The sequence below is a fragment of the Streptomyces sp. NPDC053432 genome, from assembly GCF_055585365.1.
Genome location: NZ_JBVJKF010000023.1, coordinates 89,801 through 134,159, shown reverse-complemented (window position 1 = coordinate 134,159; position 44,359 = coordinate 89,801). Strand labels below are relative to the sequence as shown.

The window sequence follows — 44,359 nt, the reverse complement described above, 5'->3', positions numbered from 1 at the left end:
TCCTTCAGCGGGATGCCCTTGACCACCCGGGTGCCCCAGAACGGCGGGACGGGCACCGGATTGTCCACGGCCACATCGGAACGGCCGCCCGGCTCGTCGGCCTCCTCCGCCTGCAGGACGGGCGTGTCCCGCTTGGCGACACGCCGCTGCTTCAGCTCCGGCAGAGCGGCACCCGGCACCCCGCGCTTCACACCGATGAGGGCGTCCATCAGGCGCAGGCCCTCGAAGGCGTCGCGGGCGTAGCGGACCTCGCCCTCGTAGATCTCGTGGAGGTCCTGCTCCACGTAGGCGCGGGTCAGGGCCGCGCCGCCGAGGATCACGGGGTAGTCGGCCGCCAGCTTGCGCTGGTTGAGCTCTTGCAGGTTCTCCTTCATGATCACGGTCGACTTCACCAGCAGGCCCGACATGCCGATGACGTCGGCCTTGTGCTCCTGCGCGGCTTCGAGGATCGCCGAGACCGGCTGCTTGATGCCGATGTTCACGACGTTGTAGCCGTTGTTGGTGAGGATGATGTCGACGAGGTTCTTGCCGATGTCGTGCACGTCGCCGCGGACGGTCGCCAGGACGATGGTGCCCTTGCCCTCGTCGTCGGTCTTCTCCATGTGCGGTTCGAGATGCGCGACGGCCGACTTCATGACCTCGGCGGACTGGAGGACGAAGGGGAGCTGCATCTGGCCGGAGCCGAAGAGCTCGCCGACGACCTTCATGCCCTCCAGGAGCGTGTCGTTGACGATGTCGAGCGCGGGACGGCTCTGGAGCGCCTCGTCGAGGTCGGCTTCGAGACCGTTCTTCTCGCCGTCGATGATGCGGCGCTGGAGGCGCTCGTCCAGCGGCAGGGCCTGGAGCTCTTCGGCCCGTCCGGCCTTGAGGGACTTGGTGTTGACGCCCTCGAAGAGCGCCATCAGCTTCTGCAGCGGGTCGTAGTCGCCCTCACGGCGGTCGTAGATCAGGTCGAGCGCGGTGTTGACCTGCTCCTCGTCGAAGCGGGCGATCGGGAGGATCTTCGAGGCGTGGACGATCGCCGAATCCAGACCCGCCTTGACGCACTCGTCGAGGAAGACCGAGTTCAGCAGCACACGGGCCGCCGGGTTGAGGCCGAAGGAGATGTTCGACAGACCCAGCGTCGTCTGGACGTCCGGGTGGCGGCGCTTGAGCTCGCGGATCGCCTCGATCGTGGCGATGCCGTCCTTGCGCGACTCCTCCTGACCGGTGCAGATCGTGAAGGTCAGGGTGTCGATGAGGATGTCCGACTCACGGATCCCCCAGTTGGTGGTGAGGTCCTCGATGAGGCGCTCGGCGATCGCGACCTTGTGCTCGACCGTCCGCGCCTGGCCCTGCTCGTCGATGGTCAGCGCGATCAGCGCCGCACCGTGCTCCTGCGCCAGCCGCGTCACCTTCGCGAAACGCGACTCAGGGCCGTCACCGTCCTCGTAGTTCACCGAGTTGATGACCGCACGGCCACCCAGCTTCTCCAGACCCGCCTGGATCACCGGGACCTCGGTCGAGTCCAGGACGATCGGCAGCGTCGAAGCCGTGGCGAAGCGACCCGCAATCTCTGCCATGTCCGCGACACCGTCACGGCCCACGTAGTCCACGCACAGGTCGAGCATGTGCGCGCCCTCACGGATCTGATCGCGCGCCATCTCCACACAGTCGTCCCAGCGCGCCTCCAGCATCGCCTCGCGGAACTTCTTCGACCCGTTGGCGTTCGTCCGCTCACCGATCGCCATGTACGAGGTGTCCTGCCGGAACGGCACCGTCTGGTACAGCGACGCCGCACCCGGCTCCGGCTGCGGGTTGCGCTCGGTGACGGCCGCGCCGCTCACCCGCTCCACGACCTGGCGCAGGTGCTCGGGGGTCGTACCGCAGCAGCCGCCGACGAGCGAGAGCCCGTACTCCTGGATGAAGTTCTCCTGGGCGTCGGCCAGCTCGCTCGGCGACAGCGGGTAGTGCGCGCCGTCCTTGCCCAGCACCGGCAGACCCGCGTTGGGCATGCAGGAGATCGGGATGCGGGAGTGCCGGGCGAGGTAGCGCAGGTGCTCGCTCATCTCCGCGGGGCCGGTGGCGCAGTTCAGGCCGATCATGTCGATGCCGAGGGGCTCCAGGGCGGTCAGGGCCGCGCCGATCTCCGAGCCCAGCAGCATGGTGCCGGTCGTCTCCACCGTCACCGAGCAGATCAGCGGGACGCTGATGCCCAGCCGGTCCATGGCCCGCCGCGCACCCAGCAGGGCCGAGCGGGCCTGGAGCAGGTCCTGGGAGGTCTCGACGAGGAGGCCGTCCGCGCCGCCCTCCAGCAGTCCCTCGGCGCTGGCCTGGTAGGCGTCGCGCAGCACCACGTACTCGACGTGGCCCAGCGTCGGCAGCTTGGTGCCCGGGCCCATCGAGCCCAGCACCCACCGCTGCCGCCCGCTCGCCACCGAGGCCCGGTCCGCCGACTCGCGCGCCAGCAGACCGCTCGCCTTCGACAGCTCGAAGATCCGGTCCTCGATCTCGTACTCCGCGAGAGCCGAGTAGTTCCCGCCGAAGGTGTTGGTCTTGATGCAGTCCACGCCCGCGTCCAGATAGGCGGTGTGCACCGAGTCCACCAGGTCGGGGCGGGTCACGCTCAGGACCTCGTTACAGCCCTCCAGCTGCTCGAAGTCCTCCATCGACGGCTCCATCGACTGGAGCATCGTTCCCATCGCCCCGTCCGCCACGACGACCCGCGAGGCGAAAGCCTCTCGCAGGGCCGCTACACGTGCGGTGCTGGATTCCGGGAGAACGCCGGTGAGGACAGAGCTCAAGGACATGTGAGTCTCCTGCGATTGCGACGGCTGTCGGCTAGATGGCCGCTGAATGATCAGCAGACCGTGTCCCACGGTACCTGGCCTTGTTGCTCCATGAGAGCGGGAGTCCAGGTACGGCGCGGCCTACCCGTCGGTACGGAGCACGCGGATGCCGATGTACGGCACGGTGCTCAGCTCGTCGGCGGTGAAGGCCGTGGCGTTCTCGAAGCTCTCCGGGTTGCGGACCGTGTACGCGCCGCCCTTGATGACCCGTGAGCCGAGTCCGGCACCCGAGGGGGCGGTGAGCTCGTCCGCGCACCATTCGAAGACGTTGCCGGTCATGTCCCGCAGGCCGAAGGCGTTGGCGCCGGTGGTGCCGACCGGGCGGGGCGCGTCGGCCTGCGGGGCGTAGGCCGCACGATCGAAGGTGTCGCCCAGCGACCAGCGCAGGCGCTGCGGGCCCGCTGCCGCGTACTGCCATTCCGCGGCCGTCGGGACGCGGCAGGAGGTGCCGGTGCGGGCGCCGAGCCAGCCGCAGTACTCGACCGCGCCACGCCAGGTCACACCGGTCACCGGGAGGTCGCCCAGCTCCTCGTCCAGGACGAGGGTGCCGGCCGGGCCCGTGCGCAGGCCGGTGCCGGGGCGTCCGGCGAAGGAGTGCAGGAGCGGCCGGTCGGCGTCGACGAGGTCCTGGTCGACGAGGTAGGCCCAGTACTGGGCGACGGTCACGGGGAAGACGGAGAGGCCGAATCCGGCGGTCCGGCTCCCGTCGGGGAGGTCGCCCGCCGGGACGTCGGCGAAGTCGGGCAGGGCGGCGGTGCCGTACGTCGTCGTGGTCATCCTCCACGCACCACCCGGAAGCCGTAGACCTCGCACCGCGTGTCCTCGTGGGCGGCGATACGGGTCGCGGGGCCGAGGGTGTGCAGCGGGTCGACGAAGGAGCCGCCGCGGACCACCCGGAAGTTCCCGCGGGCCGGGCCGACGGGGTTGTGCTGGAAGTCGGGGCCGTAGCTCCCGAAGCGGTCGTGGCACCATTCCCGGACGTTGCCGAGCATCTGGTGCAGTCCCGCGGCGTCCGGCCGCAGGGCCGCCACCGGGACGGGGGCCGGGGCTCCGGGCAGGAAGTTGCCGGCCAGCGTCTCGCCGGCGCGCAGGGCGCGGCACGCCGGGCCCGCTTCGGCGGCGTTGCAGTCGTCGGGGGCGGGCGGCGTGCCGTCGGGCCGGCCCTCCTGGCAGGCGGCTTCCCATTCGGCCTCGGTGGGCAGCCGGTAGCCGCCGCTCGCGAGGTCGGCGGTGCGCCGCTCCAGGTCGTACGCGAGGGGGAGCCCCTCGGTGCGCGAGAGCCAGTTGCAGTAGGCGGCCGCGCCCCAGTAGCTGATCTGGATCATCGGGAAGTCGGCCGCGCCCGGGCGGAGTTCGAAGCCGCCGGCGCGGTGCACGATGAACGAGGGGTCGATGCAGTCGATGAGGGTGTGATCCAGGGCCTCGGGTTCGTCCCGCAGGAATTCGAGGAAGTCGGCGGCGCTCACGCAGCGGTCGGCGATCCGGAAGGCGCCGATCTCCACCTCGTGCCGCGGTTCGGCGTGGTGCTCCGGGTTCGACGAGCCGACGGTGAAGCGGCGGCCCGCGAACTCCACCATGGTGAAGGCTCGTTGGGCGATGCTGTGCACTCTGTCCCCCTAAGTGTCATGATTCAGCAGCCAGTTCGAATCGTGTCAGGTGGGTACGCGCCCCAGCAAGGGCCATCGGCCGCGCGTCGGCCGGCTCCGGGGATTTCGTCAAGACGGCGACGCGCCGGTGCGGGCTCATTAAGATCCGCAGAATGAGGATCTACACCGTGTCCACTGTCGAATCCCTCGTCAACTCCGCTGCTCAGCAATACGGTTCACGCCCCGCGCTCCAGGACGACGACCGCTCGCTCACCTTCGGGGAACTGCGCGACGCGGCGGCGGAGACGGCCTCTGCACTGCGCCGGTGGGGCGTGCGGCGCGGCGACCGCGTGGGCGTCTGCATGGCGAAGAGCGCCGACCAGGCGATAGCCGTGCTCGGAGTGCTGCTGGCGGACGCGATCGTGGTTCCCGTACTGCCCAAGCTGAAGCGCGAGGGGGTCGCGCACATCGTCCGCGACTCGGGCATGCGGCTGATGATCACGGACGAGGTCCGGGCGCGTGAGGTCACCGACGCGGTACCGGATCTCCCCCTGCTGCACGGCCGGGAAGCCGAGGTGGACCCGGCTCTGATCCTGCCGAGGATGCGCGTGCCCGAGGAGCTGGAGGGCGCGGAGCGGGGGCGGTCCGCCGGTGCGTCCATCGGCTCCGACGTCGCGGCGATCATCTACTCCTCGGGATCCACCGGGCGCCCCAAGGGCATCATGGTCACCCACCGCAACATCACGGACGGCGCCCGGATCACGGCGCAGTACCTGGGCGTCGGCAGCGACGACCGGATCGGGAGCCTGCTCTCCCTCAACTTCGACTACGGGCTGAACCAGTTGTGGCAGGCCCTGTTCACCGGCGCCTGTCTGTGCCTGCACGAACTCGTCTTCCCCGCCGACGCCCTGCGGTTCCTGCACGAGCAGCGGATCACGGTGCTGCCGGTCATGCCGGTGATCATCACCCGGCTGTTCGACCCGCGGCTGCTGCGCCGGCGGCCCGATTTCGACCTCTCGGCGGTGCGCTGCGTGTCGACGTCGGGCGGGGCCGTCTCGCAGCGGATGCTCGACGAGCTGGCGGCCACCTTCCCGGGGGCCGAGGTCTTCCTCATGTACGGGCTGACCGAGGCGTTCCGTTCGACGTACCTGGAGCCGGACCAGGTCGCCAAGCGGCCGAACTCGATCGGCCGGGCGATCCCGGACGTGGAGATCCTCGTGCTGGACGAGGAGCTGCGCGAGGTGGGCCCGGGCGAGCGGGGCGAGCTCGTCCACCGGGGCGGGTGCGTGAGCAAGGGGTACTGGAACGCGCCGGAGGCGACCGAGGCCCGGTTCCGTACGCTCCCGCAGTTCCCGGGCGAGCGGGTCGTCTTCAGCGGCGACATCGTGACCCGCGACGAGGAGGGCTACCTGTACTTCGTCGGGCGGCGCGACGCCATGATCAAGACCTCGGGCTTCCGGGTCAGCCCGACGGAGGTCGAGGAGATCGCGGTGGACTTCCCGGCGGTGGAGACGTGCGCCGCCGTCGGGGTGCGGAACGTCGAGATCGGCGAGGACATCGCGCTGTTCTACTCCTCCGCGGACGCCGGGCCGGTGGACGAGGACGCCCTGCGGGGCTTCCTCCGGGACCGGCTGCCGTCCCACATGGTGCCGAGGTACCTGTGGCGGCGCGACGGCTTCCCCGCCACCGGCAACGGAGGGAAGATCGACCGCCAGCAGCTCGCCGCGGAGGCGGCCGACCGGGTCCGCGCGCCGGGCGGCGCGGGCTGACCCAGGCGCGGGCTGACTCAGGCGCGGGCGACTCAGGCGCGCGCTGACTCAGCCCCGGACCGGTCGGGCCCGGGCCGGGTTCAGGGTCAGGGTCAGGAGGCCCCTCGCCCACAGGCCGGGGGTGGTGTCGAGCGCGGGGGGACGGGACGGCGGGCGTCCGCAGGCGGCTTCCGCCACCGCCGCGAGCAGCCCCGGGTCGAGGCCGTCGGCGCCGCCTCCGGTGACGACGAGCCGGGCCGGGCCCGTCCGGCGCTCCGCGTCGAGCTCGCGAAGGGCGAGGAAGACGCACGCGAGTACGGCGTCCCGCGCGGACAGCGCCGTGCCGTCGCCCTCCCGCAGCCGCAGGTAGCGGACGCGGCGCTCCCGGGGCGCCACCGCCCCCACGAACTCGTCGAGGGCTGGGGTGCCCGCGAGCCGGTCCAGCAGCGAGCGGCGCCCGCCCGCGACGCCGAGCCCGGTGAACACCCGGGTGTCGACACCGTCGGCGGATCGCGCGCAGTGGTGGACGTCGGTGGTCGTGCCGCCCACGTCGACGACGAGGACCGGTACGGACGGTCCGTGTTCCCCGGCCAGGGCACGCGTCGCCGCGCCGACGGCGTCCGGGGTGGCCGGCACGGGTGCGCCGGTGTACTCCTCCAGCGGCCGCAGGCCCTCGCGGTCCACGATGTCGGCCAGATGGATGCGCCGCAGCGTCTCGGCCAACGGGCCGCGGTTCGGCCGCAGTTCCCCGTCGACGACGTTCTGCGTACGGTGCCGCGGCCGCAGCAGGGCGGCCACGGCCGCGTCGCCGGCCCCGGCCCACACCAGGAGCCGGTGGGGGTGCTCCGCGAGCCGTGTCCCGCGTACGGCCCGGTCCAGGCGCCCGTGGTCCGTACCGTCGACGCCGCCGACCACCACCAGGACGTCCACCGGGGGCAGTGGCGCGCCCACCGGGCCGCCCAGCCGCCTGGTGTAGGAGACGGCGGCGCCGGCGGTCACGGCCGCCCGGGCGGCGGCCGCGATGCTGTACCGCCCGGTCAGCCCGAGGACGCCCACCGTGGGCCCGGAGCCGGCCGAGCTGCAGGCGCGCAGCACGTCGGCGGACGGGTCGAAGCCGGACTCCCGCAGCAGCCGCACCGCCTGCTCCCCGGGGGCGACACCAGGACTCCGCGGCTCGCGGACCGTCGGCCCGAACCCGCCGGACGGTGTGGTCCGGGACAGTTTGAGCACGGTGCTGCCGACGTCCATCAGCCATGCGGGACGGCCTGCCGCCCTCACGTTCTCCTCGCTCATGCCAGGACGTGCAGGTCCCGCAGGAGGCGCTCCCACAGGGGCCCCTCCTGCGCCGTCCCCGTTCCGGCCAGCTCCCGCTCCCGGCGCAGCTGGGCTGCCGAGACCGGCACGGATCCCGGATCCAGGATCCTGATCCGCCGGCCGGCGCCGCGCTCGGTCACCAGCCGGGAGGCGTTCTGCCGGTGCGGGGCGAAGGGGATGTCGATGGTTCCGGCGAGGACGGCGCGGAACACCGACTGCAGGAAGCTCGGCGCCGGGCTGTCGAAGATCCGGTCGAGGAGCAGGTCGACCTCGTCCCCGATGAGGGCGGCCTCCTCGTCCACGGTCGCGTTGGACAGTCCGCGGCCCTCGGGGAACATGTCGAGGACGTAGCGCACCGCCCGTACGGCGGAGCTGTTGGCCTCCACCGTCGGGATGCCCAGTGCCTCCTCGGGCGTCTTGACGACCACCTTGTCGGCGCCGGTCAGGGCGGCCGCGGTGGCGCACACCGAGATCAGCTGCCACGCCAGCGAGGGCTCGGCGGGGAAGGCGCCCATCCACTGGTGGTAGACCAGGCTGACGTGCACGTCCTCGAAGCCGAACCGGGTCAGTACGGCATCGGCCCGCTCGCGCAGGACGCGCGCCAGGGCGAGGTCCTGCTCCAGGCTGCCGGTGTGCCCGAAGGCCACGGAGAACGAGGTGACCCCCTGCTCCGCCGCGAGCAGCAGCTCGCACAGCTGCACGGCGATCACCATCACCGGGGGTACCAGGGTCGCCGTCAGCGGGCCGAAGGACTCCCGGTGCACGGGCAGCCCGGCGGGTCCGCTCACCGCGCACAGCCGGTCGACGTACTGCCAGTGCAGGAGCGCCTGGTCCAGCGGGAAGTCCCGGGAGTACGGGAGCGAGTAGCACAGGCCGCCGCCCTCGATCTCGGTGATCCCGGCGGCCAGCGCGGTCTCCACGAGCAGCCGGGCGTCCGGGGTGCCGTGGCGGAGGCTGATCGGCCGGTCCACACCGCGGTACAGCTCGCGGGTGGTCAGGTGGCCGTGGGCGATCAGCGGGAAGCCGTTGAGGAGGTTGCGCCCCTCGGCGATCCCGGTCTTCAGGTGGCGGGCGGCCGCCGCGTAGTCGTTGTGCCGGGTGTTGCTGTCGATGGTCAGCGGTATGAAGTCGGCCCCGGCCTCGTGGAAGGCCAGGGTGAGTTCCCGCTGCTGGCCGAGGGTGGGGAAGCCGCCGCGCGGCTGGAGGTACGGACGGTGGTGCGGCCGGCGGAAGGCGTACGAGGCGAACCTGGTCTCCGGGAGGGAGGCCAGGTGGTCGCGCGCCGTGTCCGTGCCGAGCCGGATCTCGCCACTGAGCCGCAGGAGGGCGGAACGCTCGCCGTCGAGGTCCTCCACCCGCGCCTCACCGGTGGGCGTCGCCATGGTTCACGTCCTGTCGCAGCGCCCGGAAGAACCCGTGGAAGTCCGGTGGACGGTGGAAGACCCGGTGGAATCCGTACCCGGTGAAGATCCGGCGTACCTCGGCCTCCGGCCGGTCCCCGACGACGAGGTTCCCGCCGGCGTACAGCAGGACATCGGCCAGACCCCGCTCTGCGAAGATCCGGCCGATGTCCACGCACGCGGTCTCCCCGTCACCGTTGATGGAGGAGACGAGCACGGCCCGGCTTCCCGTTTCCAGGACGGCGTCCACGAAGTCGTCGGTCTCGGTGTTGGTCCCGATGTTGAACGGACGGAATCCGTTCTCGGCCAGGCCGTGGGCCATGACGCGGTTGGCCACGACGTGGATGTCGTGGCCGATCACCCCGAGGACGACCCCCGGGCGGACGCGTCCCCCGGACTCCTCCGCGGATCCGCCGGTCACTTCACTGGGGGGGACGGACGGCCAGCGTCGGCATGGGGAGCAGCGTCACGCCCGTGTCGGCCTTCTTGCCCTGGGTGTCGAAGTGGCGGAAGCAGGAGAACGTCTCCTCCTCGTGCTTGCTCTGCACGAACTCCTGGAGCTTCGGGCTCTCCTCGTAGATGCTCAGGAGGTTGGTGTCGAAGACGTTGCCGATCACCTCGGGGGCGCCGAGTTCGCAGATCAGCACGTCGCCGTTGGAGTGCAGGTGGAGCTGCGCCTTGCCCTCGATGCAGCTGGCGTAGACGACACCGGGGTCGCGCAGCAGCGGCTGGAGGCGCTTCCAGGACTCGGTGCCCGGGCGGAAGTAGGCCGACAGGCAGCTGAAGAAGATCGAGGTCCGCGGGTCGCGGGCGCTGATCATGTCCGAGATCGCGTCGCAGATGACCTCGGGCGACAGGGTGTTCTCGTAGCCCTGGTGGACGCCGGGGATCTCCATCTGGACCTCGTGCTTGCGCACGCCCAGGTCCGCGGCGAACCGGTGCACCTCGGCCATCCGGGTGTACGTCTCGTCGAACAGGATCGTCTCGACGACGGTGTCGATGGAGGCGGAGGCCACCGAGCGGCTGATCGCCTTCTCGATCTTCGGGAACATCTTCTCGGTGACCTTGTAGAACGCCGCATGACTTGCGGCGTCCGTGTGGTTCAGGGAGAAGTGCAGCACTCCGAGACCGGCTGCTTCCAGACGCTCGAACTTCTCGTCGTTCAGCAGCGTCCCGTTGGAGTTGATCTGGGTGTGGATGCCCTTCTCGGTGCAGTACGCGACGATGCTCTCGCAGAGATCGAACTCGAGGAGCACCTCACCGCCGGAGAGCTTGACGCGCTCCAGGTCGGGCAGCGTCTCCACGGTCTGCTTGACCTCGTCGAGGGAGAGGATCCGCCGTTCCTGCAGGTCGTAGGCGCCGCAGTAGGAACAGCGGAAGTTGCAACGCGAGGTGACGCCGATCTCGATGGCGCGCAGCTTGCCGAAACCGGTCTTGCTCATCTCAAGTGCCTTGAAAGACAAAATTCCCCCATTTGAAGTTCGAAGGGCACATGCTTGCGATCGCGTATTGACCGCAGCATAAGGACAGTCGACGCTCGGCCACAAGGTTCCCCGGGGGCACGGTTCCGGCCAACTCGCCATGCCGGTAACAAAGTTGAGACAGGGTGCGGGTGTGTCTGCTATAGACGCCCAACCCCTTGCGCGCGTGATCTGCGAAGGCTTCCTGTTCGATCAACTCGCCTATGATGCGCGGAAGACGACAGCACGGAGAGGATCTTGACCGATATGCATCTCTCGACGCCAATACGTCTGGACGAAGATTTTCTACAGAACCCACACAGGCTGTTTGCGCAGCTGAGGGCGGAACAGCCGGCGCGTGAAGTCATCCTGCCGCGCGGGATCAAGGTGTGGCTGGTGACCCGTTACGAGGACGTGCGCACGGTGTTGACCAGTCCGGTGGTCAGCAAGGACATCCTGCGGGCGGTGCCCCTGCTGGAACGGCATTCGATCTCCGACGAACCGCAGTCCTTCGAGGCCGAGCTGGCCCTCGCCGGGCACATGCTCAACACCGACCCGCCGGACCACACCCGGCTGCGGTCGCTGGTGAACAAGGCGTTCACGGCGCGCCGGGTGGAGCGGCTGCGCGCGCGGGTCGAGCAGGCCGCCGACGAGCTGCTCGACGCCATGGCGGGCCGGGACGAGGCCGATCTGCTGTCCGCCTACGCCTTCCCGCTGCCGACCACGGTCATCTGTGAGCTGCTCGGCGTCCCCGAGACCGACAAGGAGGAGTTCCGCAGGACCTCGGTCACGATGACCTCGGCGGCCCGGCACGAGGAGATGGCCGACGCCGCGATGCGGATGGCGGACTACCTCACGAACCTGGTGGAGTCGAAGCGGGAGGACCCGGGCGACGACCTGCTGTCCGCACTGGTGCACGCGCGCGAGGGCGATGTCGCGCTGACCCAGGCCGAGTTGCGCGCCATGGCCTTCCTCCTCCTGGTCGCGGGGCACGAGACCACGGTCAACCTGATCGGCAACAGCGTGCTCCTGCTGCTGCGCCACCCGGAGCAGCTGGCCGCGCTGCGCGCCGACGCCTCGCTCCTGCCGGGGGCCGTCGAGGAGTTCCTGCGGCACGAGGGCCCCCTCAACATCGCGACGTACCGCTACACCACGCAGCCGCTGCGGCTCGGGGACGTGCTGGTGCCCGAGGGCGAGTTCGTCATGGTGTCCCTGTCGTCGGCGAACCGGGACTCCGCGAGGTTCCCGGACGCCGACCGGATGGACATCACCCGTGACCCGACGGGCCACCTCGCCTTCGGGTACGGCATCCACTACTGCGTGGGGGCCCCGCTGGCCCGGATGGAGGCCGAGATCGCGATCGGCAGGCTCCTCGACCGCTTCCCCCGGCTGGCGCTCGCGCGCGAACCCGAGGCGCTGCGCTGGCGGCCCAGCACGCTCATCAGGGGCCTGGAGTCCCTGCCCGTACGGCTGCGCTGACCCGGCCGCTCCCCCGGCCGCCGGGCACGGAGGGCGGCGGGCGGGGGGAGCGGCGGGGCTGCGGTCCGGGCGGTCAGCCGGCCGCCGGGTCGAGGGTGACCCGGCGGATGGCCGGCAGGGTGAGCAGCACGGCCGCGCTCGCCAGCTGCCACAGCCCGGCCGCCCACAGCACCGTCCCGGGGCCGCCGAGCGCGTCGGCCACGGCGGCCGCCACGACGAGCCCGATCGGGGAGAGCGAGTAGGAGCACACCGCGTCGAAGGACGACACGCGTGAGATCAGCTCGCCGGAGACCTTGCTCTGCACCAGCGTCGTCCAGATCGCGTTGAAGACGGCGAGGGACGCGCCGCCGATGAAGGCGGCCGCCGCCGTCAGGGGCAGCCCGGCCGGCACCGCGAGGCAGAGCACGGGGAGCGCCCAGGCCGCCTGGGCCAGCACGATCACGACGACGGGCCGGCCGGGGCTCCACTTCATCAGCACCGGGGCGGCCAGGATGGACCCGGCGCCCAGGACCGCGAGGACGATCCCCCAGCCGTCGCTGCCGCCCAGGTCCTCCTTGGCGACGATGGGGCCGAGTACCAGGAACGGCGCGTACAGCAGCCCGTTGAAGAGGGCGAAGGTGACGCTGGTGATCCAGAGCCAGCTCTGCCGGCGCCACTCGGCGTAACCCTCCCGCAGGTCGGTCAGGGGGGAGGCGGCGCCGCGCTTCACGTACGGCGGCATCTTCACCAGCGCCACCGCGATCACGCTGATCAGATAGGTGCCGGCGTCGATGGCGAGCACCGTTCCGGCGTTGGACGTGGCGATCAGGAACCCGGCGAACACGGGGCCCGCGACGACGCCGACGTCCTTGGCCAGGCCGATCAGCACGTTGGCGCGCTGGAGGTCCGAGGCGGGCACGATGTCGGGCGTGAGGCCGGCCATCGCCGGGGTGAAGAAGCCGGTCCCGACGTTCTGCAGGGCGTGCAGGAGGAGCACCGCCCACAGCGGCGCGTGCCCCAGCAGCACCAGGGTGGCGAAGGTGCCCTCCGCCACGAACCGCAGGCTGTCGCTGACCAGCATCACCCCGCGGCGGCCGAACCGGTCGGCCACGACCCCGCCGGCCAGGAGGCACACCACGTTGACCACGACGCCGGAGGCGATGACCAGCCCCAGGTCGGACGCGGAGCCGCCGGTCTCGAGCACGGCGAAGGCGACGGCGATCCGCTCCATGCCGGTGCCCAGGAGGGAAAGGCTGTGGCCGACGTAGAAGCGGCGGAAGTTGCGGTGGGCGAGCGGTCCGAACCTCTTGCCCGGGGGGACCTCGGTCTCGGTGGCGGTCACCGGCTCAGCCCTCCGGGGTGGAGGATCCGGGGGCCGGCCAGTTCCCTCGTCCGCACAGGTCCTGCCACTCCTCGGTGCTCACCGCCGCGGCCACGGCTTCGGAATCGCCTTCCAGGCGCTTGAGGAAGGCCGCGTTGTGGGCCCGGATCTCCTCCTCGTGCCCTTCGAGGGGGCTGTCCGGAGTCAGGTCGAGCAGCCACAGGGGCTCCAGGACGGCTCCGCGCAGGGCCTTGCCGCCCGGCGTGGCGATGCCCGCGTGCAGCCGGCGTACTCCGGGCATCCGGGCCGGGATGTAGTAGGCGAGGTTGAAGTACTCGGCTGCGCCGCGCAGTTGCTCGTACTCGAAGCCGACCGCGCGCAGGTACACGGTGTCCTTGTCGCGGACGTAGAAGCAGCAGCCGACGGGGGGTTCGCCGTCGACGGAGCACAGCAGCACCTCGGCGCGGTCCCCGGCGAGGTCGGCGTGCTTGCGGAACGCCTCGATGTAGGCGTCCGCGCTGCCGTCGATGCCGTAGCGCTGCTCGGTCCTGGCCGCGAGCCGGCCGACGTCGGCGTAGCAGTCGCGCAGCACGCGGTGCTCGACGCGGTACCCGGCCTGCTCGAACTTGCGGACCTCGCTGCGCACGCGCTGGCGCCGGTGCCGGGACCCCATGGTCTGCAGCCATTCGTCCCAGCCGCCCTCCGGGATCTCCAGCGAGGCGTCGGCCGTCAGGACGACCGGCAGCGCCTTGACCCCGGCCGCGCGCAGGGCCAGTACGTCCTGGGTGCCGAAGTACATGGCCACGCGGGCCGGGCCCGAGGGCGCGCCGGACGGGCCGTGGGGATCGGGCAGCGCGCGTACGGCCTCCAGCAGGGCGGCGGCGGCCTCGGCCCGGTCCGCTCCGGGCGTGGCCAGCAGGTCCGCCAGGTAGCCGCGGCGCTGGGACACCAGCACTCCCCCGGCCGACGGGCTCGGCAGCCCCTTCTCGGTGAGCAGGTCGTGCCACCGCAGGTGCGGGTTGGACATGCCGTCCGGCTCCGTGGCCGCGACGGGGACGGCGGCCCGGCCGCCCCCCGGCAGCGGGACGTGGAGACCGCCGGATATCGCTCCGGGCTCCAGGGCCACGAGGCGCAGCCAGAACGCCGAGGAATAGAAGCGTCCTTCGGCGGATTCGTCCCACTCCGCGTCGGTCAGTCCACCCAATGGATCTGTGAAGTAGTCAGCGCTCATGGCCAGTTGACCCCCACGTTCGGATTCGGTGGGCCTACCCTAACGTTCATGGGATCATCTACTGCCAGAGAAGACCAGTACCTCCTCGTGTTCGGCGCGACCATGGCCCTGCGGGAAAGAGCGGTGGTCGCCGCACTGCGCGTGTTCGACGGTCCGATCGTCACGATCGCGCGTTCCCGCGACCCCCGTGCGGCGAAGTTCTTCGACCACGTTCTGCTGGGTGATTTCAGTGATGCCGACTCGTCCTTGAAGGCCGTACTGGACTTCGAGAAGGCGACGGGTATGACTCCGGCCGGTGTGGTGCCGTTCTTCGACCCCGGGCTGATCCCCGGCCGGGCGATCGCCGACCATTACGGACTTCCCTTCCTCAGCCGTGAGGCCATCGAGGACTCGGGCATCAACAAGAACCGGATGAAGGACCGGCTGCTGGCCGCCGGGGTCGCCACGCCCCGCTACATCACGGTGGACGGCCTGGACTCCGCCCGTGCGGCCGCCGCCGAGCTCGGGTTCCCCTGCGTCATCAAGCCCTCGGCCTTCGGCGGCAGCCTCGGCGTCCGGCTCGTCGCGGACGAGTCGGAGCTCGCCGACGCCTACGCGAACGTGCACGAGATCATCGCGCGGAACGCCGCCACCTTCACCGTCAAGAACCAGGGCATCCAGGTCGAGGAGTTCTGCACGCTCTCCGAGGAGGTCTCCGTCGAGGTCCTCACCCACGGCGGACGTCCGCAGGTGCTGGCCGTGACGGACAAGTCCCTGGGTCCCCGGCCGTACTTCGCCGAGATCGGGCACCGCGTGCCCAGCGTCCACTCGGAGCGCGCCGACGTCATCGAGCTGGCCGAGCGCGCCTGCACGGCGCTGGGCCTCGACCGCGGTGTGGCCCACGTGGAACTGCGTCTTGAGGGGGACCAGCCCCCGCAGATCATGGAGGTCGGTGCGCGGACCGCCGGCGACGGCATCCCGGACCTGGTGGAGCAGGCCCTGGGGATCTCCCCGTACGAGCTGCACATCCGCTCCTACCTGGACCTGCTGGACGACCCGGTCCCGGCACCCCGGCCCCTCGGCCTGTCGGCCATCGCCGTGCTCAAGGCGCCGCCCGGCACGATCACCGGGATCCGGCCCGCCGGTGAGGTCGACCCCGCGGTCCGCTCGTACGAGGTGTTCGCCGCCCGCGGGGCGGTCTCCAGCGGGCAGCAGGCCAACTACCTGGACCGCGAGGGGTACGTGGAGTGCTTCTGGCCCGGAGCCGATCCGCTCTCCGTGCCGGCGTCGGCCCATCTGGACGTGGCGGCGGGACTGTCGGCCGAGATCTTCGCGGTGGAACCCACGACATTGGCCTGAACCAAACCCCGGACGGTGGGATTCCACCGCGTCGCTCCCCCGAGTGTGTAGCTTGGGTGCCGGTTACACCTAGAGAGTCGGAGTGACAAACGGGGGAGGACCTGTGGGATCGCAGACCACACAGGCGGAGTTATCACGGGTGATGTTCACGCGTGATCAGATCGGCGAGCGCGTCGCGCAGCTCGGTGCCGAGATCACGCGTGACTACCGGGGCCGGGAGATCGTGGTGATAGGCGTCCTCAAGGGGGCGGCCGCCTTCACCGTGGACCTGGCCCGGAGCATCGACCTGCCGGTCGTCATGGACTGGGCGGCGGTGTCCACGTACGGGAGGGGCAGCACCGCGGGGGTGCCCCGGATGCTGAAGGACATCGGCGAGGAGCTGACCGGACGAGACGTTCTCGTCGTGGAGGACATCCTCGACACGGGCACCACCCTTTCCTGGCTGTTGGACCGCTTCCGGGCGCAGTCGCCCGCCTCGCTGGAGTGTTGTGTCCTCTTGCGCAAGCCGCACGCGGTCGCCAAGCCGGTGGCACCCAGATATGTCGGATTCGACATCTCCGAGCACTGGGTCGCCGGATACGGCATCGATTACGCCGAGCGTCACCGGAATCTCACGGACATTCACGAAGTGAGCCTTCCCGCGTCCGTCTGACGCGCCCGCTCGCCGTCCCTTCACATTCCCTTCTCCTTTCTCCGCGCGATCGTTCGCGCGCCATTCACCTTTCCCGTGCAGCCCCTTGTCCGCGTTCGCGCCTGGGGCACTCGGCCATGCCTGTCTGGAGAACCATGGACCACTACGATCTCGTCATCATCGGTGCGGGCCCCGCCGGCCTCGCCGCTGCCAAGCGTCTGGCGGGAACGCCGCACAAGGTGGCACTCATCGACGGCGGAAAGCCGGTCGGCGAGCGCGACCGCCACGCGGCGGTCGACATGACGCGCGGACACGGCGGCGCGGGGCTTTTTTCGGACGGAAAGTTCTCGTTCTTCCCCTCGGCGACCGAACTGTGGACACTGCCGCGCGCGGACGACCTCCGCTCCGCGTACGAATGGACCTGCGAGCTGCTCGGCTCCTACGGCCTGGACACCCCGCCGTTCCCGGACGACCCGAGCGCCTACACCGTGGGCGCCGGTGAGTGGGTCCTCAAGGAGTACCCCTCCGACTACCTCTCGCTGGAGGCGCGCCTGCGGCTGACCGACGACATGGTCTCGGCCGCCGACGCCGACGTCATCAACGAGACCGAGATATCCGAGGCCGTCTACGACGGGGCCGCCGACCTGTTCCGGCTGTCGCTGTCCGACGCGAAGGGCCAGACGTCCGAGCTGACGGCCGGCCGGCTGATCCTGGCCAGCGGCCGCTTCGGCCCCCTCGGGCTCCGCTCGCTGACCGGGCAGCGCTCCTTCAGGCGCCTGGAGGTCGGGTTCCGCATCGAACAGCCCGCGGAGAAGGCCTTCTTCAAGGACATGAAGCAGCTCGACCCCAAGCTCCGCTTCCGCGAGCAGGACGGCAGCGTCGAGTGGCGCACCTTCTGCGCCTGCCGCCAGGGCGAGGCCGCGCTCACCGAGACGCAGGGCCTGTGGACCGTCTCCGGCCGGTCCGACTGCCCGCCCACCGGGCGCTCCAACGTGGGCTTCAACACCCGGATCATGGACGAGACGGTGGCGGACCGGGCCATGGCCCCGGCGCTCGCCGCGATGGCGGACGAGGAGTCCTTCTTCACCCTGTCCATGCAGGAGCTCCTCGCGGGGGAGCCGACGGCGGCCCGGACCTTCGAGCGGGTGTACGGGAGCGAGCTGCGCGAGATCATGACGCGCGGCCTGACCCGGCTGGCCGAGGCCTACCCCGTCATCGACGACGCCGAGACCCGGCTGGTGGGCCCCACCCTGGAGGGCGTCGGCTGGTACCCCAAGGTCGACGGGGACCTGCGCCTGCTCGACGCCCCGGCCTGGGTAGCGGGCGACGCCTGCGGCCTGTTCCGCGGGATCGTGGCCGCCATGATCAGCGGCCACTACGCGGCGGACTCGGCGCTGCGCGCACTGGAGGCACGGAAGTGACGAGTCCCTCGACGGGACGCAAGGCCCCTGTCGTCGGCGTCGGCGCGCTGCTGGTGCGGCCGGACGGCCGCGTCCTGATCGGCCATCGCGTCAAGCGGGGCGAACCCGCCTCCTGGTGCCTGCCGGGCGGGCACGTGGAGGCGGGCGAGACCTTCGAGGCGGCCGCCGTACGGGAGATCGCCGAGGAAACCGGAGTGGTCGAGGTGGCGGACGCGCGGGTGTTCGCCTGCACCCTGAACACGGCCGGGGAGCGCACCCACCTGACCGCGGGCGTGGTGGTCACCACCCCGCAGGAAGCCCCGGCGGTGACCGTCACCGAGCCGGAGGTCTTCGACCGCTGGGTCTGGGCCGACCCGGCCGCGCTGCCGGAGCCGCTCTTCCCGGCCAGCGCGGCGCTGGCCGCCGCCTGGCGGGGTGAGGCACCGCCGCCGGGCTGGGAGCTGTACCCGGCAGCCGTGAGCGGGTCGGCGGCGAGCGGACGGCGATGACCCGGCTGCACGTCTTCGACATGGACGGCACGCTGCTGCGGGGCACGACGGCGAGCCTGGAGATCGCCCGACATGCCCGTTGCGTGCCGGAACTGCGGCAGCTGGAGGCGGCCTTCGAGGACGGCCGCCTCGACACCCGCGGCTTCGCCGCGGGTGTCGGCCGGCTGTGGCGGGGGCTGTCCCGGGAGCTCGTCGCCCGGGCGTTCGCCGGGGCGCCGTGGATCGCCGGGCTGCCGGAGGTCGTCGCCGACATCCGGCGGCGCGGGCAGCACGCGATCGTCGTGACGATGTCCCCGGACTTCTTCGCCGACCTGCTGCTGGGGGTCGGCGTCGACGCGGTGGTCGCCTCCCGGTTCCCGCCCCTCCCGCTGAACACGGAACCCGACCCCGCCGGGATCCTGACGCCCGCGGACAAGGTCGGCATCATGGACCGCGCGCGCAGGAGCTTCGGTCTCGAACGCGAGGACTGCGTCGCCTACGGTGACTCCGGCTCGGACATCCCGCTGTTCCGGGAGCTGACGGACACCGTGGCGGTCAACGCGGGCGCCGCCGTGCGCGAGCTCGCCCGCTACCGGTACGACGGCGACGACCTGCGCGGGGCCTATCGCCTCGTGGCCGGCGACGCACCGCACCCCCGAACGGTTAAGGAGCAGTGGCCGGCATGAGTTCCCCGAAGCCCGATGGGGCGTCGACCTTCGACCGGCGCGCATGGACGAAACTCCTCGTCCTGTGCACGGCCGTGCTCTTCGAGGGCATGAGCCTGTCGAGCATCAACGTGCAACTGGCCGACATCAAGGCCGACTTGGGGCTGCGTCCGGACCAGCTGCAGCTGGCGGCCGGCACGTTCCTCACCACGTACGCGGGACTGCTCCTCATCGGCGGCAAATGCGCCGACCGGTGGGGCCGGCGCCGGATGTTCCTGCTCGGCGTCGGGGTGTTCGGCGCCGGATCGCTCGCCGCGACGCTGGCGCAGGAGCCGGTGCTGCTCATCCTGGCGCGGGCCGTGCAGGGTGCCGGGGCGGCCGTCACCGCTCCGGCCGCCGTGGCCCTGATCGTCTCCGGCTTCCCCGAGGGCGCCGCCCGCAACAAGGCGCTCGGCGTCTTCAGCGCGATGGGGGCGGCGGGCTTCTCGCTCGGCGTGGTCATAGGCGGCCTGCTGACCCAGGGCTTCGGCTGGCGCGGTGCGTTCTTCCTCTACGTCCCGCTCGCCGCGCTGGTGCTGGTGCTCGGGCCCCGGGTCCTCGACGCCGAGGGCGCGGGGCGCGGGCGGGACCGGGAGCCGATGCCCCGGGTGCCCCCGCTGCTGATCACCGGGGGGCTGATCGCGGTGGTGTACGCGGTCGGACGGATCGGCACCGGCAGCGGGCCGGAGGTCACCCTGGTCGCGGGTGCCGGGCTGGCGGCGATCCTGCTCTTCCTGGTGTCCCAGGCCAGGGCCCGGGTGCCGCTGCTCCCGCTGTCCCTGATGACCGACCGGCGGATGGCGGCCGCGTCCCTCGCGCTGGGCGGGGCGTTCGCCGGGATCACGGGTGCCATGTTCCTCGTGGCGACCGAGCTCCAGGAGCGCCAGGGCTGGTCGGCGCTGGTGGCCGGGCTCGCGTTCCTGCCCCAGGGGCTGGCCGTCGCCCTGCTCTCCACCCCGGCGGCCCGGCTGGCCAACCGCAGGCCCCTGACGCAGCTTCTGCTCGCCGGGCTCGTCGTCCTCACGGCGGGCCAGCTGATCTACACCACGGTGGAGGGAGGCGGGTACCTCACGCATCTGCTGCCCGCCGCGGTCCTGGTGGGCGCCGGCATCGCCGTCGCCTACCCGGCGGCCACCATGCTGGCCAGCTCCGCCGCCGGCATGGACGACCAGGGGACCGCCTCCGGTGCGCTGGTCACCTGCCAGCAGGCGGGCGGCGCGCTCGGGGTCGCGGCCGTGACCGCGGTCCACGGCGTCGCCCCCGGCGACCTGTGGGGCGGCTCGTACAGCCTGTGGGCCTGCTTCGCCTTCGCGGCCGTGACCCTGTGCGGCTGCGCCGGGCTCCTGCTGCTGCGCGGCGGCGCCGGGGAGCGGGTCCGGGGCGGCCAGGAGGATCCGGCCGCGGCGGGGCTCGGAAGCTGACCCCCCGGCCCCCGGCGGCGGGGGGAGGTGGCTGCGCCCGCGTGCGGGGGACGGTGCCGCGGGCGCAGCGTCGAGGGGGTCACACGGCTGCCGGCACCGCTCCCAGCAGGGGCAGGTGGCGGGTCAGCCTCGACACCTTGTTCCGCGGGCCGTGGACGATCACGCCGAGGTACTCGAGCGCGTCCGCGGGCACGGCCTTCAGCTCCGTCAGGTAGTCCTCGTAGTCACGGGACCGGCGGGCGGTCTCGTTGAGGGAGACCACCTGCACGTCGTCGGCCGCGGAGGCCCGTTCGAGCAGGGCCCCGAGCGCCTCCTCGGACGCCGACAGGACGGGGATCGGGTGGACGTTCAGCCCGGCGTGGGTCCGCCCGGAGGCGTCCTCGCCGTCCCGGCCGAGGGAGTCGCCGATCCGGCCGCCGAGGGAGAGTGCGAGCACCGCCGAAGCGTTCACCGCGTGCGCCACGGGCAAGTCCTCCCGGAGGACGAGAGCAACCTTCGTTTGCACGGCCATGCACCTCACAAGGAATCATTCTGTGTGCGTTCCGGCTCGATGCTAGACCGATGGATGCCAGGTTCGGGGAACTGCCGAACGTTTGACTGCCCGACTGGCACAATGCGGTCCATGGACGAACTTGATGCGGCGATCATCAGGAATCTGCAACTGAACGCACGGCAGTCCAACCGGGAGTTGGCCCGCCGGGTCGGGGTCGCGCCGTCGACCTCGCTCGAACGCGTCAGGCTCCTGGAGGAGCAGGGCGTCATCACCGGCTACCGCGCCGAACTGGACCTCGCCGCGCTGAACCGGGACTACCAGGCCTTCGTGGCCGCGCAGGTCCGCCCCCTCAACCGCGCGGTGATCAGCGCGTTCGAGGAGTCGGTCGGCAAACTCCCCGAGGTCCTCGGCGTCTTCGTTGTCGCGGGCAGCGACGACTTCCTCATCCACGTCGCGGTCCAGAACAACGAGGCCCTGCACGCCTTCCTGATGGACCGGCTCAGCCAGCGGCGCGAGATCGTGGGCTTCCGAACGATCGTGATCTTCCGGCATTCCTCCCCACCGCTGATCTCCGCGCTGCCGGACGCGACGCCGAAGCGCGCCGGCGTGCGCGGGCGCCGGGGACGGCAGGCCCGCGCCGCCGGGGAATCCGGCCTGGACGGCTGACGCCGGGCCACCGCGCCGGCCGCGGACGCCCGATCACCGCGCCGGCCGCGGACGCCCGATCACCGCGCCGGCCGCGGACGCCGGGCCCACCGCGCCGCCCGCTGACGCCGGTCAGCGGGCCGCCGAGGCCAGCCTCTGCGCCGCCTCCTCCAGGACCTCGCGCCCCTTGCAGAAGCCGAAACGGGCCAGCCAGCGGGGCGCGTCCGCGTTCTGCTGGAAGGCGCTCGTGGGCACGGCCACCACCCCGGCCCGTTCCGGGAGTTCGCGGCAGAAGGCCGTGCCGTCGTCGTAACCCCACGGACGTACGTCGACCTGGACGAAGTAGCCGCCCTCCCCCGGGAACGCCACGAGCCCCGCCTTGCGCAGGCCGAGCGTCAACAGGTCGCGGTTCGCCTGCAGTTCGTCGCGCAGCCCCTCGACCCACCGCGTCCCGGAGTCCAGCATCGCCGCCACCGCCACCTGGAAGGGGGTGCCGGAGGCGTACGTCAGGAACTGCTTGGTCGAGGCCACCGCGGCGACGAGGTGCGCCGGGCCGCAGGCCCAGCCGATCTTCCAGCCGGTGACGTTGAGGGACTTGCCGGCCGAGGAGATCACCAGGGTGCGCTCGCGCATCCCGGGCAGCGAGGCGATCGAGAGGTGGCGGCGGCCGTCGTACACCAGGTGCTCGTACACCTCGTCGGTGACGACCGTCAGATCGTGCTCCCGGCAGAGCACGGCGATCGTCTCCAGCTCGTGCCGGGTGAAGACCTTGCCCGTCGGGTTGTGCGGGGAATTGAGCAGCAGGACGCGGGTGCGCGGGCCGACCGCCGCGCGCAGGGCGCCGGGGTCCAGCTCGAACCCGTGCTCCGTGACGGCGAGTGCGGCGGCGACCACCCGGGCGCCCGCCATCCGTGCTCCGGCCGGGTAGGCGTCGTAGCAGGGGTCGAAGGTGAGCACCTCGTCGCCCGGGTCGCAGAAGGCGAGCAGGGCCGCGGCGACGGCCTCGGTGGCGCCCGTCGTGATCAGGACCTCGTCCCCGGGCCGGTACCCGACCCCGGTGTGGGCGAGCCGGTGGGCGGCCACGGCCTCCTTCAGCTCGGGCAGGCCGGTGGCCGGCGGGTACTGGTTGCGGCCCGCCTCGACGGCCCGCGCCGCGTGGCGCAGGATGTCCGGGGAGCTCGGCAGCTCCGGGACGCCCTGACCGAGGTTGATGGAACCGGTGCGCTCGGCGAGCCGGGTCATCTCGGTGAAGATCGACGTCCCGAGGTGGCCGGTCCGCTCCGCGGGTGTCCAGCGTTCGGACATGTCAGCGACACTCTCCTGGTTCGTGGTGTCGGGGCGGGACGCGCCGCGGCGCGTCCCGCCCCACCGCTTCACGGCTCGGCCGTGGGGTTCACTTCAGGGTGATGGGCATGCGGGTGATGCCCTGGATGAAGTTGGAGCGCAGCCGCCGGACCGGGCCGGACAGCTCGATGCCGAGCCGCGGGTCGGTCATCTCCCGGAAGAGGATGCCCAGTTCGGTATGCGCCACCATCGCGCCGATGCACCGGTGGATGCCCACCCCGTAGGACAGGTGCCGGTTGGGCGTCCGGTCGACGAGGAAGGAGTCCGGGTCGTCGAACTGTGCCGCGTCCCGGTTGGCCGAGACGTTCCACAGGGTGACGGAGTCGCCCGCGCGCACCTGGCGGTCGCCGATCCACTGGTCGGCGGTGGCCACCCGCATCACGTACGCGTTGGTGGAGCTCCAGCGCAGGATCTCGTTGACGGCGCTGTCCATCAGGTCCGGCCGCGCCCTGAGCAGTGCGAGCTGGTCGGGGTGCTCGTGCAGGGCCAGCAGTCCGGAGCAGGCCGTGTAGGAGGACGTCTCGTTGCCGCCGACGGCGACGTTCATGCAGTTGTAGAGGATGTCCTCCTCGGGCCAGGGACGTCCGTTGCGCTCGGCCTCGATCAGGAAGCTGACGAGGTCGTCCCCGGGGTTGCGGCGGCGCTCCCGGACGATCTCCGCGAAGAACTCGAAGATGTCCGCCTGGATCACCGCGAGCCGCAGCCGCTCGTCGTCGGTGGTGTCGACGTAGACCGGATCACGGAAGCCGATCATCTTGCGGGTCAGGTCGATCAGCTCCCGCGCCTCGCCGTGCGAGACGCCCATCATCGCCATGACGGCGCCGGCCGGCAGCTCCGGCGCGATGTCGGTGGCGAAGTCGCAGCCCCCGTCGGCCCGGGCGCGCTCGACGGCCGCCCGTACCAGTTCGGTGACCTGGCGGGCCACCCGCTGCAGGATGCGCTGGGTGAAGGCACGGTGCACCACCTGGCGGATGTGCCGCTGGCGGGGCGGGTCGGAGGCCACCAGCATCCGGCCCGCGGACGGGTCGGCCTGGCTGCGGAAGGAGCCGCCCAGCATGGGGCCGCCCTCCGAGCTGAGCGTCTCGTGGTCGTTGTAGAGGCGGGCGACGTCGTCGTAGCGGGTGACCGCCCAGAACCCGCCGCCGTCCATGGCGTGCCAGTGCACGGGGTCGTGCTCCCGCAGCCAGGCCAGCATGTCGTAGTGGCGGCCCGCGACGAAGGCGTCCGGGTCGGTCAGGTCGATGCTCACCGCGGTGCTCATGCGCTCACCGGCTCCTCGCGCTTGGCACGGATGATTCCGGCCAGGGCGCCCAGCTCACCCGTGACCAGGATCTCCCGCGCGCTGATCTCCACCTTCAGCTGGCGCACGAGCCTGCGCTGCATCCGGAAGGCGAGCAGGGAATTGCCGCCGAGCGCGAAGAAGTCGTCGTGGACGCCGATCTCCTCGACCGCGAGCAGCTCGCTCCACAGCTCCGCCAGGTACGCCTCCGTCTCGTCGCGCGGGGGCACGTGCTCGGCGCGGTGGCGCAGGTGGTCCTCGACCATCCGCGCCAGGAGGCCGGTGTCCCGCTTGCCGTGGTCGTTGGCGGGGATCTCCGCGACCCGGACGAGCGCGCCGGGGACCATGAAGTCGGGCAGGGCCTCCTGCGCGTAGGCGCGCAGGTCCTTCATGGACAGCTCGTCGTGCGGGACCACCAGGGCCACCAGGTGGCGGTCGGATCCGGCGCCCGCGGCGAGCACGGCGACGTCGCGCAGCTGCGGATGGTGGCTGAGCACGCGTTCCACCTCGCGGGGCTCGACCCGGTAGCCGCGGATCTTCACCTGGTCGTCGGCGCGCCCGACGTAGCGCAGCGTGCCGTCCTCGTCCAGGCGGACCAGGTCGCCGGTGGCGTACATCCGGCCGGCCGGGGCGTCCGGATCGGGCAGGAAGCGCTCGGCGGTCAGGCCGGGGCGGCCCAGGTAGCCGCGGGCCACGCCGGGGCCCGCGATGTGCAGTTCGCCGACCGTGCCCGCGGGCACCGGGTCGAGCCCGGCGTCCAGCACGTGCAGGGCGGTGCCGGCCAGGGCGCGGCCGATGGGCACGCTGTCGCCGCTGTCGGACACCTCGGTGACGTGGTGCGCCGAGCAGGCGGTCGTCCCCTCCGTGGGGCCGTAGAGGTTGTACAGCTCACCGGAGAACGAGCTCTTCAGCAGCTGCCGGCAGGCCTCGGGCAGGACGACGTCGCCGCCCGTGTGCAGCACCCGCAGCGAGGCGAACGCCTCGCGGTCCTCGGCCACCACGTGGTTGAAGGCCATGGTCGGCACGAGCATCGCGGTGATGCGGCGCCTGCGCAGCTCCCGGCCGAGGTCGCCGGTGAGCAGGTCCGGCATGGTCGGCAGGACGACGATCTCCGCGCCGCCCGCGAAGGCGAACCACGCCTCGAAGTGGAAGGCGTCGAAGGAAAGGCTCGACACGTGGCCGACCCGGTCCTCGGGCGTGAGGGCGGGCAGCGCCGGGTTGGTGGCGAAGTGGACGATGTTGCCGTGCTCCAGGACGACGCCCTTGGGGGTGCCGGAGGAGCCCGAGGTGAACAGGACACTGGCCGCGTGCGCCCGGTGCACGTCGGGCAGGGCGCCAGGCGTCGCGGGCGCGTCGCCGAGGTCGTACTCCCACACGGGCAGGTCCGTGCCGCTGTCCGCGAGCAGCTCGCGTCCGCCGGGGTCGGTGACGGCCAGGACGGGCCGGCTCTCGCTCAGCATGAGGTCGCGGCGGGCGTCCGGGTAGCGGGTGTCGACCGGCACGTAGGCGGCGCCGGCCTTCAGGATGCCGAGCAGGGTGACGAAGACGGGGACGCCGCGCTTCAGGTGGTAGGCGACGCGCTCGCCCGGACCCGCGCCCCGTTCGATCAGGGCGGCGGCGACCCGGTCGGACAGCGCGTCGAGCTCCGTGTAGCTGAGCCGGTTCCCGTCGTCGCTGACGGCGGGGCGGTCGGGGTGGCGGCGGACCGTGTCGCGGAACAGGGCCACGAGGGTGCCGGGGCTGCCGGGCAGCGCCGCGGGCACCGGGGGCTCGCCGGGGAGGGTGTCGGCGTGGGCGACGCACGCCTCGCGGGTGCCCTCGAATCCCGCCGGCTGCCAGCCGGAGGGCAGCGGGCGCGCCGCGGGCCAGATGCTCAGGGCGCCGTCGGTGTCGCGTATCAGGGTGAACAGGTCGGAACGGGATGCAGTCATATCGGACTCTCGTCGGGAGGAAGCGGTCACAGGCCGTCGGCGAGCCGGCGTTCGGCTTCGGCCAGGACGGCCGGGCTCTTGTTGAAGGCGATGCGGACGTGTCCGGAATCGGCGGTGTGGTCCCGGAAGAAACATCGGCCGGGTACGACCAGCACGCGTCGTCGCGTGGCCAGCCCTCTGACGAAGCTCTCGCAGTCCTCCTCGGTGATCCGGCTGATGTCGGCCATGACGTAGCAGCCGCCCTCCGGCGCGCGGCACGGCAGTCCGGCCTCGTTGAACAGGGCGACCGTGCGGTCCCGCAGCGCCTCCAGTTGGGCGGCCGGGTCCCACGAGGCGTCCAGGAGGATGCCGGACTCGGCGACGGCCCGCTGGAACGGCCCGCTGGCGCTGAAGCTGGTGGCCAGGTGCACGGCCCGCAGCCGCTCGGTGACCGGTGCGGCGGCCTGGAGGTGGCCGATGCGCCAGCCGCTGAGCGCGTACGCCTTCGACAGGCTGCCGATCACGATGCTGCGTTCGCGCAGGGCGGGGATCTGCGCCGCGGAGGTGTGCCGCGCGCCGTCGTAGACGAAGGGGGCGTACACCTCGTCGGAGATGACCGTCACGTTCCACTTCTCGCAGAGCGAGCCGAGTTCCTCCAGCTCCTCCCGGGTGAGGGTGCGGCCGGTGGGATTGGCCGGGGAGTTGACGACCACGGCCTTCGTACGGGGTCCGAAGGCCTGCTCCAGTTCCTTCGGGTCCCAGCGCCAGTCGGGGGCCCGCAGCTTCACGAAGCGGGGTACTCCCCCGGCCAGGGCCAGGGCCGCGAGGAAGTTCTCGTAGAACGGTTCGAGGAGCACCACCTCGTCGCCCGGGTCGATCGTGGCGAGCATCGCGACGGACAGCGCCTCGGAGGCGCCGGTGGTGATGGTCAGCTCGGTCAGCGGGTCCACCGGGTGGGGCAGCCTCCGCGCGAGCTGGGCGCGCAGGTCGGGGTTGCCGCTGGTGTCCTCGTACTGCTGGTCTCCCCGCTGGAGCTGGCGGACGGCGGCGTCCAGGACGGCCTGCGGCGGCCGCGGGGTGCCGGGCACTCCTCCGGCGAGGTCGAGCGCGCCCAGCTCGTTGCCGAGGTGCAGGAGCTGGGCGAGGGCGCCGGCGGGCAGGGCCCCCACGCGCCGCGCACCGTGCGGCAGCGTGCCGGCCGGGGCAAGGGTGGTGGTGCTCATGTCGCCTCCTGTGGGGTCCTGAGGGAGGGCATCCAGTACGGCCGTCCCGACTCGAAGGCGGTGATGGCGTCCGCCTTGCGCAGGGTGACGGCGATGTCGTCGTAGCCGTTCAGGAGCAGCCAGCGGGTGCGCTGCTCCAGCTCGAAGGGCCAGGTCCCGCCGCCCGCGGTCACCCGGAGGGCTTCGACGTCGACGGTGACCTCGAAGGACGGGTCGCGCTCGGAGGCGGTGAGGAGCTCCTCCATCGCGGATTCCGGCAGGGTGACGGCGAGGAGCTGGTTCTTCAGGGCGTTGCGCCGGAAGATGTCGCCGAACCGCGAGGACAGGACCGCGGTGAAGCCCCAGTCGCGCAGCCCCCAGACGGCGTGCTCGCGCGAGCTGCCCGTGCCGAAGTCGGGTCCGGCGAGGAGCACGCTGCTGCCCGCCCGCTCGGGTCGTTCGAGGACGAAGTCCGGCTCCTGGCGCCAGCGGTGGAAGACGGCGTCCTCGAAGCCCGTCTTCGCGACGCGTTTGCAGAACTCGGCCGGCATGATCTGGTCGGTGTCGACGTTGCTCCGGCGCAGCGGAACGGTCCGGCCGGTGTGGCGGACGAGGGGCCTGAGTGTTCCGGCGGGTGATGTCATGAGGGCTCCCCGGTGGTGGCCGTCAGGTCCCCGGGAGCGGCCAGCCGTCCGGCGACCGCGGTCGCGGCGGCGACGGCCGGGGAGACGAGGTGGACCCTGGAGCGGCCGCCCAGGCGTCCTTCGAAGTTCCGGTTGGAGGTGGTGGCGACCCGTTCCCGCCCCTGGGCGCGGTCCGGGTTGAGCCCCGGGCACATGGAGCAGCCGGGCATCCGCCACTCGGCGCCCGCGGACTTGAACACCCGGTCCAGTTCCTCCGCCTCGGCCAGCCTGCGCACCTCGGCCGAGCCCGGCACCACCAGCATCCGGACGCCTTCGGCGAGGGCCCGCCCGCGCAGCACGTCGGCCGCGGCCCGCAGGTCCTCCAGGCGGCCGTTGGTGCACGAGCCGAGGAACACGGCGTCGACGGGGATGTCGCGGAGGGGGGTGCCGGGGGTGAGGTCCATGTACTGCAGGGCCCGGCGGGCCGCGGTGCGTTCCGCTTCGTCGGTGAACTCCTCGGGCGAGGGGATCCGGCCCGAGACGGGGACCGTCTGGCCGGGGTTGGTTCCCCAGGACACCTGCGGTGAGAGGGCGGTGACGTCGATGGTGACGGTACGGTCGAACACCGCGCCGGGGTCCGTGGCCAGCGACCGCCAGTGGGCGAGCGCCTCCTCGCGGGCCGCGCCGGCCGGGGCGTACGGCAGTCCGTCGAGGTAGTCGAAGGTCACCTCGTCGGGTGCGAACATCCCCGCCCGGGCACCGGCCTCGATGCTCATGTTGCACATCGTCATCCGGCCCTCCATGGAGAGGGTGCGCAGCCCCTCCCCGCGGTACTCCAGGACGTGGCCCTGGGCGCCGCCGGGGCCGATCCGGGCGATGAGGGCGAGGATCAGGTCCTTGGCGGTGACGTCGGCGGGCGGTGTTCCGGTGAACTCCACGGCCATGGTGCGCGGCCGGGACAGGGAAAGGGTCTGGGTGGCCAGCACGTGCTCGACGTCGCTGGTGCCGATCCCGAAGGCCAGGGCTCCGAACGCGCCCAGCGTGGAGGTGTGGCTGTCCCCGCAGACGGCGGTCATACCGGGCTGGATCAGGCCCAGCTGGGGTGCGATGACGTGGACGATGCCCTGCTGGTCGTCGCCCATGCGGTGGAGCCGGATGCCGTGCTCGGCGCAGTTGCGGCGCAGCGTCTCCAGTTGCAGGCGGCCGACCGGATCGTGCAGTTCGGTCGTGTCCGTGGGGACGTTGTGGTCCTCGACCGCGAGCGTCAGGTCGGGGCGCCGCACCGGGCGGCCCGTCAGGCGCAGGCCGTCGAACGCCTGCGGCGAGGTGACCTCGTGCATCAGGTGCAGGTCGATGTAGAGCAGGTCGTCCTCTGCGGCCCCGGCTGCGGGCGCGGCGCCGGGCTGGGCGTCAGGCGCGGCCCCGGGCCCGGGGGCGGGTCCGGGAGCGGGTTCGGGAGCGGGTTCGGGAGCGGGTTTCACGAGGTGCAGTTGCCAGACCTTTTCGGCCAGGGTGAGCGGGCGGCCCATCAGACCTCCGCGGCGACGGGCACCGCGCCGAGCTCACGTGCCAGCCGGTCCTTGACCACGGACAGTTCCTCGCAGTCGCCGCCGGCGCGCTCCGCGACGTGCTCGCGGTACAGCTCGGTCAGCCGGTCCTCGTCCACCTGGACGCCGAGTTCGTCGAGCAGGTGGCGCAGCACGGAGCGCCCGGAGTGGCGGCCGATCAGGATGGAGCGCTGCCGGCCGAAGCGGGCGGGCTCCACGTACTCGTACGTCGCCGGGTTCCGCAGGACTCCCTGCTGGTGGACGCCGGCGGCGGTGCCGAAGGCGTATGTCCCGAAGATCGCCTTGTTCCGCGGCTCCTCCAGCCGGATGATCTCGCGCAGGGTCTCGTAGGCCTCGTACATGCCCTCGGTCCTGATGTCGGTGCGCAGTCCGAGCTGTTCGCCCTTGTACGAGAGCAGCGCGGCCAGTTCTTCCAGGGCGGTGTTGCCGGCGCGCTCGCCGATGCCGCCGAGCGTCGCCTGGACCTCGTCCGCGCCCGCCTTCAGACCGGCCACGGCGTTCGCGAGGGCGAGACCGAAGTCGTCGTGGCAGTGGGTGGAGATCCGGACGGGCGAGGGGGCCCATTCGCGGAACCTGGCTATGAGGTCTCCGTACTCCTCGGGCGTCATGCACCCGGAGGTGTCGCCGATCACGAAGCAGTCGGCGCCCGCTTCGATGGCGCTGACGGTGATCGCCCGGAGCAGGTCGTGCTCACCGCGGCTGGCGTCCTCGATGGGCACCGAGACGGAGGCGACGCCGAGGCTGCGGGCGAAGGACACCGCGTCCACGACCTCGTCGATGGCCTCTTTGCGGGTGATCTGGCGCTTGTGCACCAGGTGCAGGTCGCTTCCCGTGGCCATCACCTGCACCTCGTGCCGGTCGACGCCGCCGGCCTCGACGGCCTTCTCGATGTCGGCGCGCACCGCGCGGCAGAAGGTGACGAACTTCGCCGTGGTCAAATTCTTGGAAATCAGCCGAGTCGCTTCGAACTCGCTGGGCGATGAAGCCGGAAATCCGGTTTCAATCGAATCAACACCCAGCGCCTCGATCCGGAGTGCGAGCCTCAGTTTGTCCTGCGGACTCATGGCATTCGCCGGTGCCTGTTCACCATCACGGAGTGTCGTGTCAAAGACAGAAATTCGACGCGTGGGGGCTTCCTGGTGCATTGAGATCCTTCCAGCTGAAGTAGGACAGATCATGCATGCCGGTGAAGTTGCAATATGCCGGAAGATTTGCCGCATGACGGCGGGTTCCGTGCAAGGCAGACTCACCGTACAACAGGTCGATTGCGTCAGTCCATCGATATTCGAGTGGGCGAGTCGACCTGACTGCCCGTCAGAGAGCATTCGTCAAGCGTGATTGCCTGAATTCATCCTTGCATCCGTCCGCGCCTCCGAGCTCACTCCGACCACTCCCCCAGGACCTCCGGCCGAAAGTTCCGACGAGTTTCCGATTTGAGTGCAGGACATCTTCCCGCACAGGGGTTGAGCTGGACGATCGCCACCCGTGGCGCAATGACGACAGTTTCCTCACAGGCATTTTCCGGCCAGCGGCAAGCTTAGCCGCGTGTTAAATTCACAAACATTCCCAAGGAATCCCTTGACATCTCCACCGGGCTCGATGGCAGAGTCATGACCGCTTTACGAAAGGAGCGCCCATGACAGGTATCGAGAAGTCCAGGAGTTACTACCGGACAGGGGAGCGCGACGCTCCGGTCCGGCTCCTCGCGTTTCATCACGGAGGCGGATCAGCCCTGTCGTTCCTGCCCTTGACCAGAAGGCTCCCGGTCGAATGCGAGGCGTTCCTCTTCGAACTGGAAGGCAGGCCGGGTGAAGGCGATCAGCGGCCGGCCGCGCATTTCTCGGAGGCCTGTGCGCGATTCACCGAGGATGCCGTGGACATCGTCGACCGCCCCACCATCGTGATAGGGCACAGTCTCGGCGCGCTATTCGCCCACAACGTCTCCGGGCAGCTTCCGCCCGGGCAGCGCGATCTGCTGCACACCGTGATCGTCTCGGCTTCCCGTTCGGCCGTTTCCACGGCGGAAGGCGCACCGATGCCGGACCGGCCGTTCGTGGTCCGCACCGAGGAAAGCCTGCTGGCGGATCTGCGCACGTTCGGCGGCGTCCAGCCGGAACTGCTGGAGGATCCGGATTTCCGGGAGGTCGCCGTCACCCTGCTCGGCCACGACCTCCATCTGGCGGACACCTACGTGGCCCTGCCGGGCGGGCCGACCGGAATTCCCCATCAGGTCTGGTACGGCACGGACGACACGACGCTCCCGGAACAGGAGCGGCTCCGCTGGGACGAAAGCTGCGCGCCCACGAATCCGCCGCCGCACCGCGGATTTCCCGGCGGCCATTTCTATCTCTACGAGCGTTCCGAACCGGAGGCCGCGCTCGCCGAACTCGTCGCGGCGGCGGCGACCTCTCCGGCGGGCTCCCCCTCCTCCGCCTGAATGCCCGACCCCGTCCCCGCTCCCGTCCGCACGAGGCGCCCGTCCGCCGGGCGCCGACGCCGGTTCCGGGAGCGCAGGTACAGCATCGCGCCGCCGCCCACCAGCAGCGGCAGGACCAGCAGCCATCCGCTGAACGCCATGACCACGATGGTGAACACGGTCGCGACGAGCGCGGCCCACCACATCGGCGTGCCGCGGCGCAGCAGCCGCAGCGAGGCCGCCATCCCGGCGGCCGTGACCGCCGCCAGGAACGCCGACGTCGCGCGCATCAGCGGATCGATCGCCAGCGGCAGCAGCCACGCGACGAGCGTGAACGCCCCGGTGAGCACGGCCTGCACGGTCAGGCTGCGCCGCGGGACCTGGCCCGCGCTGCCGCCCTTCGCCAGCCAGCCGGGCAGCGCCCCGTCCCGGCCGAGCGCGGCCCCGAGCCGGGCCGCCCCGGCGATGAAGGTGTTCACCGCGCCCAGGCTCAGACAGAGCGCGGCCGCCGCGGTCAGCCCGCGGGCGCCGTCCCCGAGCCCCGTCACCAGCAGGTCCATCAGGGGCACCGCGGAGGTGCGGGCGCTGTCGCCGAGCACGCCGATGGTGACGAACGACAGGCCGAGGTAGAGCACTCCGACGATCGACAGGGTGATGGCCGTGGCGCGCGGCAGGTGCCGGCCGGGATCGGCGAACTCGGCGGAGAGGTGGCTGGCCGCCTCCCAGCCGCTGAACGCGTAGAAGAGCACCAGGGCGGCGGAGCCCACGGAGAGCCACCCGTCCGGCATGAAGGGCGTGAAGCGGTCCGCGGAGACGTGCGGGACCGCGAACGCGGTCGCGCTCACGAGCAGCAGCACCAGGAGGCCGACGAGCACCAGCTGCAGCCGGCCCGACACCTGCAGCCCCGCGTAGTTGGCGGCGACCGCCACGGCCAGGATGAGCGCGGCCGCCCCGTACTCGGCGCCCTGCGGCAGTCCGAGCACCACGGCCAGGTAGTTGCCCCCGGCCAGCGCGCCGGCCAGGACCCCCACCGGGACCGCGGCGTAGAACAGCCAGCCCACGCAGGCCGAGGCCCGCGGGCCGAACGCCCGGGCGACGAAGGACGAGACCCCGCCGCCGTCCGGGTACCGGGCGCCCAGGACGGCGAACGTCAGGGCGACGGGCACACTGAGCAGCAGCAGCACCGCCCACGAGATCATCGAGGCGGGTCCCGCGGCGGCGGCCGCCAGCGCGGGCAGGGCCAGCACCCCCGGTCCCAGCACAGCCCCCATGTACAGGGCGGTGCCCTGTCCCAGCCCCAGGCGTCCCCCGTGCATGGGCGTTCCCCTTCCCTACGGCGCGCTCCCGGCCGGGGCCGGAGCGCGCCTGTTCAGACCACGCAGGGTGAGCTTAGGGAGCAATCCGGGGATCAAGAATGGGCACCGTACGAACATTCGGAGGGAGGCCCGGATGCGCGTCACCCACGGCCATGTGGTGGGTCCGGAAGCGGAACGGCCGGTCATTTGATCGCACCGGCAGAACCTGCCGACGGGTGGGTGCATTTGACATGTACTCACCCAACGTGACCGCCCGGCCACCGAGTGGAGGCCGGTGCGGCCTCACCCCGAGCGGACGAGCCGTCCGTACGCCTCCGCCAGGGCCGAGGTGACCTTCCCCACGGCGTACGTGCGGTGGTCGACGGCGCTGACCGGCTGCACCTCGTACGCCGTCCCCGTGAGGAACACCTCCTCGGCGCGGTCGAGTTCGGCCGGGTCGATCCGGCGCACGACCACCTCGACGCCGAGTTCGCCGGCGAGCGCGATGACCGTCCGCCGGGTGATGCCGTCGAGGAAGGCGTCCGCGGTCGGGGTGTGCAGGGCGCCGTCGATCACCAGGAAGAGGTTGGCCCCGGTGGCCTCGGCGAGGCGGCCGCGGAGGTCGAGGAGCAGGGCGTCGTCGTAGCCCGCCGCCTCGGCCTCGTCGCGGGCCAGGGTGCAGATGTTGTACAGGGACGCGGCCTTGGCCCGCACCGGCGCCGTCGCCGGGTCGGGGCGGCGCCACGTGGAGGTCCGCAGCCGTATCCCCCGGCCGGCCGCCTCGGAGGAGAACACATGTGGCCACTCCCACGCCGCCACGGCGACGTGCGCGGTGGTGCCGGCCCCGGAGACGCTGATCTGCTCGCTGCCCCGCCAGGCGACCGGCCGGACGTAGCCGTCCACGATGCCCTCGCGCCGTACGAGTTCCCGCGCGGCGGCGTCGAGGGCGTCCGCCGTGAACGGCAGCGAGTAGTTCAGCTCCCGGGCCGAGGCGCACAGCCGCTCGGCGTGCTCCGGGGACTTGAACATCCGGCCGCCGTAGACCCGGATGCCCTCGAAGACGGCGCCGCCGTAGTGCAGGCCGTGGGAGAGCACGTGCAGCCGGGCCTCGCGCCAGGGCACGAACCGCCCGTCCAGCCAGATCGTGCCGTCACGGTCGTCCAGGGGAACCAGCGGACCGGTCACGAGGCGGCTCCCTCGGAGGGCGCGGGGGCGTAGTCGATGCGGACGGCCCGCTCCAGGTGCGCGTGGAACTCCTCCGCCTCGGCGGTGTCCGCGTGCCGGGACAGTACGAAGGCCGGGTAGCCGGTGAAGTCCGGGTAGGGGCGCACCACGTCGCCCGGGGCGAGCATCTGCACGACGTGGTCGACCCGCGGATCGGCCCGTACCCCGTCGAGCCCGTGGACGGCCGTGATCGTGCCGTGGCCGCCGCACGGCACGATGTAGTTGGCCGCCGCCGCGACGGCCTCGGCGAGGCCCTCCCGGACCGTGACGGTGGGCTCCAGGCCCGCCGCGAGGCGCAGCGCCTGACCGGCGAAGTCGATGCCGGTGACGTGTCCGGCGATGTAGTGGGAGACGCCGGAGCCGCCGATCCGCGCGCCCATCTCCAGCAGGTACGGGGTGGAACCGCCGCGCAGGCGCAGCTCGGTGTGGGTGGGGCCGTACGAGACGCCCAGCGCGGTGTGGGCGGCGGTCACCTCCCGCACGACGTCGGCCCGGACGGCCTCGGGCAGCGCGGCGGGCGCCCGGTAGACGCTCTCCTCGAAGTACGGGCCCTGCGGGTCGCCCTTGTAGCCGATGGAGAGGACCTGCACCCGGCCCTCGTGCACCAGCGACTCGACGGCGTACTCGGGCCCGTCCAGGTACTCCTCGACGATCAGGCCCGCGCCCCCGTCGGCGGTGCCGGCCGACACCCGGCGGACCTCCGCGACCACCGCGCCGAGGGCGGCCGAGGAGTCGGCGCGGGTCACCCCGAGGCTGGACATGCCGAGCGCGGGCTTGACCACGACCGGGAAGGTCAGGCCGGCCGACTCCACGGTCGCGGCGGGGTCGTCGGCGGGGTCGAGGCGGACGAAGCGCGGCACGTTCAGCCCGGCCCCGGCGAGGCGCTCGCGCATGACCCGCTTGTCCTGGGCGCTGCGCGCGACCTCCACGCCGATGCCGGGCAGCCCGAGGAGCTCGGCCGCCTCCGCGGCGAAGGGCACGAGGGGGTCGTAGAGGGTGACGACGCCGTCGAAGGGGGCGGCCTCGTGCCGCTTGCGCAGGGCCTCCAGGGCGCCGGCCGGGTCCGCCGGCAGGTCCAGGGGCAGCAACTCGACGACGGCGGGGGGCAGCCGGTCCGGGTCCACGCGCTCGTCGGGGCGCGGGACGAGGACCAGGTCGATGCCGGCGCGCTCGGCGGCCTCGAAGACCCAGGGCAGGCCGGCGCGCTGGTGGAGCAGGACGAGGGTGGGGCGGGAGTCGGTCACGAGGGGTTCCTTGGCACGGTGGTCTCCGCCGCGGCGGAGGAGGAGGGATCGGAACAGCGGGAGGGATCGGAGGCGGCGGCCGGGGCGGGCGGCTCCGCGGCCGTGGCCCGGCTCCGCGCGGGGCCGCCGCCGACGGTGAGCCGTACCCCGGCGGCCGAGGCGGCGATCAGCAGTACGGACAGCGCACCCGGCGGGCCGGCCGAGCCCAGGGCCCACTCGCCGAGCCGTACGAGGAAGGGGACGGCGAGCCCCAGGGCCGAGGTGAACAGCGGCCCCCTGCGCAGGATCAGCTCGTGCGAGATGAGGAAGACGGGGGCGGTGAGGACCCCGCCGAGCACGGCCACCCCGCCCCAGTCCGCCGCGGACACCCCGCCGAGCGGCACGAACAGCACCGCCGTGAGGCCGAGCATGAGCGTGCCCGCCCCGGTGACCGCGGGCAGGGCCGCGAGCGCCGGTACGTCCGCCATGCGCTGCCGGTAGACGTAGCCGTAGAAGGCGTACGTGAAGGTCCCGCCGAAGGCGAGCAGCCCGCCGGAGAGGAGGGCGCCCGTCCCGGGGCCGCCCCCGGTGGCCGCGGCGCCGTCGGCCAGCAGGAAGCCGACCGCGCCGCAGCCGGCGAGCGCCGTACCCAGCACCTTGCGCCGCGAGTTCGCCTCGCGGAAGGCGAGGACGCCGACGACGAAGGTGATGCACGGCAGCAGCGAGACGATCAGCCCGACCCGCGACGCCCCCACGTACCGGGTTCCGAGCAGGGTCCCCGTGTAGTAGGCGAAGAACCCGAGGAACGCCAGGGCCAGTACGGTGCGGGGCCGGGCGGCGGCGGTACGCACCCCGCTGCGGCCGCGCGGGGTCAGCACGGCGAACAGGGTGATCGCCACGAAGGCCGTGGCGGTGCGCCCGGCGGCCACCGCGAGCGGCGGCACCCCGGCGACCAGGTGTCCGGAGAGCAGCCAGCCCGCGGAGAGCAGCAGGACCATCCCGGCCGCGAGGGCCGGTACGACCGCGCGCCCGCCCCTGCCCCCGCCGCCGGGCGGGTGGCCGGGGGCGGCCGGGGTCACCATTCCGCCCGGGCGAACTCCAGCGGCGGCAGCCGGTCCAGGCCGGCCTTGGCCCGGAGCAGTACGCGCTGGTCCTCGGTGAAGGAGTACCGCTGCCCGGGCTCGCCCTGGGGGAGGTGGCGGCGGACCAGTTCCTTCGCGGTGGTCCGGTACTCGTCGTCGGTGGTGACCTCGGCCTCCAGCTTCTCGATGGTGGCCACGTACGTGCGCAGCGCCTCCAGGGCCCGGTCGCGGTCGAGCCGCAGGAGAGCGCCGTCCTCGGGGGAGCCGAGGAGGGCGCCGTGCTCGCGGAACCAGGAGTACAGGAAGACGCCGGTGCCGGAGTCGAAGTTGCGGGTGGCGTCGTCGGCCTGCGGGTAGCGGAAGACCCGTTCGAGCAGGATCATGTCGATCTGCTCGTCCGCGAAGGGCACGAGGCCGCTGTCGGCGCAGGCCAGCACGGTCTTGGCGTCGACCTTGATCTCCTCCAGGAGTCCGACGAACCAGTTCATCTTCAGGGAGATGTTCTCGTCGAACGGCCACAGGCCCTGGTAGTGCATCGAGTCGTGGAGGTAGCCCCAGATGGCGCGGGCCTCGTAACAGACGTCGGCGGCGAGGCCGGTGGAGGCGCGCGGCAGCGACTCCGGGGTCAGGACGGCCGCGGCGGCGGGCAGGGCGTACGTCTCGTGGATCTTCCGCATCTTGCCGAAGAAGAACATGGCGTACGGCTGCTCGGTCACCTTGTCGTGCGCCGCCACGTTCTCGGGGAAGAACACGAGGCAGGCGCCGCGGGCGAAGCCCTCGCTGCCCGTGATGAGCACGAGGGCCTGGCAGTTGTTCTTCGGGTGCGGGAAGTCCCCGGCCAGCCGCGCCAGCGCGTCGGGCTCCTTGCGCAGGGCGAGGAAGCATTCGAGGCGCTTGCCCACGGGCGGGGCGCTGTTGGTGCTCTGGACGGGGGCGAGGAAGAAGACCGGTTCGCCGTCGGCCGGGGCGCGCAGGGCGTCGCGGGAGCGGGCGAAGTGGGGGCGGGAGCCGAGTCCGGCCGCCAGCCAGGCGTCGACGTCCAGGACGAGCGCGTCGGCCTGGCCGCCGAGGCCGCGGCGCCGGTACCAGGCGGCGGCCGTGTCGCGTATCCGGCCCAGCAGCTCGGCGTCGGCGGCGGTCGGGTCGGTGACGGTGCCGTCGTCCTGCTGGCGGGTGCGGAACCGGTTGACCAGGGGGATGAGCGTCCGCGTCAACAGGTCTGCCTCGGCCAGGAGTTCCGCCGGGACGTGAGCGGCGCCGGGTGCGAAGCGGCCGGCGGCGGTCATCGGGCGGCCCCCGCGGAGAGCTGGAGCGCGGTGCCGGGCCCGACGGCGAGCACCTGGTGGATGGTGAAGACCATCGGGACGGCGCCGAAGTCGCGCAGGACCCGCAGGCCGCGCTTCTCGGCCGCCACGATGGTGGTGATGCAGCCCTCGACGCGGCCCTCGGCGCAGTCGATGGCGGCCTGGGAGTTGCTCAGGACCTCGTGGACCTCGGCGGTGGCGGGCACGAGGCCCTTGGGTGCCGGGTGGGAGGCGACGGTGGCGGGGACCCGCGTGCCGCTGCTGGCGAGCACCATGTTGTGGGTCGGCATGACGAAGCTGTCGATCATGTGCAGGCGGTGCAGGTTGGAGAAGACCAGCGTGTGCAGGGCCGGGTAGACGGCGCAGGCGGTCAGCGCGTGGCGCCCGTCGTCGGGTACGGCCTCCAGCGCGGCCTCGATCGACGCGTGCAGCTCGACGGTCCCGTCGACACCGCGCCGTCTGAGCCATTCGTGCGAAGCCGCTTCCAGATTGGTGCCGTGCGGACCGAGCGTGTGCAGGTGACGGACCTCGTCGGGGCGTGCGTACATCGTTTTCGGTTGCCCTTCCTGTGGTTCCACTGGGTGGCCTCTACAAAGAACGGGAATCGCCGCCGCCATCGCGAAGGCAAGTGGCGCGATGTTTATCCTCCCATCCCGGATTTCCGCCAGGGCAACGGGGGTTGGAGGAGGACTTGCCGTGCCGGAAACCTACGAGATGACACGCATTCACGGAACGGAATCGGCCGGCATCGCTTGAATTCACCCTTCCCGAGCTGCAATCCGGAAGTCACCGGTTCCATTTTTTTACATTTCACGATCCGTCAGGAACCGCTTATCGGTCGGCCGGGACCCGGGAATCCGGGTGCCCGTTGCGCCGGGGCCGGCGTGGCATCGGGATCCCCCTCAGGTATGACGCCCTGTGGGACCAGGGGCAGTGAAGAGGTTCGTCCTGGGGAGGGACGCGCGGCAGGGGCCCCGGCGCCGAGACTGGACGGCATGAACCGACGCCCGCTCGTCATCGCCGCCGCCACCGTGGGAGTCCTCGCCACCGCAGCCTTCGCGCTGCCCAACCTCCCGCCCAATCCCCTGTCCGACACGATCGACGACCGCCTGTACCAGGAGAAGGGCAAGCGGTACGCCACCGCGGCCGAGGCCCCGACCCGGGGCGATGCCGCCTTCGCCCTGCCCTCGTGGATACCCAGGGACGCCAAGGACGTCCGCATACGGGTGCGCACCACCGGGAGCGCCCGCCTGATCCGCTTCGACCTCGGCAAGACCCCGCTCGACGGCCCGCAGTGCACGGCGGGCACGCCGAACCGGGTCGGGGATCCGGAGCTGGGCGCCCGCTGGTGGCCGCAGCACCTGCGGGCCGAGGTGCGGTCGGAGTGCCGGGACCAGCGCCAGTACCAGGTCGCCGTGCGCGGCAAGCGCGTCTACGCCTGGACGGACGGCACTCCCTCGCCGGGCGCGCATCCGCAGGCCGCCACCCCGGCGAGCGCCCGCTAGCGGGCGAGCAGCGCGGCGGCGGCTTCGGCGAAGGCGTCCGGGTTGTCCAGCATGATGTTGTGCCCGCAGTCGGGGACGGCCACCACGGCGACGCCGGCCGCCTCCATGGCCCCGGCGCCCGGGAGCGGGCCGTCGGCCTCGGGCAGCAGGAAGCCGCGCGGGATCCGCAGGCCGAGCAGCAGCTCCCGCATGGTGGGCACGGTGCCCGCGGCGAGGTGGACGGCGGAGCGGTGCAGGGCGGTGCGGTCGGCCAGCCGCATCGTGGCCCACCAGTGCGCGCCGACCCGGTCGCGGACCTCGGCCCATCCGCCGGCGAGGAACTCCTCCTCGGTGTAGGCGGTGATGCCGCTGCCGGCCCCGGGGACGGGCGGCGTCGGATCCAGGTTGGCGTCGACGAGCAGCAGGCGGGAGACCAGTTCGGGACGGCGGGCGGCGAGCACGACGGCGACGGCTCCGCCCATGCTGTGCCCGATCAGCTCGGCGCCTTCCACGCCCGCCGCGACGAGGGCGGCGGCCAGGGCGTCGGCGTGCGCCTCCAGGGTGTAGTCGAAGTCCCCGGGCCGGTCGCTGTGCCCGTGGCCCAGCAGGTCGACCAGGAGCGAACGGCGCCCGGCGAGCAGCGGGTGCGCGGCGCTCGCCGCGAAGTAGGCGGGAGAGGTGGCTCCGAGTCCGTGCACGTACACGCGCGCCGGTTCCTCCCCCGGGAGTTCGGCCCACCGGATCCGGTCGCCCCCCGCCGTGACGGCTGCACTGCGCACGCTGCTCCCCCTCTGAACGGTCGGTCGGGGGCAAGAGTAGCCAGCCGTTCGCCCGCGTCCTCTAGTCTCGGGCGGGTGATCGATTATGTGAGGCAGCTCGGCGACGCACCCCTGACCGGCCCGCTCGCCGGGGGCGCCGCGGTGGCGGTGTGGTCCCTGGACACCCGGCTGGAAGTGGTCGGCGGGCTCCCGGTCGCCGAGGCGGCGCGGGTGCTCGACGCGGGCGAACTGCTGCAGGCCGGGCGCAAGCTGCGGCCCGCGGACCGGCACCGGTACATCGCCTCGCACATCGGGCTGCGTCTGCTGCTCGGCGGCCGGCTGGGGCTGGCCCCCGCGGAGGTCGCCCTGGTCCGGGAGGACTGCCCGGGCTGCGGGGGCCCGCACGGCCGTCCGGCGGTGGCCGGGGGCGGGGTGCACTTCTCGCTCTCGCACAGCGGCGACGTCGCGTACGTCGCCCTCGCGCCGGTGCCGGTGGGCGTCGACGTCGAGGAGGTGCCGGGCGCGCAGGCGGTGGCAGACGTACTGGGCTCCCTGCATCCCGCGGAGACCGCCGAGCTGACCGCCCTGCCGGAGGCGGACCGGCGGGCCGCACTGGCCCGTGTGTGGTCCCGCAAGGAGGCCTGCCTCAAGGGGATCGGCACCGGGATCGGCCTCGGTCTGGTCGAGCCGTACGTGGGCGCGGGCCCGTCCCCCGCGCACGTCCCGGACTGGCACCTGACCGACCTCCCGTCCCCGCCCGCCTACGCGGCCGCCCTCGCCGTCCACGCGTAGGCCTCCCCAGGGAGCCGGGCGCGGCCGGGCCGGGGCCGGAAGGGCGGGGTGGGAGGGCCGGGGCCGGAAGGGCGGGGTCGGCGGTGCGAGGCCGGAGAGGAGCGGGACGGGCGTGTGCGCCACGCCGGGGGAATCCCGCTCGCCATGCGTCACGCCGCCGTTATCGTGGCCGCCATGGACATCCGCCGGGCCACGAGCCCCGCCGAGCTCACCGCCGCCGAGTCCCTCTTCGACGCACCGGCCCGCCCCGAGTGGTCGGAGCGCTTCCTCGCCGCCCCGGGCCATCTGATGCTCATCGCGTACGTGGACGGCGTGCCCGCCGGCATGGTCTCGGGCATGGAGATGACCCACCCCGACAAGGGCACCGAGATGTGCCTGTACGAGCTGTCCGTGGACGAGGGGTACCGCCGCCGCGGCATCGGCCGCGCGCTGACGCTCGCGCTGGCCGACGAGGCCCGCGCGCGCGGCTGTTACGGCATGTGGGTGGGCGTGGACACCGGCAACGACGCCGCCCTGGCCACCTACGACGCCGCCGGCGCCGTGGACGAGGGCACCTTCTCGATGCGCGGCTGGCCCCTGACGCGGTAGCGGCACACCCACCCCCGCGGCGGCGTGTCGTGCCGCCGGTCGGCGCACCCTCCGCGCGCCCGCGCCGCCGCTGGCCGAGCATCGGCGGCATGACGCCATTCGCCGCCTTCCTGCCCGCCGCCGCGCTCCTCGCGGGAGCCGCCACGGCCCCCGCCCCGACGCCGCACTCCGATGACACCGCCGGCTACGTCGTCGTCCTCGCCGACGCCGCCGCCTCCCGCGCGCCCGCCCGTGCCGCGGCCGCCCTGGCCGCCGAGGCGGCGGAGGCGGGTGACGAGGTCGACGCCGTCTACGAAGCCGCCCTGAGCGGCTTCGCCGTCCGCACCACCCCGGCCCGCGCGGCCGCCCTGGCCGCCGACCCCCGGGTGGCCTCGGTGGAGCCGGACGCGGAGTTCCGCATCTCCGACACCCAGCAGCGACCGCCCTGGTCACTGGACCGCATCGACCAGCGCGAGCTGCCGCTCGACGGGTCGTACACGTACGCGGCGAACGGGCGGGGCGTCACCGCCTACGTCCTGGACACCGGGATCAACGTGAGCCACCGGGAGTTCGGCGGCCGCGCCCGCAGCGGCTACAACGCGGTGTTCATGGAGCGCTCCGGCGACTGCAACGGCCACGGCACGCACGTCGCGGGGACGGTGGGCGGCAGGACCTTCGGTGTCGCGAAGGGCGTGTCGCTGGTCTCGGTGAAGGTGGCCAACTGCCGTGGCTCCGGGCGGCTCTCCGGCATGCTCAAGGGCGTGGAGTGGATGGTGAAGGACGCCGCCAGGCACCCCGGCACCCCGGCGGTGGCCAACATGAGCATGGGCGGCAGCCGCAGCCGCGCCCTGGACAGGGCGGCGGCCCGCGCCGTCGCCGCCGGGATCACCTTCACCGCGGCCGCCGGGAACGACGCCAGGGACGCCTGCACCAGCTCGCCCGGCGCCGTACCCGAGGTCCTCACGGTCGGCGCCAGCGACGACGGCGACCGGTGGGCCCCGTTCTCCAGCCACGGCACGTGCGTGGACCTCGCCGCCCCGGGCGTGGCCGTCGTCTCGGCGTGGAAGGGCTCCCGCACCGCCACGGCCCGGGCCTCCGGCACCTCGATGGCCGCCCCGCACGCGGCGGGCGTGGCCGCGCTGGTCCTGGCGGCCGGGGTGGCCAAGACCCCGGCCCAGGTCACCGCGGCCCTGCTGCACTCGGCCGTCCCGGACCGCCTGGCCGGCCTCCCGGCGGCCACCCCGAACCTGCTGCTGCACACCCCGACCGACCGCTAGGCGGGCAGACGCACCCCGACCGGTCGGTATCCGACGGGCCATCAGACCTTCCCTGATGGCCCATCAATTTCTGTGCGCTTCACACGAAAAGAAGTCATTGACTTCTCACCGCGACGACGAGTCAATATCGGCCACCGCACCGGCTCGACCTCTCCCACACAGCGGGTGGGGGGAGGGTTCGTCTGACGAAGGAGTCGCGACCCAGTGAGTACAACGTTCCGACGAAGAGTCCTGGCCGGGGCGGGCGCATTGTCCCTGGCCCTCACAGGTGGCGTCGTGGGCCTGGCGGGGACGGCTCAGGCCGCGACCAAGACCACAGCCGTTTTCGTGGAGTGCGACGCCCCCGCGCCGCAGGCCGACGCATCCGGCGACCAGAACTTCACGGTCACCCTCCCGGACGGCGCCAAGGCCGGGGACGTCGTCCCGATCAAGATCGACCCGGGCACCAGTCCGCTCATCCCGGCGTTCGCGGTCACCACCGTGAACACCACCAAGGTCGCCCTGCTGGTCAACGGGGCCCCGCAGACCGTGACCGGAGCGCCCGAGACGGTCACCGTCACCCCGGGCGTCCCCCTCGACCCGGGACCGGTCGACGGAACCATCAAGATCCCGGACGGCACCGAGGGCACGACCGTCGACGTGAAGATCGACCAGATGGTCACGGACGCCAACCTCGGTGGCTCGATCTTCACCACCGTCTGCACCCCGAAGCCGCGCCCCAGCGCCACGGTCGGCTCGGTCGCGGTCGAGGCCCTGCCCAAGGACCCGGTCACCACGAAGCTGACGCCCAACAGCGGTGAGGCGGGCACCGCCGTCGTCGCCACCGGCGCCAACTTCCCGGCCGGCGCCGTCACCTGCTCCGCCCTGCTCGCGGGCGCGGCGACCGGTGACACCGGCACGGGCACGGCGGACGCCGCCGGCGTCGCCACCTGCGCCATCACGGTCACCAAGAAGGCCGACGCGATCAAGATCGACGGTGCGACGACCTCCAAGTCGTTCGTCTTCGTCGAGAAGGCGACCGGCGTGAAGAACCCGGTCGACGTGGAGGTCCTGCCCGGACCGCTGGCGCTCGGCCCGAAGGACGGCCAGCCGGCCGTCAGCTTCGGCTCGGTCACCATCAACGGCAAGTCCCAGTCGGTGGTCGGCATGTTCAACGCCGCGACCGTCCAGGACTTCCGCGGCGGCTCGCTCGGCTGGGACGTGACGGCGACCCGTACGCCGTTCCTGAACGCGACGACCGGCCACTCGATGGCGAAGGCGCAGATCGGCATCCAGCCGTCCTGCACCGTCACCAACCCGGACAGCCCGAGCACCTGCACCGCGGGCGCGCCCGGGGCGATCACCGACGTCCCGATGAAGGTGGCCTCGCAGAGCGCCGGCGGCGACGAGCTGACCGGTGGCGAGTTCGCCGTCGGCGGCGCGGGGATGATCCAGCTCCCGCCGTTCATGTTCGCCGACACCTACCAGTCGGTGGTCACCTTCTCCATCGCCTGACCCGTACGGCCCGCTCGGCCCAGGGTGGTGCGGCGCTCCGGCGCCGCACCA

39 protein-coding genes are annotated in these 44,359 nt (G+C 72.3%); 15 read left to right on the top strand and 24 right to left on the bottom strand.

Features of this window, described 5'->3' with window-relative positions; genetic code table 11:
* From metH to ACZ6Y1_RS30575, 3 genes are all read right to left on the bottom strand, one after another.
* A partial coding sequence (gene metH / locus ACZ6Y1_RS30585; RefSeq protein ID WP_469637143.1) for a methionine synthase occupies window positions 1-2,789 on the bottom strand: 2,789 nt, incomplete at its 3' end.
* 120 nt (window positions 2,790-2,909) lie between these two features.
* The gene (locus ACZ6Y1_RS30580; protein WP_469637140.1) at window positions 2,910-3,605 is read right to left on the bottom strand and encodes a formylglycine-generating enzyme family protein; all 696 of its coding nucleotides are present in this window, start codon (window positions 3,603-3,605) and stop codon (window positions 2,910-2,912) included.
* On the bottom strand, window positions 3,602-4,435 hold the full coding sequence (locus ACZ6Y1_RS30575) for a formylglycine-generating enzyme family protein (RefSeq protein ID WP_469637137.1): 834 nt from the start codon (window positions 4,433-4,435) through the stop codon (window positions 3,602-3,604). The genes ACZ6Y1_RS30580 and ACZ6Y1_RS30575 overlap by 4 nt, the downstream gene beginning before the upstream one ends.
* Before the next feature lie 152 nt (window positions 4,436-4,587).
* On the opposite strand from ACZ6Y1_RS30575, the gene ACZ6Y1_RS30570 reads away from it, so the two are divergent.
* On the top strand, window positions 4,588-6,183 hold the full coding sequence (locus ACZ6Y1_RS30570) for an AMP-binding protein (protein ID WP_469637132.1): 1,596 nt from the start codon (window positions 4,588-4,590) through the stop codon (window positions 6,181-6,183).
* A gap of 48 nt (window positions 6,184-6,231) precedes the next feature.
* On the opposite strand, the gene ACZ6Y1_RS30565 is transcribed toward ACZ6Y1_RS30570, so the two are convergent.
* The 4 genes from ACZ6Y1_RS30565 to ACZ6Y1_RS30550 are packed head-to-tail and all read right to left on the bottom strand — an operon-like array spanning window position 6,232 to window position 10,318.
* A complete protein-coding gene (locus tag ACZ6Y1_RS30565; protein WP_469637129.1) occupies window positions 6,232-7,455 on the bottom strand; it encodes a glutamate mutase L in 1,224 nt (407 codons plus the stop codon).
* Window positions 7,452-8,858 (bottom strand): hypothetical protein, encoded by a 1,407-nt coding sequence (locus ACZ6Y1_RS30560; protein ID WP_469637124.1) that lies wholly within the window; start codon window positions 8,856-8,858, stop codon window positions 7,452-7,454. Before ACZ6Y1_RS30560 ends, ACZ6Y1_RS30565 begins: the two co-directional genes overlap by 4 nt.
* Window positions 8,839-9,297, bottom strand: coding sequence for a methylaspartate mutase subunit S (gene glmS / locus ACZ6Y1_RS30555; protein ID WP_469637121.1), 459 nt, complete (start codon window positions 9,295-9,297; stop codon window positions 8,839-8,841). Before glmS ends, ACZ6Y1_RS30560 begins: the two co-directional genes overlap by 20 nt.
* Window position 9,298: 1 nt before the next feature.
* Complete coding sequence (locus tag ACZ6Y1_RS30550; protein WP_469637118.1) at window positions 9,299-10,318, bottom strand: radical SAM protein; 1,020 nt, start codon at window positions 10,316-10,318, stop codon at window positions 9,299-9,301.
* A gap of 414 nt (window positions 10,319-10,732) precedes the next feature.
* Here ACZ6Y1_RS30550 and ACZ6Y1_RS30545 point away from each other — a divergent pair, with 414 nt between their 5' ends.
* Window positions 10,733-11,815, top strand: coding sequence for a cytochrome P450 family protein (locus ACZ6Y1_RS30545; RefSeq protein ID WP_469637115.1), 1,083 nt, complete (start codon window positions 10,733-10,735; stop codon window positions 11,813-11,815).
* 73 nt (window positions 11,816-11,888) lie between these two features.
* On the opposite strand, the gene ACZ6Y1_RS30540 is transcribed toward ACZ6Y1_RS30545, so the two are convergent.
* Both ACZ6Y1_RS30540 and ACZ6Y1_RS30535 read right to left on the bottom strand, forming a co-directional pair.
* On the bottom strand, window positions 11,889-13,136 hold the full coding sequence (locus ACZ6Y1_RS30540; protein WP_469637112.1) for an MFS transporter: 1,248 nt from the start codon (window positions 13,134-13,136) through the stop codon (window positions 11,889-11,891).
* Between the two features lie 4 nt (window positions 13,137-13,140).
* Complete coding sequence (locus ACZ6Y1_RS30535; protein ID WP_469637109.1) at window positions 13,141-14,346, bottom strand: GNAT family N-acetyltransferase; 1,206 nt, start codon at window positions 14,344-14,346, stop codon at window positions 13,141-13,143.
* 48 nt (window positions 14,347-14,394) lie between these two features.
* On the opposite strand from ACZ6Y1_RS30535, the gene ACZ6Y1_RS30530 reads away from it, so the two are divergent.
* The 6 genes from ACZ6Y1_RS30530 to ACZ6Y1_RS30505 all read left to right on the top strand — a co-directional run bounded on the left by ACZ6Y1_RS30530 (window position 14,395) and on the right by ACZ6Y1_RS30505 (window position 20,328).
* A complete protein-coding gene (locus ACZ6Y1_RS30530) occupies window positions 14,395-15,684 on the top strand; it encodes an ATP-grasp domain-containing protein (protein ID WP_469637106.1) in 1,290 nt (429 codons plus the stop codon).
* A 142-nt stretch (window positions 15,685-15,826) separates the two neighbouring features.
* Window positions 15,827-16,336: a hypoxanthine phosphoribosyltransferase gene (hpt, locus tag ACZ6Y1_RS30525; RefSeq protein ID WP_469637103.1), complete on the top strand. Its 510-nt coding sequence runs from the start codon at window positions 15,827-15,829 to the stop codon at window positions 16,334-16,336.
* Window positions 16,337-16,470: 134 nt separating this feature from the next.
* Entirely contained in the window at window positions 16,471-17,736 is a 1,266-nt protein-coding gene (locus ACZ6Y1_RS30520; RefSeq protein ID WP_469637100.1) for an FAD-dependent oxidoreductase, read from the top strand.
* Window positions 17,733-18,224, top strand: a complete 492-nt coding sequence (locus tag ACZ6Y1_RS30515; RefSeq protein WP_469637097.1) for a nucleotide triphosphate diphosphatase NUDT15 — start codon at window positions 17,733-17,735, stop codon at window positions 18,222-18,224. The genes ACZ6Y1_RS30520 and ACZ6Y1_RS30515 overlap by 4 nt, the downstream gene beginning before the upstream one ends.
* Complete coding sequence (locus tag ACZ6Y1_RS30510; RefSeq protein WP_469637094.1) at window positions 18,221-18,889, top strand: HAD family hydrolase; 669 nt, start codon at window positions 18,221-18,223, stop codon at window positions 18,887-18,889. The genes ACZ6Y1_RS30515 and ACZ6Y1_RS30510 overlap by 4 nt, the downstream gene beginning before the upstream one ends.
* Window positions 18,886-20,328, top strand: coding sequence for an MFS transporter (locus ACZ6Y1_RS30505; protein ID WP_469637091.1), 1,443 nt, complete (start codon window positions 18,886-18,888; stop codon window positions 20,326-20,328). The genes ACZ6Y1_RS30510 and ACZ6Y1_RS30505 overlap by 4 nt, the downstream gene beginning before the upstream one ends.
* Before the next feature lie 79 nt (window positions 20,329-20,407).
* Here the strand turns inward: ACZ6Y1_RS30505 and ACZ6Y1_RS30500 are convergent, their stop codons facing one another.
* Window positions 20,408-20,839 (bottom strand): DUF2000 domain-containing protein, encoded by a 432-nt coding sequence (locus ACZ6Y1_RS30500; protein WP_469637088.1) that lies wholly within the window; start codon window positions 20,837-20,839, stop codon window positions 20,408-20,410.
* Window positions 20,840-20,950: 111 nt separating this feature from the next.
* On the opposite strand from ACZ6Y1_RS30500, the gene ACZ6Y1_RS30495 reads away from it, so the two are divergent.
* Window positions 20,951-21,487: an Lrp/AsnC family transcriptional regulator gene (locus ACZ6Y1_RS30495; protein WP_469637085.1), complete on the top strand. Its 537-nt coding sequence runs from the start codon at window positions 20,951-20,953 to the stop codon at window positions 21,485-21,487.
* Between the two features lie 111 nt (window positions 21,488-21,598).
* Here ACZ6Y1_RS30495 and ACZ6Y1_RS30490 read toward each other — a convergent pair whose 3' ends face one another.
* From ACZ6Y1_RS30490 to ACZ6Y1_RS30460, 7 genes are all read right to left on the bottom strand, one after another.
* On the bottom strand, window positions 21,599-22,771 hold the full coding sequence (locus tag ACZ6Y1_RS30490; RefSeq protein WP_469637082.1) for an aminotransferase class I/II-fold pyridoxal phosphate-dependent enzyme: 1,173 nt from the start codon (window positions 22,769-22,771) through the stop codon (window positions 21,599-21,601).
* 88 nt (window positions 22,772-22,859) lie between these two features.
* Window positions 22,860-24,071 (bottom strand): cytochrome P450, encoded by a 1,212-nt coding sequence (locus tag ACZ6Y1_RS30485; protein ID WP_469637079.1) that lies wholly within the window; start codon window positions 24,069-24,071, stop codon window positions 22,860-22,862.
* Window positions 24,068-26,020 (bottom strand): amino acid adenylation domain-containing protein, encoded by a 1,953-nt coding sequence (locus tag ACZ6Y1_RS30480; protein ID WP_469637076.1) that lies wholly within the window; start codon window positions 26,018-26,020, stop codon window positions 24,068-24,070. The genes ACZ6Y1_RS30485 and ACZ6Y1_RS30480 overlap by 4 nt, the downstream gene beginning before the upstream one ends.
* Window positions 26,021-26,046: 26 nt before the next feature.
* On the bottom strand, window positions 26,047-27,222 hold the full coding sequence (locus ACZ6Y1_RS30475; protein ID WP_469637073.1) for a pyridoxal phosphate-dependent aminotransferase: 1,176 nt from the start codon (window positions 27,220-27,222) through the stop codon (window positions 26,047-26,049).
* Window positions 27,219-27,845 (bottom strand): 3-isopropylmalate dehydratase small subunit, encoded by a 627-nt coding sequence (leuD, locus tag ACZ6Y1_RS30470; RefSeq protein ID WP_469637068.1) that lies wholly within the window; start codon window positions 27,843-27,845, stop codon window positions 27,219-27,221. The genes ACZ6Y1_RS30475 and leuD overlap by 4 nt, the downstream gene beginning before the upstream one ends.
* Complete coding sequence (leuC, locus tag ACZ6Y1_RS30465) at window positions 27,842-29,353, bottom strand: 3-isopropylmalate dehydratase large subunit (RefSeq protein WP_469637065.1); 1,512 nt, start codon at window positions 29,351-29,353, stop codon at window positions 27,842-27,844. The genes leuD and leuC overlap by 4 nt, the downstream gene beginning before the upstream one ends.
* Window positions 29,353-30,537 (bottom strand): LeuA family protein, encoded by a 1,185-nt coding sequence (locus tag ACZ6Y1_RS30460; RefSeq protein WP_469637063.1) that lies wholly within the window; start codon window positions 30,535-30,537, stop codon window positions 29,353-29,355. The genes leuC and ACZ6Y1_RS30460 overlap by 1 nt, the downstream gene beginning before the upstream one ends.
* 491 nt (window positions 30,538-31,028) lie before the next feature.
* On the opposite strand from ACZ6Y1_RS30460, the gene ACZ6Y1_RS30455 reads away from it, so the two are divergent.
* Window positions 31,029-31,829 (top strand): thioesterase II family protein, encoded by an 801-nt coding sequence (locus ACZ6Y1_RS30455; protein WP_469637059.1) that lies wholly within the window; start codon window positions 31,029-31,031, stop codon window positions 31,827-31,829.
* Here ACZ6Y1_RS30455 and ACZ6Y1_RS30450 read toward each other — a convergent pair.
* The 6 genes from ACZ6Y1_RS30450 to ACZ6Y1_RS30425 all read right to left on the bottom strand — a co-directional run bounded on the left by ACZ6Y1_RS30450 (window position 31,742) and on the right by ACZ6Y1_RS30425 (window position 38,484).
* Window positions 31,742-33,124: an APC family permease gene (locus tag ACZ6Y1_RS30450; protein ID WP_469637056.1), complete on the bottom strand. Its 1,383-nt coding sequence runs from the start codon at window positions 33,122-33,124 to the stop codon at window positions 31,742-31,744. The genes ACZ6Y1_RS30455 and ACZ6Y1_RS30450 overlap by 88 nt on opposite strands.
* A 282-nt stretch (window positions 33,125-33,406) precedes the next feature.
* On the bottom strand, window positions 33,407-34,288 hold the full coding sequence (locus ACZ6Y1_RS30445) for a branched-chain amino acid aminotransferase (protein WP_469637053.1): 882 nt from the start codon (window positions 34,286-34,288) through the stop codon (window positions 33,407-33,409).
* Window positions 34,285-35,571: an ATP-grasp domain-containing protein gene (locus ACZ6Y1_RS30440; protein ID WP_469637050.1), complete on the bottom strand. Its 1,287-nt coding sequence runs from the start codon at window positions 35,569-35,571 to the stop codon at window positions 34,285-34,287. The genes ACZ6Y1_RS30445 and ACZ6Y1_RS30440 overlap by 4 nt, the downstream gene beginning before the upstream one ends.
* Window positions 35,568-36,632: a DMT family transporter gene (locus tag ACZ6Y1_RS30435; protein ID WP_469637047.1), complete on the bottom strand. Its 1,065-nt coding sequence runs from the start codon at window positions 36,630-36,632 to the stop codon at window positions 35,568-35,570. The genes ACZ6Y1_RS30440 and ACZ6Y1_RS30435 overlap by 4 nt, the downstream gene beginning before the upstream one ends.
* Window positions 36,626-37,918: a DUF6421 family protein gene (locus tag ACZ6Y1_RS30430; protein ID WP_469637044.1), complete on the bottom strand. Its 1,293-nt coding sequence runs from the start codon at window positions 37,916-37,918 to the stop codon at window positions 36,626-36,628. The genes ACZ6Y1_RS30435 and ACZ6Y1_RS30430 overlap by 7 nt, the downstream gene beginning before the upstream one ends.
* Window positions 37,915-38,484 carry a type 2 periplasmic-binding domain-containing protein gene (locus tag ACZ6Y1_RS30425; RefSeq protein WP_469637041.1) on the bottom strand — a complete coding sequence of 190 codons (570 nt, stop codon included), beginning with the start codon at window positions 38,482-38,484 and terminating at the stop codon, window positions 37,915-37,917. Before ACZ6Y1_RS30425 ends, ACZ6Y1_RS30430 begins: the two co-directional genes overlap by 4 nt.
* Before the next feature lie 447 nt (window positions 38,485-38,931).
* Between ACZ6Y1_RS30425 and ACZ6Y1_RS30420 the strand changes: the two genes are divergently transcribed.
* Window positions 38,932-39,441: a hypothetical protein gene (locus tag ACZ6Y1_RS30420; RefSeq protein ID WP_469637037.1), complete on the top strand. Its 510-nt coding sequence runs from the start codon at window positions 38,932-38,934 to the stop codon at window positions 39,439-39,441.
* On the opposite strand, the gene ACZ6Y1_RS30415 is transcribed toward ACZ6Y1_RS30420, so the two are convergent.
* A complete protein-coding gene (locus ACZ6Y1_RS30415) occupies window positions 39,438-40,199 on the bottom strand; it encodes an alpha/beta fold hydrolase (protein WP_469637034.1) in 762 nt (253 codons plus the stop codon). The genes ACZ6Y1_RS30420 and ACZ6Y1_RS30415 overlap by 4 nt on opposite strands.
* A 75-nt stretch (window positions 40,200-40,274) precedes the next feature.
* Between ACZ6Y1_RS30415 and ACZ6Y1_RS30410 the strand changes: the two genes are divergently transcribed.
* The 4 genes from ACZ6Y1_RS30410 to ACZ6Y1_RS30395 all read left to right on the top strand — a co-directional run bounded on the left by ACZ6Y1_RS30410 (window position 40,275) and on the right by ACZ6Y1_RS30395 (window position 44,308).
* A complete protein-coding gene (locus tag ACZ6Y1_RS30410; protein WP_469637030.1) occupies window positions 40,275-40,970 on the top strand; it encodes a 4'-phosphopantetheinyl transferase family protein in 696 nt (231 codons plus the stop codon).
* A 144-nt stretch (window positions 40,971-41,114) separates the two neighbouring features.
* The gene (locus tag ACZ6Y1_RS30405) at window positions 41,115-41,558 is read left to right on the top strand and encodes a GNAT family N-acetyltransferase (RefSeq protein ID WP_469637027.1); all 444 of its coding nucleotides are present in this window, start codon (window positions 41,115-41,117) and stop codon (window positions 41,556-41,558) included.
* Window positions 41,559-41,647: 89 nt separating this feature from the next.
* The gene (locus ACZ6Y1_RS30400; protein ID WP_469637024.1) at window positions 41,648-42,814 is read left to right on the top strand and encodes a S8 family peptidase; all 1,167 of its coding nucleotides are present in this window, start codon (window positions 41,648-41,650) and stop codon (window positions 42,812-42,814) included.
* Window positions 42,815-43,018: 204 nt separating this feature from the next.
* Window positions 43,019-44,308 (top strand): hypothetical protein, encoded by a 1,290-nt coding sequence (locus ACZ6Y1_RS30395; RefSeq protein WP_469637022.1) that lies wholly within the window; start codon window positions 43,019-43,021, stop codon window positions 44,306-44,308.
* The last annotated feature ends 51 nt before the right edge of the window (window positions 44,309-44,359 follow it).

Coding starts and splice junctions, on each gene's coding strand:
- hpt (WP_469637103.1), top strand. CDS start 15,827: ATGTTCACGCGTGATCAGATCGGCGAGCGCGTCGCGCAGCTCGGTGCC.
- ACZ6Y1_RS30570 (WP_469637132.1), top strand. CDS start 4,588: ATGAGGATCTACACCGTGTCCACTGTCGAATCCCTCGTCAACTCCGCT.
- ACZ6Y1_RS30560 (WP_469637124.1), bottom strand. CDS start 8,858: ATGGCGACGCCCACCGGTGAGGCGCGGGTGGAGGACCTCGACGGCGAG.
- ACZ6Y1_RS30490 (WP_469637082.1), bottom strand. CDS start 22,771: ATGTCCGAACGCTGGACACCCGCGGAGCGGACCGGCCACCTCGGGACG.
- ACZ6Y1_RS30455 (WP_469637059.1), top strand. CDS start 31,029: ATGACAGGTATCGAGAAGTCCAGGAGTTACTACCGGACAGGGGAGCGC.
- ACZ6Y1_RS30480 (WP_469637076.1), bottom strand. CDS start 26,020: ATGACTGCATCCCGTTCCGACCTGTTCACCCTGATACGCGACACCGAC.
- leuC (WP_469637065.1), bottom strand. CDS start 29,353: ATGGGCCGCCCGCTCACCCTGGCCGAAAAGGTCTGGCAACTGCACCTC.
- ACZ6Y1_RS30500 (WP_469637088.1), bottom strand. CDS start 20,839: ATGGCCGTGCAAACGAAGGTTGCTCTCGTCCTCCGGGAGGACTTGCCC.
- ACZ6Y1_RS30535 (WP_469637109.1), bottom strand. CDS start 14,346: ATGAGCGCTGACTACTTCACAGATCCATTGGGTGGACTGACCGACGCG.
- ACZ6Y1_RS30565 (WP_469637129.1), bottom strand. CDS start 7,455: ATGAGCGAGGAGAACGTGAGGGCGGCAGGCCGTCCCGCATGGCTGATG.
- ACZ6Y1_RS30520 (WP_469637100.1), top strand. CDS start 16,471: ATGGACCACTACGATCTCGTCATCATCGGTGCGGGCCCCGCCGGCCTC.
- ACZ6Y1_RS30495 (WP_469637085.1), top strand. CDS start 20,951: ATGGACGAACTTGATGCGGCGATCATCAGGAATCTGCAACTGAACGCA.
- ACZ6Y1_RS30405 (WP_469637027.1), top strand. CDS start 41,115: ATGCGTCACGCCGCCGTTATCGTGGCCGCCATGGACATCCGCCGGGCC.
- ACZ6Y1_RS30580 (WP_469637140.1), bottom strand. CDS start 3,605: ATGACCACGACGACGTACGGCACCGCCGCCCTGCCCGACTTCGCCGAC.
- ACZ6Y1_RS30485 (WP_469637079.1), bottom strand. CDS start 24,071: ATGAGCACCGCGGTGAGCATCGACCTGACCGACCCGGACGCCTTCGTC.
- ACZ6Y1_RS30505 (WP_469637091.1), top strand. CDS start 18,886: ATGAGTTCCCCGAAGCCCGATGGGGCGTCGACCTTCGACCGGCGCGCA.
- ACZ6Y1_RS30430 (WP_469637044.1), bottom strand. CDS start 37,918: ATGACCGCCGCCGGCCGCTTCGCACCCGGCGCCGCTCACGTCCCGGCG.
- ACZ6Y1_RS30425 (WP_469637041.1), bottom strand. CDS start 38,484: ATGTACGCACGCCCCGACGAGGTCCGTCACCTGCACACGCTCGGTCCG.
- ACZ6Y1_RS30400 (WP_469637024.1), top strand. CDS start 41,648: ATGACGCCATTCGCCGCCTTCCTGCCCGCCGCCGCGCTCCTCGCGGGA.
- ACZ6Y1_RS30510 (WP_469637094.1), top strand. CDS start 18,221: ATGACCCGGCTGCACGTCTTCGACATGGACGGCACGCTGCTGCGGGGC.
- ACZ6Y1_RS30435 (WP_469637047.1), bottom strand. CDS start 36,632: ATGGTGACCCCGGCCGCCCCCGGCCACCCGCCCGGCGGCGGGGGCAGG.
- ACZ6Y1_RS30420 (WP_469637037.1), top strand. CDS start 38,932: ATGAACCGACGCCCGCTCGTCATCGCCGCCGCCACCGTGGGAGTCCTC.
- ACZ6Y1_RS30450 (WP_469637056.1), bottom strand. CDS start 33,124: ATGCACGGGGGACGCCTGGGGCTGGGACAGGGCACCGCCCTGTACATG.
- ACZ6Y1_RS30530 (WP_469637106.1), top strand. CDS start 14,395: ATGGGATCATCTACTGCCAGAGAAGACCAGTACCTCCTCGTGTTCGGC.
- ACZ6Y1_RS30460 (WP_469637063.1), bottom strand. CDS start 30,537: ATGCACCAGGAAGCCCCCACGCGTCGAATTTCTGTCTTTGACACGACA.
- leuD (WP_469637068.1), bottom strand. CDS start 27,845: ATGACATCACCCGCCGGAACACTCAGGCCCCTCGTCCGCCACACCGGC.
- ACZ6Y1_RS30475 (WP_469637073.1), bottom strand. CDS start 27,222: ATGAGCACCACCACCCTTGCCCCGGCCGGCACGCTGCCGCACGGTGCG.
- ACZ6Y1_RS30550 (WP_469637118.1), bottom strand. CDS start 10,318: ATGAGCAAGACCGGTTTCGGCAAGCTGCGCGCCATCGAGATCGGCGTC.